General features: G+C 71.8%; 55 protein-coding genes (1 of these 55 cut by a window edge). 25 read left to right on the forward strand and 30 right to left on the reverse strand.

What is annotated here, in order from left to right; all coding sequences use genetic code 11:
• Positions 1-125 precede the first annotated feature (125 nt).
• Positions 126-1,574, reverse strand: coding sequence for an NAD(P)H-quinone dehydrogenase (locus ACF1GV_RS25840; RefSeq protein WP_363265918.1), 1,449 nt, complete (start codon positions 1,572-1,574; stop codon positions 126-128).
• Positions 1,575-1,669: 95 nt separating this feature from the next.
• Here ACF1GV_RS25840 and ACF1GV_RS25845 point away from each other — a divergent pair, with 95 nt between their 5' ends.
• The 3 genes from ACF1GV_RS25845 to ACF1GV_RS25855 all read left to right on the forward strand — a co-directional run bounded on the left by ACF1GV_RS25845 (position 1,670) and on the right by ACF1GV_RS25855 (position 5,030).
• On the forward strand, positions 1,670-2,107 hold the full coding sequence (locus ACF1GV_RS25845; RefSeq protein WP_391685124.1) for a gamma-glutamylcyclotransferase: 438 nt from the start codon (positions 1,670-1,672) through the stop codon (positions 2,105-2,107).
• Positions 2,108-2,536: 429 nt separating this feature from the next.
• Positions 2,537-3,361, forward strand: coding sequence for a purine-nucleoside phosphorylase (locus ACF1GV_RS25850; RefSeq protein WP_363265916.1), 825 nt, complete (start codon positions 2,537-2,539; stop codon positions 3,359-3,361).
• A gap of 37 nt (positions 3,362-3,398) precedes the next feature.
• Positions 3,399-5,030, forward strand: a complete 1,632-nt coding sequence (locus ACF1GV_RS25855) for a phospho-sugar mutase (protein WP_391685126.1) — start codon at positions 3,399-3,401, stop codon at positions 5,028-5,030.
• 83 nt (positions 5,031-5,113) lie between these two features.
• Here ACF1GV_RS25855 and ACF1GV_RS25860 read toward each other — a convergent pair whose 3' ends face one another.
• Positions 5,114-5,770: a PH domain-containing protein gene (locus ACF1GV_RS25860; protein ID WP_391685128.1), complete on the reverse strand. Its 657-nt coding sequence runs from the start codon at positions 5,768-5,770 to the stop codon at positions 5,114-5,116.
• Between the two features lie 159 nt (positions 5,771-5,929).
• On the opposite strand from ACF1GV_RS25860, the gene deoC reads away from it, so the two are divergent.
• The 3 genes from deoC to ACF1GV_RS25875 are packed head-to-tail and all read left to right on the forward strand — an operon-like array spanning position 5,930 to position 9,206.
• Positions 5,930-6,889 carry a deoxyribose-phosphate aldolase gene (gene deoC, locus ACF1GV_RS25865; RefSeq protein WP_391685757.1) on the forward strand — a complete coding sequence of 320 codons (960 nt, stop codon included), beginning with the start codon at positions 5,930-5,932 and terminating at the stop codon, positions 6,887-6,889.
• A 6-nt stretch (positions 6,890-6,895) separates the two neighbouring features.
• Positions 6,896-8,326 carry an aldehyde dehydrogenase family protein gene (locus tag ACF1GV_RS25870; protein ID WP_363265913.1) on the forward strand — a complete coding sequence of 477 codons (1,431 nt, stop codon included), beginning with the start codon at positions 6,896-6,898 and terminating at the stop codon, positions 8,324-8,326.
• The gene (locus ACF1GV_RS25875; RefSeq protein WP_391685130.1) at positions 8,319-9,206 is read left to right on the forward strand and encodes an aldehyde dehydrogenase family protein; all 888 of its coding nucleotides are present in this window, start codon (positions 8,319-8,321) and stop codon (positions 9,204-9,206) included. Before ACF1GV_RS25870 ends, ACF1GV_RS25875 begins: the two co-directional genes overlap by 8 nt.
• 80 nt (positions 9,207-9,286) lie before the next feature.
• Here ACF1GV_RS25875 and ACF1GV_RS25880 read toward each other — a convergent pair whose 3' ends face one another.
• Complete coding sequence (locus ACF1GV_RS25880) at positions 9,287-9,733, reverse strand: hypothetical protein (RefSeq protein WP_391685132.1); 447 nt, start codon at positions 9,731-9,733, stop codon at positions 9,287-9,289.
• Between the two features lie 182 nt (positions 9,734-9,915).
• Between ACF1GV_RS25880 and ACF1GV_RS25885 the strand changes: the two genes are divergently transcribed.
• Positions 9,916-10,551: a uridine kinase gene (locus tag ACF1GV_RS25885; RefSeq protein ID WP_363265911.1), complete on the forward strand. Its 636-nt coding sequence runs from the start codon at positions 9,916-9,918 to the stop codon at positions 10,549-10,551.
• Positions 10,552-10,733: 182 nt separating this feature from the next.
• On the opposite strand, the gene ACF1GV_RS25890 is transcribed toward ACF1GV_RS25885, so the two are convergent.
• Positions 10,734-11,471 (reverse strand): SigE family RNA polymerase sigma factor, encoded by a 738-nt coding sequence (locus ACF1GV_RS25890; protein WP_391685134.1) that lies wholly within the window; start codon positions 11,469-11,471, stop codon positions 10,734-10,736.
• 238 nt (positions 11,472-11,709) lie between these two features.
• On the opposite strand from ACF1GV_RS25890, the gene afsQ1 reads away from it, so the two are divergent.
• The 5 genes from afsQ1 to ACF1GV_RS25915 all read left to right on the forward strand — a co-directional run bounded on the left by afsQ1 (position 11,710) and on the right by ACF1GV_RS25915 (position 15,624).
• Positions 11,710-12,387: a two-component system response regulator AfsQ1 gene (afsQ1, locus tag ACF1GV_RS25895; protein WP_181139662.1), complete on the forward strand. Its 678-nt coding sequence runs from the start codon at positions 11,710-11,712 to the stop codon at positions 12,385-12,387.
• Between the two features lie 88 nt (positions 12,388-12,475).
• Positions 12,476-14,068, forward strand: coding sequence for an ATP-binding protein (locus ACF1GV_RS25900; protein ID WP_391685137.1), 1,593 nt, complete (start codon positions 12,476-12,478; stop codon positions 14,066-14,068).
• The gene (locus ACF1GV_RS25905; RefSeq protein ID WP_363265907.1) at positions 14,068-14,673 is read left to right on the forward strand and encodes a hypothetical protein; all 606 of its coding nucleotides are present in this window, start codon (positions 14,068-14,070) and stop codon (positions 14,671-14,673) included. The genes ACF1GV_RS25900 and ACF1GV_RS25905 overlap by 1 nt, the downstream gene beginning before the upstream one ends.
• A gap of 115 nt (positions 14,674-14,788) precedes the next feature.
• Entirely contained in the window at positions 14,789-15,361 is a 573-nt protein-coding gene (locus tag ACF1GV_RS25910; protein WP_391685140.1) for a VanZ family protein, read from the forward strand.
• 62 nt (positions 15,362-15,423) lie between these two features.
• A complete protein-coding gene (locus tag ACF1GV_RS25915) occupies positions 15,424-15,624 on the forward strand; it encodes a PspC domain-containing protein (RefSeq protein WP_391685142.1) in 201 nt (66 codons plus the stop codon).
• A 63-nt stretch (positions 15,625-15,687) separates the two neighbouring features.
• On the opposite strand, the gene ACF1GV_RS25920 is transcribed toward ACF1GV_RS25915, so the two are convergent.
• Positions 15,688-16,035, reverse strand: a complete 348-nt coding sequence (locus ACF1GV_RS25920; RefSeq protein WP_391685144.1) for an ATP-binding protein — start codon at positions 16,033-16,035, stop codon at positions 15,688-15,690.
• A gap of 135 nt (positions 16,036-16,170) precedes the next feature.
• Entirely contained in the window at positions 16,171-17,334 is a 1,164-nt protein-coding gene (locus ACF1GV_RS25925) for an adenosine deaminase (protein ID WP_391685146.1), read from the reverse strand.
• A gap of 113 nt (positions 17,335-17,447) precedes the next feature.
• On the opposite strand from ACF1GV_RS25925, the gene ACF1GV_RS25930 reads away from it, so the two are divergent.
• Positions 17,448-18,209: an alpha/beta hydrolase gene (locus ACF1GV_RS25930; protein ID WP_391685148.1), complete on the forward strand. Its 762-nt coding sequence runs from the start codon at positions 17,448-17,450 to the stop codon at positions 18,207-18,209.
• A gap of 97 nt (positions 18,210-18,306) precedes the next feature.
• Here the strand turns inward: ACF1GV_RS25930 and ACF1GV_RS25935 are convergent, their stop codons facing one another.
• Positions 18,307-19,257 carry a LysR family transcriptional regulator gene (locus tag ACF1GV_RS25935; protein ID WP_391685150.1) on the reverse strand — a complete coding sequence of 317 codons (951 nt, stop codon included), beginning with the start codon at positions 19,255-19,257 and terminating at the stop codon, positions 18,307-18,309.
• Between the two features lie 63 nt (positions 19,258-19,320).
• Here ACF1GV_RS25935 and ACF1GV_RS25940 point away from each other — a divergent pair, with 63 nt between their 5' ends.
• On the forward strand, positions 19,321-20,610 hold the full coding sequence (locus ACF1GV_RS25940) for an MFS transporter (protein ID WP_391685152.1): 1,290 nt from the start codon (positions 19,321-19,323) through the stop codon (positions 20,608-20,610).
• A 129-nt stretch (positions 20,611-20,739) separates the two neighbouring features.
• The gene (locus ACF1GV_RS25945; RefSeq protein ID WP_391685154.1) at positions 20,740-21,753 is read left to right on the forward strand and encodes a sigma-70 family RNA polymerase sigma factor; all 1,014 of its coding nucleotides are present in this window, start codon (positions 20,740-20,742) and stop codon (positions 21,751-21,753) included.
• Here ACF1GV_RS25945 and ACF1GV_RS25950 read toward each other — a convergent pair.
• Entirely contained in the window at positions 21,637-22,023 is a 387-nt protein-coding gene (locus tag ACF1GV_RS25950) for an STAS domain-containing protein (protein ID WP_391685157.1), read from the reverse strand. The genes ACF1GV_RS25945 and ACF1GV_RS25950 overlap by 117 nt on opposite strands.
• A 141-nt stretch (positions 22,024-22,164) precedes the next feature.
• On the opposite strand from ACF1GV_RS25950, the gene ACF1GV_RS25955 reads away from it, so the two are divergent.
• Positions 22,165-23,085 (forward strand): AEC family transporter, encoded by a 921-nt coding sequence (locus ACF1GV_RS25955; RefSeq protein ID WP_391685159.1) that lies wholly within the window; start codon positions 22,165-22,167, stop codon positions 23,083-23,085.
• 76 nt (positions 23,086-23,161) lie between these two features.
• Here ACF1GV_RS25955 and ACF1GV_RS25960 read toward each other — a convergent pair whose 3' ends face one another.
• The 6 genes from ACF1GV_RS25960 to ACF1GV_RS25985 all read right to left on the reverse strand — a co-directional run bounded on the left by ACF1GV_RS25960 (position 23,162) and on the right by ACF1GV_RS25985 (position 30,215).
• Positions 23,162-24,445, reverse strand: a complete 1,284-nt coding sequence (locus ACF1GV_RS25960) for a thymidine phosphorylase (RefSeq protein ID WP_391685161.1) — start codon at positions 24,443-24,445, stop codon at positions 23,162-23,164.
• Positions 24,446-24,516: 71 nt separating this feature from the next.
• On the reverse strand, positions 24,517-24,924 hold the full coding sequence (locus ACF1GV_RS25965) for a cytidine deaminase (RefSeq protein ID WP_391685163.1): 408 nt from the start codon (positions 24,922-24,924) through the stop codon (positions 24,517-24,519).
• Positions 24,921-26,183 (reverse strand): ABC transporter permease, encoded by a 1,263-nt coding sequence (locus tag ACF1GV_RS25970; RefSeq protein WP_391685165.1) that lies wholly within the window; start codon positions 26,181-26,183, stop codon positions 24,921-24,923. Before ACF1GV_RS25970 ends, ACF1GV_RS25965 begins: the two co-directional genes overlap by 4 nt.
• Complete coding sequence (locus ACF1GV_RS25975; RefSeq protein ID WP_391685167.1) at positions 26,183-27,304, reverse strand: ABC transporter permease; 1,122 nt, start codon at positions 27,302-27,304, stop codon at positions 26,183-26,185. Before ACF1GV_RS25975 ends, ACF1GV_RS25970 begins: the two co-directional genes overlap by 1 nt.
• The gene (locus ACF1GV_RS25980; RefSeq protein WP_391685759.1) at positions 27,301-28,956 is read right to left on the reverse strand and encodes an ABC transporter ATP-binding protein; all 1,656 of its coding nucleotides are present in this window, start codon (positions 28,954-28,956) and stop codon (positions 27,301-27,303) included. The genes ACF1GV_RS25975 and ACF1GV_RS25980 overlap by 4 nt, the downstream gene beginning before the upstream one ends.
• 215 nt (positions 28,957-29,171) lie before the next feature.
• Positions 29,172-30,215, reverse strand: a complete 1,044-nt coding sequence (locus tag ACF1GV_RS25985; RefSeq protein WP_391685169.1) for a BMP family protein — start codon at positions 30,213-30,215, stop codon at positions 29,172-29,174.
• Positions 30,216-30,548: 333 nt separating this feature from the next.
• Between ACF1GV_RS25985 and ACF1GV_RS25990 the strand changes: the two genes are divergently transcribed.
• Positions 30,549-30,893 (forward strand): hypothetical protein, encoded by a 345-nt coding sequence (locus ACF1GV_RS25990; protein ID WP_391685171.1) that lies wholly within the window; start codon positions 30,549-30,551, stop codon positions 30,891-30,893.
• Between the two features lie 58 nt (positions 30,894-30,951).
• Here ACF1GV_RS25990 and ACF1GV_RS25995 read toward each other — a convergent pair whose 3' ends face one another.
• Complete coding sequence (locus ACF1GV_RS25995) at positions 30,952-31,977, reverse strand: BMP family protein (RefSeq protein WP_391685173.1); 1,026 nt, start codon at positions 31,975-31,977, stop codon at positions 30,952-30,954.
• Between the two features lie 455 nt (positions 31,978-32,432).
• Positions 32,433-33,674, reverse strand: coding sequence for a M20 family metallopeptidase (locus ACF1GV_RS26000; protein ID WP_391685175.1), 1,242 nt, complete (start codon positions 33,672-33,674; stop codon positions 32,433-32,435).
• 307 nt (positions 33,675-33,981) lie between these two features.
• Here ACF1GV_RS26000 and ACF1GV_RS26005 point away from each other — a divergent pair, with 307 nt between their 5' ends.
• Complete coding sequence (locus tag ACF1GV_RS26005) at positions 33,982-34,653, forward strand: class I SAM-dependent DNA methyltransferase (protein WP_391685177.1); 672 nt, start codon at positions 33,982-33,984, stop codon at positions 34,651-34,653.
• A 27-nt stretch (positions 34,654-34,680) separates the two neighbouring features.
• On the opposite strand, the gene ACF1GV_RS26010 is transcribed toward ACF1GV_RS26005, so the two are convergent.
• The 4 genes from ACF1GV_RS26010 to ACF1GV_RS26025 are packed head-to-tail and all read right to left on the reverse strand — an operon-like array spanning position 34,681 to position 39,364.
• Complete coding sequence (locus ACF1GV_RS26010; protein ID WP_391685179.1) at positions 34,681-35,760, reverse strand: hypothetical protein; 1,080 nt, start codon at positions 35,758-35,760, stop codon at positions 34,681-34,683.
• 39 nt (positions 35,761-35,799) lie between these two features.
• Complete coding sequence (locus ACF1GV_RS26015; RefSeq protein WP_391685181.1) at positions 35,800-36,738, reverse strand: N-acetylneuraminate synthase family protein; 939 nt, start codon at positions 36,736-36,738, stop codon at positions 35,800-35,802.
• On the reverse strand, positions 36,735-38,006 hold the full coding sequence (locus ACF1GV_RS26020) for a cytidylyltransferase domain-containing protein (RefSeq protein WP_391685183.1): 1,272 nt from the start codon (positions 38,004-38,006) through the stop codon (positions 36,735-36,737). Before ACF1GV_RS26020 ends, ACF1GV_RS26015 begins: the two co-directional genes overlap by 4 nt.
• Positions 38,007-38,038: 32 nt before the next feature.
• Positions 38,039-39,364: a DUF6716 putative glycosyltransferase gene (locus ACF1GV_RS26025; RefSeq protein ID WP_391685184.1), complete on the reverse strand. Its 1,326-nt coding sequence runs from the start codon at positions 39,362-39,364 to the stop codon at positions 38,039-38,041.
• 199 nt (positions 39,365-39,563) lie between these two features.
• Here ACF1GV_RS26025 and ACF1GV_RS26030 point away from each other — a divergent pair, with 199 nt between their 5' ends.
• From ACF1GV_RS26030 to ACF1GV_RS26040, 3 genes are all read left to right on the forward strand, one after another.
• Complete coding sequence (locus ACF1GV_RS26030) at positions 39,564-40,541, forward strand: glycosyltransferase family 2 protein (protein WP_391685186.1); 978 nt, start codon at positions 39,564-39,566, stop codon at positions 40,539-40,541.
• On the forward strand, positions 40,538-41,896 hold the full coding sequence (locus ACF1GV_RS26035; RefSeq protein ID WP_391685188.1) for a polysialyltransferase family glycosyltransferase: 1,359 nt from the start codon (positions 40,538-40,540) through the stop codon (positions 41,894-41,896). The genes ACF1GV_RS26030 and ACF1GV_RS26035 overlap by 4 nt, the downstream gene beginning before the upstream one ends.
• Before the next feature lie 128 nt (positions 41,897-42,024).
• On the forward strand, positions 42,025-43,170 hold the full coding sequence (locus ACF1GV_RS26040) for an acyltransferase family protein (protein WP_391685190.1): 1,146 nt from the start codon (positions 42,025-42,027) through the stop codon (positions 43,168-43,170).
• Positions 43,171-43,173: 3 nt separating this feature from the next.
• On the opposite strand, the gene leuE is transcribed toward ACF1GV_RS26040, so the two are convergent.
• Positions 43,174-43,836, reverse strand: coding sequence for a leucine efflux protein LeuE (gene leuE / locus ACF1GV_RS26045; protein ID WP_391685192.1), 663 nt, complete (start codon positions 43,834-43,836; stop codon positions 43,174-43,176).
• 78 nt (positions 43,837-43,914) lie between these two features.
• Positions 43,915-45,495, reverse strand: coding sequence for a methylmalonyl-CoA mutase (locus tag ACF1GV_RS26050; protein WP_391685194.1), 1,581 nt, complete (start codon positions 45,493-45,495; stop codon positions 43,915-43,917).
• Between the two features lie 213 nt (positions 45,496-45,708).
• On the opposite strand from ACF1GV_RS26050, the gene ACF1GV_RS26055 reads away from it, so the two are divergent.
• On the forward strand, positions 45,709-46,548 hold the full coding sequence (locus ACF1GV_RS26055; RefSeq protein WP_391685196.1) for a L,D-transpeptidase family protein: 840 nt from the start codon (positions 45,709-45,711) through the stop codon (positions 46,546-46,548).
• 207 nt (positions 46,549-46,755) lie between these two features.
• Here the strand turns inward: ACF1GV_RS26055 and ACF1GV_RS26060 are convergent, their stop codons facing one another.
• The 8 genes from ACF1GV_RS26060 to ACF1GV_RS26095 all read right to left on the reverse strand — a co-directional run bounded on the left by ACF1GV_RS26060 (position 46,756) and on the right by ACF1GV_RS26095 (position 54,172).
• A complete protein-coding gene (locus tag ACF1GV_RS26060) occupies positions 46,756-47,880 on the reverse strand; it encodes a hypothetical protein (RefSeq protein ID WP_391685198.1) in 1,125 nt (374 codons plus the stop codon).
• Positions 47,880-48,554 (reverse strand): RNA polymerase sigma factor, encoded by a 675-nt coding sequence (locus ACF1GV_RS26065; RefSeq protein WP_391685200.1) that lies wholly within the window; start codon positions 48,552-48,554, stop codon positions 47,880-47,882. The genes ACF1GV_RS26060 and ACF1GV_RS26065 overlap by 1 nt, the downstream gene beginning before the upstream one ends.
• 325 nt (positions 48,555-48,879) lie before the next feature.
• Positions 48,880-49,752, reverse strand: a complete 873-nt coding sequence (locus ACF1GV_RS26070; RefSeq protein ID WP_391685202.1) for a hypothetical protein — start codon at positions 49,750-49,752, stop codon at positions 48,880-48,882.
• Between the two features lie 78 nt (positions 49,753-49,830).
• Complete coding sequence (locus ACF1GV_RS26075) at positions 49,831-50,463, reverse strand: RNA polymerase sigma factor (protein WP_391685204.1); 633 nt, start codon at positions 50,461-50,463, stop codon at positions 49,831-49,833.
• Between the two features lie 70 nt (positions 50,464-50,533).
• Positions 50,534-50,926 (reverse strand): hypothetical protein, encoded by a 393-nt coding sequence (locus ACF1GV_RS26080; RefSeq protein ID WP_391685206.1) that lies wholly within the window; start codon positions 50,924-50,926, stop codon positions 50,534-50,536.
• A gap of 208 nt (positions 50,927-51,134) precedes the next feature.
• Complete coding sequence (locus tag ACF1GV_RS26085) at positions 51,135-51,560, reverse strand: hypothetical protein (RefSeq protein WP_363265874.1); 426 nt, start codon at positions 51,558-51,560, stop codon at positions 51,135-51,137.
• A 143-nt stretch (positions 51,561-51,703) separates the two neighbouring features.
• Positions 51,704-52,264: a hypothetical protein gene (locus ACF1GV_RS26090; RefSeq protein WP_391685208.1), complete on the reverse strand. Its 561-nt coding sequence runs from the start codon at positions 52,262-52,264 to the stop codon at positions 51,704-51,706.
• A gap of 225 nt (positions 52,265-52,489) precedes the next feature.
• Positions 52,490-54,172 carry a glycoside hydrolase family 20 protein gene (locus ACF1GV_RS26095; protein ID WP_391685210.1) on the reverse strand — a complete coding sequence of 561 codons (1,683 nt, stop codon included), beginning with the start codon at positions 54,170-54,172 and terminating at the stop codon, positions 52,490-52,492.
• A 155-nt stretch (positions 54,173-54,327) separates the two neighbouring features.
• Between ACF1GV_RS26095 and ACF1GV_RS26100 the strand changes: the two genes are divergently transcribed.
• From ACF1GV_RS26100 to ACF1GV_RS26110, 3 genes are all read left to right on the forward strand, one after another.
• Complete coding sequence (locus ACF1GV_RS26100; protein WP_391685212.1) at positions 54,328-54,921, forward strand: 2-oxo-4-hydroxy-4-carboxy-5-ureidoimidazoline decarboxylase; 594 nt, start codon at positions 54,328-54,330, stop codon at positions 54,919-54,921.
• Positions 54,922-55,189: 268 nt separating this feature from the next.
• Positions 55,190-55,570, forward strand: a complete 381-nt coding sequence (sdhC, locus tag ACF1GV_RS26105) for a succinate dehydrogenase, cytochrome b556 subunit (RefSeq protein WP_363265871.1) — start codon at positions 55,190-55,192, stop codon at positions 55,568-55,570.
• 5 nt (positions 55,571-55,575) lie between these two features.
• Positions 55,576-55,635: the 5' portion of a succinate dehydrogenase hydrophobic membrane anchor subunit gene (locus ACF1GV_RS26110; RefSeq protein WP_363265870.1), read on the forward strand. Its footprint extends 423 nt past the window's final position; only the first 60 of its 483 coding nucleotides appear in the window; it begins with the start codon at positions 55,576-55,578; the stop codon falls past the right edge of the window.

Here is a 55,635-nt window from a genome sequence, read left to right on the forward strand (position 1 = left end):
ACGTGGGTGCCCTGGGGGGGTGGCCCGCCCCCGGGGCGCCCCGGGGGGCGGGGGGGGGGGGCCCCCCCCCCCCCCCCCCGGGGGGGCCCCCCCCCCGGGGGGGGGGGGGGGCCCCCCCCGGGCCGTCACACCTCGCCCGCCGTCTTCCGCGTGTGCAACTGCCGGGCGACCTCGGCGATCGAGCCCGACAGGGACGGGTACACGGTGAAGGCATTCGCGATCTGTTCGACCGTCAGATTGTTGTCGACCGCGATCGAGATGGGGTGGATCAGTTCCGAGGCGCGCGGCGCCACGACCACACCGCCGACGACGATCCCGGTACCCGGGCGGCAGAAGATCTTGACGAAGCCGTCCCGGATGCCCTGCATCTTCGCGCGCGGGTTGCGCAGCAGCGGGAGCTTGACGACCCGGGCGTCGATCTTGCCGCCGTCGACGTCGGCCTGGGTGTAGCCGACGGTGGCGATCTCGGGGTCGGTGAAGACGTTGGACGACACCGTCTTCAGGTTCAGCGGCGCCACCGCGTCGCCCAGGAAGTGGTACATGGCGATACGGCCCTGCATCGCGGCGACGGACGCCAGCGCGAACACGCCGGTCACGTCACCGGCGGCGTACACGCCGGGGGCGGTGGTGCGGGAGACCTTGTCGGTCCAGATGTGCCCGGACTCGCGCACCTTGACGCCGGCCTCCTCCAGGCCGAGCCCCGCGCTGTTGGGGATCGCGCCGACCGCCATCAGGCAGTGGCTGCCGGTGATGACCCGGCCGTCGGCGAGCGTGACCTCGACCCGGTCGCCGACCCGCTTGGCGGCGGCGGCGCGGGAGCGGGCCATGACGTTCATTCCCCGGCGGCGGAAGACGTCCTCCAGGACGGCGGCGGCGTCCGGGTCCTCGCCGGGCAGCACGCGGTCGCGGGAGGAGACGAGGGTGACCCGGGAGCCGAGGGCCTGGTAGGCGCCGGCGAACTCGGCGCCGGTGACGCCGGAGCCGACCACGATGAGCTCCTCGGGCAGCTCGGTGAGGTCGTAGACCTGCGTCCAGTTCAGGATGCGCTCGCCGTCCGGCTGGGCGTCGGGCAGCTCACGCGGGTGACCACCGGTGGCGATCAGTACGGCGTCGGCGGTGAGCGTCTCCTCGGTGCCGTCGGCGGCGGTGACGACGACCTTGCGGGAGCCGTCGAGGGCCTGCATGCCCTCCAGACGGCCACGGCCGCGCATGACCCGGGCGCCGGCCCGTGTGACGGAGGCGGTGATGTCGTGCGACTGGGCGAGCGCGAGGCGCTTCACACGCCGGTTGACCTTGCCGAGGTCCACGCCGACCACCCGGGCGGCCTGCTCCAGCGGCGGGGTGTCGTCGGCGACGATGATGCCCAGCTCCTCGTAGGAGGAGTCGAAGGTGGTCATCACCTCGGCCGTGGCGATGAGGGTCTTGGACGGTACGCAGTCGGTGAGCACCGACGCCCCGCCCAGACCGTCGCTGTCGACGACGGTCACCTCCGCACCGAGTTGCGCGGCCACCAGGGCCGCTTCATATCCGCCGGGTCCGCCACCGATGATCACGATCCGAGTCACGTATTCCATTGTCCCGCACGCTTCAACGTGCTACCGCCTCGGGGGCGGTCTGTGAGCCGTCCGTTACCGCAGTGACGCACGCGCCACTGCCGTACCCTTCGTGCATGTCGCTCTACGCCGCGTACGCCGCCCATCTCGACGCGCGGCTGATGTCCCGCCGCGCTCCCCACTCGCCGTTGCGCGCCACGGGCTGGCTGAACGGCTGGCGGCTGACGTTCGGCGGCGAGCAGCTGGGCTGGGAGGGCGCGCTGGCGACGCTCGTGGAGGACCCGCTGTCGCAGGTCTTCGTCGCGCTGTACGACATCGCCCCGATGGACGAGGCCGCCATGGACCGCTGGGAGGGCGTCAGCCTCGACATCTACCGCCGCACGTGGGTCCGCGCCCACACCCTGGAGGGTGAGGAACGCGCCTGGACGTACACCCTGAACGCCTACGAGGGCGGTCTGCCCTCGGCCCGCTACCTGGGTGACATCGCCGACGCGGCGGAGTCTGCGGGCGCGCCCCATGACTATGTGATGGAGCTGCGCAAGCGCCCTTGCTGAACGGTGCCTGTCGGCGGCCGGGCGGATCGCCTGCGGCGGCCGGCGCGGGTGCGTCGTGGCTGGTCGCGCCGTTCCCCGCGCCCCTCATACGCCTGCGGCGGCCCGCGCGGGTGCGTCGTGGCGTGTGTAGCGCCTGCGGCCGGTTTCTGAGTCGGAGCCGCGGCCGGGGGGCCGTCCTCGGTCCGGCCGCCCGTCCCCGACGGGGGTGCGGTGTGCCGGTGCCGGACGCTGCGGGCGGACACCCCGCGCCACGTCTCCTCCCCGCCGCGGGCGGCTGCGGGCCGTCGTCGCCGCCCGCTCGCTCGCCGCGCGTGCGCTCCCGGCGGCGGGCGCCGCACAGGCCCTCGTCGGAAACGACAAGACAACGATCCCCATGCCGTCGGCTCTGACATCTACGCGCGTAGGCGAAGCTCGGCTACCCTCGTCCCCGTGAACGCATCTCTTCTTCCGGACGACATCCAGGGCGACCCGTACGCCGCCGCCGACGCCGCCGCCGCTCGCCTGCGCGAGCTGACCGGCGCCGAGACCCACGACGTCGCCCTTGTGATGGGCTCCGGCTGGGCTCCGGCCGTCGACGCCCTGGGCGCCCCCGAGGCCGAGTTCCAGGTCACCGAGCTCCCCGGCTTCCCGCCCCCGGCGGTCGAGGGCCACGGCGGCAAGATCCGCTCGTACCGCATCGGCACCAAGCGCGCCCTGGTCTTCCTGGGCCGTACGCACTACTACGAGGGCCGTGGCGTCGCCGCCGTCTCCCACGGGGTGCGCACCGCCGTCGCCGCCGGCGTGAAGACCATCGTGCTGACCAACGGCTGCGGCGGTCTGCGCGAGGGCATGCGTCCCGGTCAGCCGGTGCTGATCAGCGACCACATCAACCTCACCGCCACCTCCCCCATCGTCGGCGCCAACTTCGTCGACCTGACCGACCTGTACTCGCCGCGGCTGCGCGCGCTGTGCAAGGAGGTCGACCCCACGCTGGAGGAGGGCGTCTACGCCCAGTTCCCCGGCCCGCACTACGAGACCCCGGCCGAGATCCGCATGGCCCGCGTCATCGGCGCGGACCTGGTCGGCATGTCCACCGTGCTCGAGGCCATCGCCGCGCGTGAGGCGGGCGCCGAGGTGCTCGGCATCTCCCTGGTCACCAACCTCGCCGCCGGCATGACGGGCGAGCCGCTGAACCACGAGGAGGTCCTGCAGGCCGGCCGCGACAGCGCCACCCGCATGGGCTCCCTGCTGGCGCAGGTGCTGGACCGCCTGTAAGGCCCACGGAACACCGACGACGAGAGGCTGACCCCACGTGCACGACGAAGTCATCGCCCGCGCCAAGGCGTGGCTGGCCGAGGACCCCGACGCGGACACCCGTGAGGAACTCGCCCGGCTGATCGACGCCAAGGACGTCAAGGAGCTGACCGCCCGCTTCTCCGGCACCCTGCAGTTCGGCACCGCCGGCCTGCGCGGGGAGCTGGGCGCCGGGCCGATGCGCATGAACCGCACGGTCGTCATCCGCGCGGCCGCGGGTCTCGCGTCGTACCTGAAGAAGAACGGCCAGGCGGGCGGCCTGGTGGTCGTCGGCTACGACGCCCGCCACAAGTCGGCCGACTTCGCCCGCGACACGGCCGCCGTGATGGTGGGCGCCGGCCTGCGCGCGGCGGTGCTCCCGCGGCCCCTGCCCACCCCGGTCCTCGCCTTCGCCATACGGCACCTCGGCGCGGTCGCGGGTGTGGAGGTCACCGCCAGCCACAACCCGCCCCGGGACAACGGCTACAAGGTGTACCTCGGCGACGGCTCCCAGATCGTGCCGCCCGCGGACGCGGAGATCGCCGCGGAGATCGCCGCGATCGGCAGCCTGACGACGGTCGACCGCCCGACGGAGGGCTGGGAGGTCCTCAACGACTCGGTCCTTCAGGCCTACCTGGCCCGTACGGACGCGGTCCTGGCCCCCGACTCGGCGCGCACCGCACGCACGGTCTACACGGCGATGCACGGCGTCGGCCGTGACGTCCTGCTGGCCGCGTTCGCCCGCGCCGGCTTCCCCGAGCCGGTGCTGGTCGCCGAGCAGGCGGACCCCGACCCGGAGTTCCCGACCGTGGCCTTCCCCAACCCGGAGGAGCCCGGCGCGATGGACCTGGCGTTCGCCCGGGCCCGCGAGGTGAACCCGGACCTGGTCATCGCCAACGACCCGGATGCCGACCGCTGCGCGGTGGCCGTGCGCGACGGCGCGGACTGGCGGATGCTGCGCGGCGACGAGGTCGGCGCGCTGCTCGCCGCACACCTGGTCGGGCGCGGTGCGCGCGGCACGTTCGCCGAGTCGATCGTCTCCTCCTCCCTGCTCGGCCGGATCGCGGAGAAGGCGGGCCTGCCGTACGAGGAGACCCTCACCGGCTTCAAGTGGATCGCCCGCGTGGAGGGTCTGCGGTACGGCTACGAGGAGGCCCTCGGCTACTGCGTCGACCCCGACGGCGTGCGCGACAAGGACGGCATCACGGCCGCGCTGCTGATCACCGAACTGGCGTCGGAGCTGAAGGAGCAGGGCCGCACCCTGCCGGACCTGCTGGACGACCTCGCGGTGGAGCACGGGCTGCACGCCACGGACCAGCTGTCGGTGCGGGTCGAGGACCTCTCCCTGATCGCCGAGGCCATGCGCCGTCTGCGCGAGCAGCCGCCGACGGAGCTGGCGGGCCTGCCGGTGGTGAACGCCGAGGACCTCACCCGGGGGACGGAGAAGCTCCCGCCGACGGACGGCCTGCGGTACACCCTGCGGGGCGCCCGGGTGATCGTCCGCCCGAGCGGCACGGAGCCCAAGCTGAAGTGCTACCTGGAAGTGGTGGTCCCGGTCCAGGACCGCGCGGGCCTGCCGACGGCCCGTACCCGGGCGACGGACCTGCTGACCGCGCTCAAGCGTGACCTGTCCGCGGCGGCGGGGATCTGAGTCGCGAGTGTGCTGCTGGGGTGTCCTCCTTCGGAGGGCACCCCAGCGGCCGTTCAGGGGCCGTTCCGGTGGCGTGGGTCCGCTCAGCCGAGGGACGCGAGGATCGCCAGGAGTACCGCCCCCGCCACGGCCGGGGCGATCACCTCGTAGGCCCAGCGGACCGTGACCTCGCCCTGGGCGGACTCCGCGGTGCAGCGGTCGTCGCGGAGTTGCCTGAGGTCGTCCATGGCCTTGTCGGTCTGCGCGCGTGGCGGCTCGGTCCGCGCCGCGCCGGTGCCCGGCGTACCGAGCAGACCGCCCTCCTGGCCGCCGGCCGCGATCGCCCGATTCCGTTGCCGTGCCGCGCGCTTGCGGGCCCGCAGCGAGACCGGCAGGGCCCACAGCTGGTACTTGGTGCCGGAGACCGTGACCACCTCGTTGGAGTAGCCCGAGCGCAGCCCCCCGACCGTGCCCCACGGCAGGACGATCACCCGCAGCGGGTTGCGCACGCGCAGCCGGTCGTCGCCCACGAAGATCGCCGGGCGGATGGTGTACGCGACCACCAGCGGCACCACCAGCAGCAGCCCGGCCAGCGTCAGCCACGGCGTGCGGCCGTGCCCGACGACGATCGCGTCGATGCCGAGCCAGCCGGTGAGGGCCAGCAGCATCACGCCGGAGGCGATGCCGGCGGACGACCGGTGGATGCGGTCCTTGGCCGCGGGTGTCTGCGGCGCTGGTGACGGGTGCTCCGGGGTGGTCATGGCCCCGATTGTGCCCGACGGCCCCGCCGGACCCCGTAAGCGGTACGCCGGGTGCGCGGGCCGGGCTCGGTGAGCACCGCCTGACGACCACCGTCCCTGCCCCTGCCACCTCGAGGGCTATACATCCGCTACGCGCGTAGATATGCTCGTCTGGTGACCATGCCCACTACCGCACCCACAGCACAGGCACTCTCGGATGTCACCGCGTCCGACAGCACGCTGCGCCGCTTCCTCCACGGGCTGCCCGGCGTCGACGCGGTCGGCCTGGAGGCGCGCGCCGCGTCTCTCGGCACCCGTTCCATCAAGACCACCGCGAAGGCGTACGCCATCGACCTCGCCATCTCGATGGTCGACCTGACGACGCTGGAAGGCGCGGACACCCCGGGCAAGGTCCGGGCGCTCGGCGCCAAGGCGGTCCTCCCGGACCCGACCGACCGCACGACGCCCACCACGGCCGCGGTCTGCGTCTACCCCGACATGGTGGCCGTCGCCAAGGAGGCCGTCGCCGGCTCCGGCGTGAAGGTCGCCTCCGTCGCCACCGCCTTCCCCGCCGGCCGCGCCGCCCTGGAGGTGAAGCTCGCCGACGTGCAGGACGCCGTCGCCGCGGGCGCCGACGAGATCGACATGGTCATCGACCGTGGCGCGTTCCTCGCCGGCAAGTACCTCAAGGTGTACGACGAGATCGTCGCCGTGAAGGAGGCCTGCGGCACGAGTGCCCGGCTGAAGGTCATCTTCGAGACCGGCGAGCTGTCGACGTACGACAACATCCGCCGCGCCAGCTGGCTGGGCATGCTCGCCGGCGCCGACTTCATCAAGACCTCCACCGGCAAGGTCGCCGTCAACGCCACCCCCGCCAACACCCTTCTGATGCTGGAGGCCGTGCGCGACTTCCGGGCGCAGACCGGCGTCCAGGTCGGCGTGAAGCCCGCCGGCGGGATCAGGACCAGCAAGGACGCGATCAAGTTCCTCGTCCTGGTCAACGAGACCGCCGGCCAGGACTGGCTGGACAACCACTGGTTCCGCTTCGGCGCCTCCTCGCTGCTCAACGATCTGCTGATGCAGCGCCAGAAGCTGGCCACCGGCCGCTACTCCGGCCCCGACTACGTGACGGTGGACTGATCGATCATGGTTTTCGAGTACGCACCGGCGCCCGAGTCCCGCTCGGTCGTCGACATCGCCCCCTCTTACGGCCTGTTCATCGACGGCGAGTTCGCCGACGCGGCCGACGGCAAGGTCTTCAAGACGGTCAGCCCGTCGACGGAGGAGGTCCTCTCCGAGGTCGCGCAGGCCGGTGAGGCGGACGTCGACCGCGCGGTGAAGGCCGCCCGCAAGGCGTTCGAGAAGTGGTCGGCGCTGCCCGGTTCCGAGCGCGCCAAGTACCTGTTCCGCATCGCCCGGATCATCCAGGAACGCAGCCGCGAGCTGGCCGTCCTGGAGACCCTGGACAACGGCAAGCCGATCAAGGAGACCCGCGACGCCGACCTCCCCCTGGTCGCCGCGCACTTCTTCTACTACGCGGGCTGGGCCGACAAGCTCGACCACGCCGGCTTCGGCGCGAACCCGCGTCCGCTGGGCGTCGCCGGCCAGGTCATCCCCTGGAACTTCCCGCTGCTGATGCTGGCCTGGAAGATCGCCCCGGCGCTGGCCACCGGCAACACGGTCGTGCTCAAGCCGGCCGAGACGACCCCGCTGTCCGCCCTGTTCTTCGCCGACATCTGCCGCCAGGCCGGTCTGCCCAAGGGTGTCGTGAACATCCTTCCCGGTTACGGCGATGCGGGCGCCGCGCTCGTCGCGCACCCGGACGTGAACAAGGTCGCCTTCACCGGCTCCACGGCCGTCGGCAAGGAGATCGCCCGGTCCGTCGCGGGCACCCGCAAGAAGCTCACGCTCGAACTGGGCGGCAAGGGCGCCAACATCGTCTTCGACGACGCCCCCATCGACCAGGCCGTCGAGGGCATCGTCAACGGCATCTTCTTCAACCAGGGCCAGGTCTGCTGCGCCGGCAGCCGGCTGCTGGTGCAGGAGTCGATCCAGGACGAGCTGCTGGACTCCCTCAAGCGGCGCCTGTCCACGCTGCGCCTCGGCGACCCGCTGGACAAGAACACCGACATCGGCGCGATCAACTCCGCCGAGCAGCTCTCCCGGATCACCACGCTCGTCGAGCAGGGCGAGGCCGAGGGCGCCGAGCGCTGGTCCCCGGCCTGCGAACTGCCCGAGAGCGGCTACTGGTTCGCTCCGACCCTCTTCACGAACGTCACCCAGGCGCACACCGTCGCCCGTGACGAGATCTTCGGCCCGGTGCTGTCGGTCCTCACCTTCCGCACCCCGGACGAGGCGGTCGCCAAGGCGAACAACACGCCGTACGGGCTGTCCGCGGGCATCTGGACGGAGAAGGGGTCGCGGATCCTCGCCGTCGCGAACAAGCTGCGCGCCGGTGTCGTCTGGTCCAACACGTTCAACAAGTTCGACCCGACCTCGCCCTTCGGCGGCTACAAGGAGTCGGGCTTCGGCCGCGAGGGCGGCCGCCACGGCCTGGAGGCGTACCTCGATGTCTGACACGCGACTGAGTGTCTTCAAGACCTACAAGCTGTACGTCGGCGGGAAGTTCCCGCGTTCCGAGAGCGGCCGGGTGTACGAGGTGACCGACGCAAAGGGCAACTGGCTGGCCAACGCCCCGCAGTCCTCCCGCAAGGACGCCCGTGACGCGGTCGTGGCCGCGCGCAAGGCGTTCGGCGGCTGGTCCGGCGCGACCGCCTACAACCGCGGCCAGGTGCTGTACCGCGTCGCGGAGATGCTGGAGGGCCGCCGGGACCAGTTCGTGCGCGAGGTGGCGGACGCGGAGGGCCTGTCGAAGTCGAAGGCGGCCGCGGTCGTGGACGCCACGATCGACCGCTGGGTCTGGTACGCCGGCTGGACCGACAAGATCGCCCAGGTGATCGGCGGCGGCAACCCGGTCGCGGGCCCGTTCTTCAACCTCTCCTCCCCGGAGCCGACCGGTGTGGTCGCCGTGGTGGCCCCGCAGGAGTCGTCCTTCCTGGGCCTGGTCTCGGTGCTCGCACCCGTGATCGCCACCGGTAACACGGCGGTGGTCGTCGCCTCCGAGAAGGCCCCGCTGCCCGCCCTGTCCCTCGCCGAGGTGCTGGCCACCTCCGACGTGCCCGGCGGTGTCGTCAACATCCTGTCCGGCCGTACGGCGGAGATCGCGAAGCCGCTGGCCGCGCACCAGGACGTCAACGCGATCGACCTCGCGGGCGCGGACGACGAACTGGCGAAGGAACTGGAGATCGCCGCGGCGGACAACCTCAAGCGCGTGCTGCGTCCACAGCCTGTGGATTATTTCGCGACGCCGGGCACGGACCGTATGACGGCGTTCCTGGAGACGAAGACGGTCTGGCACCCCACGGGCTCCCTGGGCGCCTCCGGCTCGTCCTACTGACCGCCACCCCCCACGCGAGAGCCGCGCCACCCCTCCGTCCGGGGGCGGCGCGGCTCTCGCACATGTACGGCGCACACGGGTCAGCCCAGCGGGCCGCCCTGCACCCCGCCGAGCAGGCCCGCCACCTGGCCGACGACCGGCAGGCTGCCGATCGACTGCGCCTGCGCGACGGGGGCGGTGAGCGCCTGCGTGGCCACCGGCTTGAAGCCGGTGACCTGGGTGCGGGCGCCGTTGTCGAGCGGGTCGACGCCCGTCCCGGCGAGCGGGTCGGGCTTGAGGCCGGCGACCGGGCCCGTCAGGTGGCCGACCGAGCCGGTCAGCGCCGTGAGGCCGGCGTGCGGGTCGGCCTTGCCGTGGGAGGAGGTGCGGTGCGGCACCTCCGGGAGCGGGGAGCCCGGGTCGGTCGCCGGGGTGAGGATGTCCGCGGAGGCGGTCGCCGTCCCGGCGGCCATCGCCGCGCCCACGGTCGCCAGGGCGACCAGGGCACGACGGCCGGTCGAGGTGTGGGGGAAGTCGTGTCGCGCCATCGCCGGTGCCACCTTCTGCTGCGTCGAGGCTGCGTACTGCTGCGAGTTGCTGCCAGTTCCTGCCACAGAACGCATACGAGGCGTAACAGTGCCGACGCGAAGCGTAGTTGAGGTGTGATGCGCGCTCCAAAGCCGGCCCGCGGGGTCGGCAGCGGGGCCACCATGCGTCAAACTGGTCTTCCGTGAGCATTCATCGCCCCTCCCCCGCCCGTGTCGTGCTGCTGTGCGGCCCCTCGGGCTCGGGCAAGTCCCTCGTCGCCGCCCGTTCCGGGCTGCCGGTCCTGCGCCTGGACGACTTCTACAAGGAGGGCGACGACCCGACGCTGCCGCTGGTGGAGGGGAGCTCCGACATCGACTGGGACCATCCGCAGTCCTGGGACGCCGAGGTAGCCGTCGCCGCGATCGCCGAGCTGTGCGCCACCGGGTCGACCCGGGTGCCGGTGTACGACATCGCGCTGAGCGCCCGCACGGGCGGGGAGACGCTGAGCATCGGCCGTACCCCGCTGTTCATCGCGGAGGGCATCTTCGCCGCCGAGATCGTCGAGCGGTGCCGAGAGTTGGGACTGCTGGCGGACGCACTGTGCCTGAGCCGGGGCGCGGTCACCACGTTCCGGCGGCGGTTCGTGCGGGATCTGAAGGAGGGCCGCAAGTCGGTGCCGTTCCTGCTGCGGCGCGGATGGCGGCTGATGCGCTCCGAACGCTCGATCATCGCCCGCCAGACGGCCCTCGGCGCACACCGCTGCGACCTCGACGAGGCGCTCGGCCGGCTCGCGGCGGCCGCGGCGGGACGTCAGGTACGGGCGAGGTCGGCTGCCTAGGTCTCACCGCCGTACATACGGAAAAAGCGGGACTGGACAGGCCCCCCGGCCCTCCAGTCCCGCTCCTGTTTCCCCCGTGGATCCCCCGTGATCCCCTGTTTCCCCCGTGTCCCCACGTCCCCCGTGGAGTCCCCCGTCGGTCCCCCCGGACCGTGCCACCCCCGTGGCTCCCCCGTGCTCCTTCAGGCGACAAGCTCCCCGAAGGCGTCCTCCTGGTCACGGCCGAAGCTGAGGACCTCGTCCTCGCGCAGCCGGCGCAGCGAGCGCCAGATGCTGGACTTCACCGTGCCGACACTGATGCCGAGGATGTCGGCGATCTCCGGGTCCGTGCGGCCCTCGTAGTAGCGCAGGACCAGCATGGTGCGCTGGAGTTCCGGCAGCCGGGCGAGCGCCTGCCACAGGACCGCGCGCAGCTCGGTGCCGCGCATCGCGTCCGTGTCGCCGGGCGTCTCCGGCAGCTCCTCGGTCGGGTACTCGTTCAGCTTGCGGCGGCGCCACGCGCTGATGTGCAGGTTCGTCATGGTGCGGCGGAGATAGCCCCCGACCGCGGCCTTGTCACTGATCCGCTCCCACGCCCGGTACGTCGAGAACAGCGCGCTCTGCAGCAGGTCCTCGGCCTCGAAGCGGTCACCGGTGAGGTGGTAGGCGGTGGCGTACAGGGAGGCGCGGCGCTCCTGGACGTAGGCGGTGAACTCCGCTTCCGTCAGGGACGTCCGCTCCCCCGGGTCCTCCCCGTACGCGCTTCCCCCGTGTGTTTCCCCCGTGAAACCGTCAACCACCGTCATGATCGCGGTGTGCTGACGCCCGGTGCCGCGAGCGCACCCCCGCCCGCTCACGGCACCGGACTTCTCGTGACTCCGGTGCACGTCGTGCAGACGCGTGACCACTGCGCTGGTGCTGGTGCTGTGCAGCGTGTTCATCTCGCGCCCCCCGTCGTTGACTTTCCGGTGTTCGAACTGGTTCGGGCGGTGGTGCCGTGCCCGATGCCGAAAAGCTTGCCGCGGCACCTTCATCGCCGTGTCCGCCGACTGTCACAGACGTGTCACAAGGGGACGGACCCGTCCCGACGAAGATCGTGCACAGCTCCCGATGCCGCCCCCGCCGCTTCTGCACAACCCACAGGTGAACAACGCCGCCTCCATGGGCCAGAATGAGCGCGTGCCTTCCCTGTTGCTGATCGAGGACGACGACGCCATCCGCACGGCCCTGGAGCTCTCACTGACGCGCCAGGGCCACCGGGTGGCGACCGCTGCCAGCGGTGAGGACGGTCTGAAGCTGCTGCGCGAGCAGCGGCCGGATCTGATCGTGCTGGATGTGATGCTGCCCGGCATCGACGGTTTCGAGGTGTGCCGGCGCATCCGGCGCACGGACCAGCTGCCGATCATCCTGCTGACCGCGCGCAGCGACGACATCGACGTCGTCGTCGGCCTGGAGTCCGGCGCGGACGACTATGTCGTCAAGCCGGTGCAGGGGCGTGTCCTGGACGCGCGGATCCGGGCCGTGCTGCGGCGCGGCGAGCGGGAGTCGACGGACTCGGCGACCTTCGGCAGCCTCGTCATCGACCGCTCGGCGATGACGGTGACGAAGAACGGCGAGGATCTGCAGCTGACGCCGACCGAGCTGCGGCTGCTGCTGGAGCTGAGCCGGCGCCCGGGGCAGGCGCTGTCGCGGCAGCAGCTGCTGCGGCTGGTGTGGGAGCACGACTACCTCGGTGACTCCCGGCTGGTGGACGCGTGTGTCCAGCGGCTGCGCGCCAAGGTGGAGGACGTGCCCTCGTCCCCGACGCTGATCCGTACCGTGCGTGGTGTCGGCTACCGCCTGGATCCGCCGTCGTGAACGACGCACGCGCGGCCGCCGGGCCGCAGACGAACGCGAAAGCCGCACCTTTGCGCCGCGCGGGCGGAGAAGCGAACGGTAAGACTCAGTGATCCACGAGCACGACGGGGTCCGCGGCGAGTCCGCGGATCGTAAGGGAGTTTTCTCGCGGCTGCGCTTCACCAGCCTGCGGCTGCGGCTGGTCGTGGTGTTCGCGCTGGTCGCACTGACCGCCGCCGTGTCGGCGTCGGCCATCGCGTACTGGCTGAACCGGGAAGCCGTCCTCACCCGCGCCCAGGACGCGGTGCTGCGCGACTTCCAGCAGGAGATGCAGAACCGGGCGGGCGCGCTGCCGGCCCACCCCAGCCAGGACGAACTGCAGCACACCGCCGGGCAGATGGCGAACAGCAGCCAGCGCTTCAGCGTGCTGCTGGTGGCCACGGACGCGAGCGGCAAGACGGTGTACGGCAACTCCGGCGGCCTGAACGGCTTCTCCCTGGAGGAGGTGCCGAAGTCGCTGCGGACGGCGGTGGACCGGAAGCAGAAGCTGACCAACGCCAACAAGTCCCCCTACCACCTGTACTGGCAGCGGATCACCGAGGACGGCACGCCGTACCTGGTCGCCGGGACGAAGGTGATCGGCGGCGGGCCGACCGGCTACATGCTCAAGTCGCTGGAGCCGGAGGCGAAGGACCTCAACTCGCTGGCCTGGTCGCTGGGGATCGCCACCGGCCTGGCACTGATCGGAGCGGCCCTGCTCGCGCAGGCCGCCGCGACGACCGTACTGAAGCCGGTGCAGCGGCTCGGCGTGGCCGCGCGGCGACTGGGCGAGGGCAAGCTCGACACCCGGCTGCGGGTGTCCGGCACCGACGAACTCGCCGATCTGTCGCGGACCTTCAACAAGGCGGCCGCGGCGCTGGAGAAGCGGGTCGCGGACATGGCGGCGCGGGACGAGGCGTCACGGCGGTTCGTCGCGGACATGAGCCATGAGCTGCGCACCCCGCTGACCGCGATCACCGCCGTCACCGAGGTGCTGGAGGAGGAGCTGGACGCCGAGGCCGGCGGCATCGACCCGATGATCGAGCCCGCGGTGCGGCTGGTGGTCAGCGAGACACGGCGTCTGAACAACCTGGTCGAGAACCTCATGGAGGTCACCCGCTTCGACGCCGGTACGGCCCGGCTGGTGCTGGACGACGTCGACGTCGCCGACCAGATCACCGCCTGCATCGACGCGCGCGCCTGGCTGGACGCCGTCGACCTGGACGCCGAGCGCGGCATCCACGCCCGGCTCGACCCGCGCCGCCTCGACGTGATCCTGGCGAACCTGATCGGCAACGCGCTCAAGCACGGCGGGTCGCCGGTCAGGGTGTCGGTGCGGGAGACGGACAGCGAGGTCGTCATCCGGGTGCGCGACCACGGACCCGGCATCCCCGAGGAGGTCCTGCCGCACGTCTTCGACCGCTTCTACAAGGCCAGCGCCTCGCGACCGCGTTCGGAGGGCAGCGGGCTCGGTCTTTCCATCGCGCGGGAGAACGCCCACATCCACGGCGGCGAGATCACCGCGGCCAACTCGGAGGAGGGCGGCGCGGTGTTCACGCTGCGGCTGCCGCGGGACGCCTCGGAGCTGGCCCGGCAGGAGGAGCAGAGCCGGGAGCAGGCCGGCCGGGAGAAGAAGCGCCGCGAGCAGGAGGGGGACGCCTGATGAGGAGAGCCCGACGTCTGCTGGCCGTGCCGCTGCTCGCCGTGCTGGCGGCCGGGTGCGGCATCCGGTCGACCCAGGTGCCGACGGACTTCGGGGCGGCGCCCTCGCGGGTGCGCTGCTCGCTGTCCGAGCCGGAGCTGTCCACCCAGACCTCGCGCGGACTGCCGGTGCAGGTGTTCCTGCTGTGCGGTTCGTCGCTGGTGGCCGTGGACCGGGTGGTGCGGGTGCCGGACGGTGCGGCGGACTCCAAGCGGCGGGTGCTGGTGGCTCAGGGGCTGCTGGACCAGCTGGCCCAGACACCGTCGGCGGCGGAACGGGAGGCCGGGTACTCCACCGACGTGCGCGGCGGCACGACCGTCTCCGGGCCCGGCCCGCACGACCCCGAGGACGCGCTGCGGCTGAGCACGTCCCCTGGCGCCCTCACCTCGTACTCGCTGGCACAGATCGTGTGCACCTTCTCCGACTCCGCTGCGGCCGAGGGCGACGGTTCGGTCATCCTGGGCGGCCCCCGGGGCGAGCCGCTGCGCCGCTACGCCTGTACCGGCGCGGTCCGCTCCCGGCCGGGCACGAAGGAGCCACCGTCGACGGAGGTCACGGAGACCTGACGCCCGCGCGAGGCCCGGGGTGGGCCCGGGCCGGTGGCCGGTGTGGCCGACGCCTCATGGCCATCGGCAGCGGGGTTGCGGAACCGATCCTGCCGGGGGGTGCGTCTAGGGGGGCGTGCAGCGTCATGGCTCCATCGGCGGCAGCGCCGCGTCTCGCGTCCGTGTGGCAGGAGGTGTCCTCCTCGTCGCCCACCTCGCGTTCGTCGCCTGGTTCACGCTGCGTCCGCTGGACGTTCCCTGGGTGATGCCGGCCAATCTGCATCCGTTCGCGGGCATCCGTTACGACCTGGCGCAGGGCGGGGCGTTCGCCGTGCACCGGCTCGGCACGGGACTGGCGCTGCTCGCGCCGCTCGGCGTGCTGCTGCCGCTGGTGCACGGCCGGCTGGACGCGTCCCCTTTCGCCTCCCTGCTGCGTACGACGGTCGCGGGGGCGCTGCTGTCGCTGGGTATCGAGCTGCTGCAGACCGGGGTGCCCGGGCAGGTCGCGGACGTGGACGCGCTGCTGCTGAACACGACGGGCGTGGCCGTCGTCCACCTGCTCGTCGTGCCCGTGGGCCGGGCCTGTCTGCGCCGCAGGGCCAGGCGCTCGCCGCTGCTCCAGGAGGAGCCGGCTCAGGGTCGTACCCCGACGATTCCCAGGGTCGGGATCGCCCCATGGAGCGACGTTGCGCCCCCTTCGTCCCCGTAGCGTGGATGTCGGATGAGGCGGCCGTCCCGGCGGCCTCACGACAGCTCGCGAAGGAGCCGACCATGACCGCCCTGACCCGCCCCACCCACGGCCGTATGATCGCCGGCGTGTGCGCCGGACTGGCTCGGCGCTTCGGGACCTCCGCGACCACGATGCGGGTGATCTTCGTGCTGTCGTGCCTGCTGCCGGGCCCCCAGTTCCTGCTCTACATCGCGCTGTGGATCCTGCTGCCGTCCGAGGACAAGGCCCGCACGGCCTGGTGAACGCACGCCGACGGGGCGCACTCCTGAAACAGGGGTGCGCCCCGTCGGCGTACGGGGTGGGGGTCAGCCCAGCGGGTTCCCCTTCAGCCCGCTGGAGCCCAGGCCCTGCGCCGGCAGCCCGCCGAGCAGCCCGGTGAGGGGCTTCGCGGGCCCGTCGGCGAGCGCCTTGCCAACGGCCGGCTGCGCGGTGGCCAGGCCGGCACCGGCCGCGCCCTTGCCGTGGGTCAGCGCCTGGCCCGCGTCCGGCAGGGCCGAGGCGACGTTCTCCGCCGGCAGCGTCTGGGTCAGACCGCCCACCGCCTGGGAGGCGTCGGGGAGGGCGGGGGCGGCGTTCGCGGCGCCGGCGCCCGCAGCGGCGAAGGCGGCACCGAGGGCGGCGACACCGAGGGTCTTGGCAGCAGACTGCTTCATGAAAATGCGTCCTCGAATGGAGACAGGGATTGAGCGGTCCTCGACCGTAAACACGCGACGCCTCCGGCCGCAAACATCGAAATACGGACGGACGGTGAACACCCGTCCGCATTTCACTGCCGGTGATACCTCATTTCAGCCTTCCGGGGACACAGAACCGCTGGTGGAGGCGGTCTGCTGAAACAGCCATTCGGATTTCAGTTCGGCATATCCGGGCTTGATCACGTCATTGATCATCGCAAGCCGTTCGTCGAAAGGAATGAACGCTGATTTCATCGCATTGACGGAGAACCACTGCAGGTCGTCGAGCGTGTAAGCGAATGCCTCGACCAGATGCTCGAATTCCCGGCTCATGCTGGTGTGCGACATCAGCCGGTTGTCCGTGTTGACGGTCGCCCGGAAGTGCAGCCGCCGCAGCAGCCCGATGGGGTGCTCGGCGTACGACGTCGCCGCGCCGGTCTGGAGGTTGGAGCTGGGGCACAGCTCCAGCGGGATGCGCTTGTCACGGACGTAGGAGGCGAGCCGCCCGAGGGTGACCGTGCCGTCCTCCTCGACCTCGATGTCGTCGATGATCCGCACCCCGTGCCCGAGCCGGTCGGCGCCGCACCACTGCAACGCCTGCCAGATGGACGGCAGTCCGAACGCCTCGCCGGCGTGGATCGTGAAGTGGTTGTTCTCCCGCTTCAGATACTCGAAGGCGTCCAGGTGCCGGGTGGGCGGGTAACCGGCCTCCGCACCCGCGATGTCGAAGCCGACGACTCCCAGATCCCGGTACCGGTTGGCGAGTTCGGCGATCTCCAGGGCGCGCGCGGCATGCCGCATCGCGGTGAGCAGGGCGCCGACGCGGATCCGGCGGCCGCTTTCCCGGGCGAGCCGCTCGCCTTCCCGGAAGCCCTCGTTGACGGCCTCGACCACCTCCTCCAGCGTCAGCCCGCCCTCCAGGTGCTGCTCGGGGGCGTAGCGCACCTCGGCGTAGACGACGCCGTCCGCGGCGAGGTCCTCGGCGCACTCGCGCGCGACCCGCACCAGCGCCGCACGGGTCTGCATCACGCCGACGGTGTGCGAGAAGGTCTCGAGGTACCGCTCCAGCGAACCGGAGTCGGCGGCCTCCCGGAACCACAGGCCGAGCTTGCCCGGGTCGCTCTCCGGAAGCCCCGAATAGCCCGCCTCTCGGGCGAGTTCGACGACGGTGGCGGGGCGCAGACCGCCGTCGAGATGGTCGTGCAGCAGAACCTTGGGCGCCCGGCGGATCTGGTCCGGCGTCGGAATTCTGCCCTTCTGGATGGTCTGGCTCGTCATTTCCGCACTGTAACGCCTACGCGCGTAGAGGGCGCGATGTACATCGCCGCCGATATGTAACGGTGACCGCGAGGAAGGGTGGCGTACACCCTCGCTTCTGACACTGTTCTGTCATGGCACACCAATCGACGCCGGCTCGTACGGCACGGCTGGGACGGGCACTCGGTCCGGAACCGACGGCGGTGAGCGGCGTGGTGCTGCTGCTCCCGAGCGGTGAGGAGGTCTCCCCCCGCAGACCCTCACCGCTGCTCGCGGCGGCCTCCGTACGGACGTTGGGACGCGCACTGGCCCGCACCGGCCACGGAGAAGGGCTGGCCGTGCACGTCGTGCACTACCGCTGCCGCGGCTGGAACGGCAGCGACGCCCATCTCGCGGGCGACGCCACCTGGGCCGCCGACGAGGTGGTACGGCGCTACGGCGACGTCCCCGTGTGCCTCACCGGCGTCGGCATGGGCGGGCGGGCCGCGCTGCGGGCGGCCGGCCACGAGGCGGTCAACTCCGTCCTCGCCCTGGCTCCTTGGCTGCCCGAGGACGACATGGCGGCGCCGCCCGAACCGGTGAAACAGCTCGCGGGGCGCCGCGTGCTGATCGTGCACGGCACGAACGACCAGCGTACGGATCCGGAGCTGTCGTTCCGGCTCGCGGCGCGGGCGAAGAAGTCCAACCGGGAGGTGTGCCGGTTCGAGGTGCACGGGGACGGGCACGGGTTGCGTGCCTACCGGGAGGAAGTACTGGCGCTGGCCTGCGACTTCGTGATGGGGGCGGTGTTCGGGTGGGGGTTCGCGCGTCCGCTTCGCGACGCGTTGGAGGCTCCGCCGCCTTTGGGGTTGCGGATGCCGTTGGCTTCCGGCTTCGGGGCGACGTTACGGCGGTAGCGCCATGGGGGGTGTGTGGTCTTCGGGGTGCGGGTCGTCGTGGGGTGCTCGCGCCCACGCGGCGGAGCCGCATATCGGACACGGCCCCGCACCCCTTTCAGGTCAGCAAGGTCCCGCGCCTCGAGAGCAGGAACTTCTTGAAGGCGGCCACCGGTGGGGTGTCCGGGTGGCCGTTCAGCCAGGCCACGCCGATTTCCCGTACCGCCCTGGGGGCGGTGACCGTCAGTTCGGCAACTCCCGGGCGGGGGAACGCCGGTGGGGGCAGCAGGGCCACTCCGAGGCCCGCCGCCACCAGGCCGCGCAGGGTTTCCGCCTCCTCGCCCTCGAAGGCGATCTTCGGCTTGAAGCCGGCCTCGCTGCACAGGTCGTCTGTGATGCGGCGCAGGCCGTAGCCGGCTTCCAGCGTGACGAACGCTTCGTCGGCGGCCTCGGCGAGGCGGATGCGGCGGCGGGTGGCCAGGCGGTGGTCGGCGGGGACGACGAGGCGCAGCTTCTGTTCGTCGAGGCGCCGGGCGACCAGGTCGGGGGCGTCGGGGACGGGCGAGGTCAGGCAGAGGTCGAGGTCGCCCGCGCGCAGGCCTTCCAGCATGGCCTCGCCGTAGTTCTGGACCAGGCTGAAGCGGACGCCGGGGTGGTCGGCGCGGAAGGCGTGGATGAGGCCGGGTACGGTCTCGGCCCCCATGGTGTGCAGGAAGCCGAAGGCGACCTTGCCGGTGGCCGGGTCGGCGTCGGCGCGGACCTCGTCGGCGGCGCGGCGGATCTCGCCGAGTGCGCGCTCGGCGGAGGCGAGGAAGGTGCGGCCGGCGGGGGTCAGGGAGAGGGTGCGGCCGTGGCGGGCGAACAACTCGACGCCGAGGTCCGCTTCCAGGCGGGCCATCGCGCGCGAGAGGGTCGACTGGGGGACGTTCAGTTCGTGGGCGGCGCGGGTGACGTGCTCGGTGCGGGCGACCGCGGTGAAGTACGCCAGTCGGGGCGCGAGCAACATCGCCATGTCTTCTGTGTCACTGGACGGTGACAGGCGAGCCTGTGACCTCTGCTGATGCACCATGGGAACGATTATGGCGTTTCCATGCATTGGACGGATGAGTGCGGGCCTTCATACGGTCGAGCCATGACTCCCGCCAGTACCGGGGCGTCCACCACCGTGGGCGCCGCTGCTCGTGTCTCTGCTCCCTCCCAGGCTTCCGACTCCCGTATGACCCCGGGCGGCCCCGGTTACCGCCGGATGAGCCTCGCCCTCTTCCTCGCGGGTATGGCGACGTTCGCCCTGCTGTACTCCACGCAGGCGCTGCTGCCGCTGATCTCCGACGACTTCGGGGTCGCGGCGAGCGAGGCGAGCTGGACGGTGGCGGCCGCGACGGGCGGTCTGGCGTTGTTCGTGCTGCCGATGAGCGCTCTGTCGGAGCGCTACGGCCGCCGTACGGTGATGACCGGCTCGCTGGCGGTGGCGGTGACCCTCGGACTGCTGGTGCCCTTCGCGCCGTCGATCGGGGTGCTGGTGGTGCTGCGGGCGTTGCAGGGCGCGGCGCTGGCCGGGCTGCCGGCGTCGGCGCAGGCGTATCTGGCGGAGGAGGTCACGCCGCGGGCGCTGGTCACCGCGATCGGCCTGTTCGTGGCGGGCAACAGTGTCGGCGGGATGAGCGGCCGGGTGATCACCGGCTGGGTCGCGCAGGAGTGGGGCTGGCGGACCGCGGTCGCGGTGATCGGGGTGATCGCGGTGACGTGCGCGGTGGCGTTCCGGCTGCTGCTGCCGGCGCCGCGGCACTTCGCGCCGGGGTCGCTGAGGCCCCGGGTGCTGGCCGCCACGGTCCGCGACCATCTGGCGAACCCGCTGCTGCGGCGGCTGTACGCGATCGGCGCGCTGTTCATGACCGTCTTCGGCGGTGTGTACACGGTCATCGGCTACCGGCTGACCGGGGCGCCGTTCTCGCTGCCGCAGGGCGTCATCGGTTCCGTCTTCCTGGTGTACCTGGTGGGCACGGTGTCGGCGTCGACGGCGGGCCGGCTGGTCGGGCGGCTGGGCCGGCGGGGCGCGCTGTATCTGGGCGGGGGCACGACGGCGGCGGGTCTGCTGCTGTCCCTGGCTCCTTCCCTGCCGCTGGTGCTGCTGGGCCTGGTGCTGATCACGGCGGGCTTCTTCGCGGGGCACGCTGTGGCGTCCTCGGCGGTCAGCAAGACGGCGACGCGGGGGCGGGCGCAGGCGTCGGCGCTGTACCAGTCGGCGTACTACGTCGGTTCCAGCGTCGGCAGCACGGTCGGCGCCATGGCGTTCCACTCGGGCGGCTGGGCCGGGACGGTGGGCGTGGGCCTGCTGGCGGTGCTCGGAGTCGTGTCGATCACGCTGCTCGGGACCCGGGCGGCGCGGGTCGCGGCCCGCCGGGACCCGGTGCCGGCGCACTGATGCCCTCCCACCTCTGACCTGCCTTTTTGTCCACTCCGGAGGCCATTGTCAGTGGGCTGCGGTAGCTTCCGAAGTGTCCGGTTGCGACGACGCGGCGGACAGGGACACGGCCACAGGGGTGGGTGGACGATGGGTGACGGCACGGCGACGGCGGATCTGGACGTCAGGCTGGAGAAGCACCGGGTCGAGCTGACGGGGTACTGCTACCGGATGCTCGGCTCGTCCTTCGAGGCCGAGGACGCGGTGCAGGACACGATGGTCCGCGCCTGGCGCAGCTACGACAAGTTCGAGGGGCGTTCCAGCCTGCGCTCGTGGCTGTACCGGATCGCGACGAACGTGTGCCTGGACATGCTGACCGCGGGCAACAAGCGGGCGCGGCCGATGGATCTGACGGAGTCGACGCCGCTGGCGCAGGCGGCGCTGTCGCCGCGGCCCGAGAACACCTGGCTGGAGCCGATGCCGGACGCGCGAGTGCTGCCGACGGTCGAGGACCCTGCGGAGGCCGCGGTCGCCAAGGAGTCGGTGCGGCTGGCGTTCATGGCGGCCCTGCAGAAGCTGCCGCCCAAGCAGCGCGCGGTGCTGATCCTGCGGGAGGTGCTCGCCTGGCGGGCGAGCGAGGTCGCCGAGCTGCTGGAGACATCGGTGGCGTCGGTCAACAGCGCCCTGCAGCGGGCCCGCGCCACGCTCAGCGAGCAGCCGGAGCCGGGCGCCGAGGCGGCGGTGTCGGATCCGCTGGACGAGGAGCAGCGCAAGCTCCTGGAGCGCTATGTGCAGGCCTTCGAGGGCTACGACATGGCCGCGCTGACGGCGTTGCTGCACGAGGACGCGATCATGACGATGCCGCCGTTCGACCTGTGGCTGACCGGCCCGGCGGACATCACCGGTTTCATGACCACGCTGGGCGCGTCCTGCGCGAACTCCCGGCTGCTGCCGGTGCAGGTCAACGGCCTGCCCGGGTTCGCGCACTACAAGCCGGAGCCGGAGACGGGCGGCTTCTCCGCGTGGGCGGTGCAGGCGCTGGAGATCTCAGACGGCCGGATCACCGGGTTCCACTGCTTCCTGGACGTGCAGCGCTGGTTCCCGCTGTTCGGGCTGCCCCTCCAGCTCGAAGCGGAGGCCGACGAGGTCCAGCAGGGCGGCTAGCGCGGGGTCCGGATCGCGCAGGCGTATCCGCCCGCCGGCCCGGCGCGCGGTGAGCTGGAGCCGCGCCAGCAGGTCGACGGCGGCGAGGCCGGGCGGCCCCAGAGCGCCGACGTCGCAGACGACGACGCCGGCCCCGCCGGCCTCCAGCAGTGCCCGCACGTCGTCGCACAGCCCCGTCACCTCGTCCCGGGTGACGGGGCCGGCCAGCGCGAGTACGGGCGGTATCGTGGCGTCCACGTGCGGTAGACCGCGCGGGTGGGCGGAACTCATCGGGGCGGGTGTCCGAAGGCGCCGACGAGGATCACATTGACCTGGCTCGACTGCGCCGCGCAGGGTGATCGCCATGCCCATGCCCTGTGAACCAGCACCGGAACCCGCGTCCGCGACTCCCTCGCTCGCCGGGGAGGCCCCGTGCAGGGGGTGCTGAGCGGGTTCGCGGTCATCGCGGTCGTCATCGGTGTGGGGTATGTGCTGGGGCGGCTCGGCTCGCTCGGGGAGCAGGGCCGTGACGTACTGACGGCGCTCGCGTTCCATGTGGCCACGCCGGCGCTGCTGTTCACGACGCTCGCGGGGGCCGACCTTTCGGTGATCTTCTCCAGTCGGCTGCTGGTGACGGCGCTGAGCACGGCGGCCGCCGTGGGGACCTTCGTCGCGGTGGGCGTGCTGCGCCGCTGGGGGGTGGGCCGCACCACGATCGGCGCCCTGTGCGCCGGTTACGTCAACTCCGGCAACCTCGGCATCCCCATCGCCGTGTACGTGCTCGGCGACGCCTCGCTCGTCGCCCCCGTGATGCTCTTCCAGCTGATCCTGGTCACCCCGCTCGCCCTGGCGGTGCTGGACCTGTCGGGGCGGGGTGAGAAGGGGCCGCTGTGGCAGCGGCTGCTCACCCCGCTGCGCAACCCGGTCGCGGTGGGTTCGCTGGCCGGCGTCCTGGTGTCGGCGGCGGGCGGGCACGTCCCGGGCCCGGTGATGGACCCGCTCAAGCTCATGGGCAACATGGCGGTCCCGGCTTCGCTGCTCGCCTTCGGCATCTCGCTGTACGGCAGCGCGGCGCCGGGCCGGGGCCAGGACCGCGTGCCGGTGCTGCTGTCGGTGTCCCTGAAGTCGGTGGGGCAGCCGCTGATCGCCTGGCTTCTGGCGCGGGCCGTCTTCGGCCTGCACGGCGCGGCCCTGCTGGACGTGGTGGTCACCGCGGCCCTGCCGGCCGCGCAGAACCTCTTCACCTATGCCGGCCGTTACCGCGTCGCGGAGTCCCTGGCCCGCGAGTCGATCCTGCTGTCGACGGTGGCGTCGGTACCGGTGCTGGTGGCGGTGGCGGCGGTGCTGGGGTGAGGCCCGGCCCCCTGGTACGAGGAACGGGACCGGCGAAGATCCGCCGGTCCCGTTCCCTTCAGCAGGAAAGCGCTGCTCAGGCGATACGTTCCAGCACCACCGGCGACGCGGTGAACGCCGTGCCCGGGGCGGCGATGTCGTAGGAGCCCTCGATCGCCGTCAGGGCGTAGTCGAAGCGCTCGGGGGTGTCCGTGTGGAGGGTCAGCAGGGGCTGGCCCTCGGTCACCGTGTCGCCGGGCTTGGCGTGCATCTCCACGCCCGCGCCCGCCTGCACCGGGTCCTCCTTGCGGGCGCGGCCCGCGCCCAGGCGCCAGGCGGCGATGCCGATGTCGTAGGCGTCCAGGCGGGTCAGGACGCCCGAGGACGGCGCCTTGATCACGTGCTGCTCGCGGGCCACCGGCAGCTCCGCGTCCGGGTCGCCGCCCTGGGCCGCGATCATGCGGCGCCAGACGTCCATCGCGGAGCCGTCGGCCAGGGCCTTGGCCGGGTCGGCGCCGTGCACGCCGGCCGCGTCGAGCATCTCGCGGGCGAGGGCGATCGTCAGCTCCACGACGTCCGCGGGGCCGCCGCCCGCCAGGACCTCCACGGACTCGCGGACCTCCAGGGCGTTGCCCGCGGTCAGGCCGAGCGGGGTGGACATGTCGGTCAGCAGGGCGACCGTCTTCACGCCGTGGTCGGTGCCCAGGCCGACCATGGTGGCGGCCAGTTCGCGGGCGTCCTCGAGCGTCTTCATGAAGGCGCCCGAGCCGACCTTCACGTCCAGGACCAGGCTGCCGGTGCCCTCGGCGATCTTCTTCGACATGATCGAGGACGCGATCAGCGGGATCGCCTCGACCGTGCCGGTAACGTCCCGCAGCGCGTACAGCTTCTTGTCGGCGGGAGCGAGACCGTCGCCGGCCGCGCAGATCACCGCGCCGACCTCGTCGAGGACGCGCAGCATCTCCTCGTTGGAGAGAAGGGCCCGCCAGCCGGGGATCGACTCCAGCTTGTCCAGGGTGCCGCCGGTGTGGCCGAGGCCGCGGCCGGACAGCTGCGGGACGGCCGCGCCGCACGCGGCGACCAGGGGCGCCAGCGGAAGGGTGATCTTGTCGCCGACGCCGCCCGTGGAGTGCTTGTCGGCGGTCGGACGGGTGAGGGAGGAGAAGTCCATGCGCTCGCCGGAGGCGATCATCGCCGCCGTCCAGCGGGCGATCTCCCGGCGGTTCATGCCGTTGAGCAGGATGGCCATCGCGAGCGCGGACATCTGCTCGTCGGCGACCTCGCCGCGCGTGTACGCGTCGATGACCCAGTCGATCTGCTCGTCGCCGAGCTCACCGCGGTCGCGCTTGGTGCGGATGACGGAGATGGCGTCCATGGCCATGGCGTTCCTTCCGAGACGTTCAAAAAAATGCGCGGCCCCTCCGATGACGACTCGGAGGGGCCGCGCGGGAGTTACTGGGTGAGGTGGTCCGGGCCGAAGGCCTGCGGCAGCATCCGGGACAGCGGGAGGATGCCGGCCGGGGTCTCAAGCAGCAGGTCCGGGCCTCCGAACTCGTACAGCAGCTGCCGGCAGCGGCCGCACGGTACGAGGATGTCGCCCCGGCCGTCCACGCACGTGAAGTGCGTCAGCCGGCCGCCGCCGGTGCGGGCCAGCTCCGAGACCAGCCCGCACTCGGCGCACAGGCCGAGGCCGTAGGAGGCGTTCTCCACGTTGCAGCCGGAGACCGTGCGGCCGTCGTCGACGAGGGCGGCGACCCCGACCGGGTAGCCGGAGTAGGGGGCGTACGCGCGGGTCATGGCCTCGCGGGCCACCGCGCGCAGCGCCTCCCAGTCGACACCGGCCGCGTCGGGCGCGGTCACTTGCCCTGCCCCTTGCGGTACGGCAGACCGTCCGCCTTCGGCATGCGCAGACTCTGGGCGGACAGGGACAGGACGAGCAGCGTGACGATGTACGGGGTGGCCGTCACCAGCTGGCGCGGGACCTCGTCGGTGCTGGTGTACCAGACGAACATCAGCACCGAGATCACGAAGGTGAGGAGACCGCTCACCAGCTTCCTCTTCCACAGCAGGTACGCCGCGCCGATCACCAGCAGGATCGCCAGCAGCAGGATCAGCGCGTGCACGTTGGTGGTTCCGCCGCGCAGGTTGAGGCTGTCGGTGTAGCCGAACAGGCCCGCGCCGAGGGCGAGACCGCCCGGCATCCAGTTGCCGAAGATCATCGCCGCGAGGCCGATGTAGCCACGCCCGGCGGTCTGCCCGTCGAGGTAGACGTTGGAGGCGACGATCGACAGGAACGCGCCGCCCAGGCCGGCGAGACCACCGGAGATGATCACCGCGATGTACTTGTACTTGTAGACGTTGACACCGAGGGACTCCGCCGCGACCGGGCTCTCACCACAGGAACGCAGGCGCAGGCCGAAGGCGGTGCGCCACAGCACCCACCAGGTCACCGGCACCAGGGCCACGGCGATGACGGTGAGCGGCGACAGGTTGGTCACCAGGCCGCCGAGCAGGCCGGCGATGTCGGAGATCAGGAACCAGTGCTTGCCGTTCAGTGTCACCAGCGCGTCGGACAGGCCGGGGATGCTGAAGGTGCCCAGTGAGTCGATCGGCGGCGACTGCTTGGAGGAGCCCTGCGGGACGCCTTCGAAGGTGAACTTCGACAGGTAGCGGGTCAGGCCGACGGCCAGGATGTTGAGGGCCACACCGGAGACGATGTGGTTGACGTTGAAGGTGACGGTGGCGATCGCGTGCAGGAGGGCGCCCAGCGCGCCGCCCAGGATGCCGAAGGCGACACCCGTCCACGGGCCCCACTGGTAGCCGGCCCAGGCGCCGAACCAGGTGCCGAGGATCATCATGCCCTCGAGGCCGATGTTGACGACTCCGGCGCGTTCGGCCCACAGGCCGCCGAGGCCCGCGAGACCGATCGGCACGGCGAGCCGCAGAGCCGTGGACATCTGGCCGGTGGAGGTGATGCCGTCCGCGCCCGAGATGAGGCGGACGATCGAGGTCAGGATCAGCACGCCCGCGATGACGAGCAGGAGAACCGGGAGCGAGAGTCGGCGGCCGCCCTTGCCGGGCTGCTTCGCCTGCGGCTTGGCGACGGTCGTGGTCGACATCAGGCCGCGACCTCCTTCTTGGCGTTGTTGTCGGCTTCGGCGGCGAGCTGAGCGCCGACCTGCTTCTGCTGGCGGCGCAGGCCCCACTGCCGTACGGCCTCGTAGGAGATGACGACGGTGAAGACGATCACGCCCTGCATGATGGTGGCGATCTCCTTCTCGTACGCCACCGGGACGGCGTAGTCCAGGGCGGGGGACGCCTTGTCCAGGAAGGCCCACAGCAGGGAGGCGAGCGCGATGCCGCCGGGGTGGTTGCGGCCGAGCAGAGCGATGCCGATGGCCGTGAACCCGAGGCCGGCGGGGAAGCTCAGGCTGTAGGTGTGGGTCTCGCCGAGCAGCAGCGGCAGCCCGGAGACACCGGCCACCGCGCCGGAGATCAGCATCGCGGTGAGGACCATCTTCTTGGCGTCGACGCCGGAGGCCGCGGCGGCGGTCTCCGAGGCGCCGGTGGCGCGCAGGTCGAAGCCGAAGCGGGTGCGGTTGAGCACCAGCCAGTAGGCGATGCCGAGCAGGACGGCGAGGAAGACCAGGCCGTAGATCTCACCGACGTCCGGGCCCAGGTCGATGCCGGGGACCCAGCCGGACTTCTTCATGATGCCGGTGGTGTTGTTGTCACCGACCAGCACGCCGAAGTTGTCGGTGAGGGTGAGGTAGCCGATCAGCGCGGTGGCGATGGAGTTCAGCATGATCGTGGCGACGACCTCGCTGACCCCGCGGGTCACCTTCAGCACGCCCGCGATGCCGGCCCACATGGCGCCGGTGAGGGCGCCGACCAGCAGCAGCAGGGGAACCTGCACGAACGACGGCAGCGCCACGTGCGCGCCGACCACCGCGGTGACCATCGCGCCGAGACGGTACTGGCCGTCGACCCCGATGTTGAACAGGTTCATGCGGAAGCCGAGGGCGACCGCGAGGGCGGCGATGTAGTACAGCGACGCCTGGTTGACGATCAGCACCTGGATGTCGGAGTACCCGATCTGTTCCAGCATCAGCCGGTACGGCTCGATCGGGTTCTTGCCGGAGGCGAGGAGCACCACCGACGTCAGCAGGATCGCCGCGACCAGTGCGACGACCGGTCCCGCGACCGCGACGAGCGCGCGGTCCTTGTCGAACTTCTTCATCGGGCGTCGTCCTCCGGGGCGGCTTCCTCGTCGCCTGCTTCTGTGTGTTCCAGGTGGCCGCTGACGGCACCGGTCATGGCCGAGCCCAGCTCCTCCGGGGTGATGGTGGCCGGGTCGGCGTCGGCGACCAGCCTGCCGTCGTAGATCACGCGGAGGGTGTCCGACAGACCGATCAGCTCGTCCAGGTCGGCGGAGATCAGCAGCACCGCCAGGCCGTCGCGGCGGGCCTCACGGATGCGGTCCCAGATCTGCGCCTGGGCGCCGACGTCCACACCGCGGGTGGGGTGGGCGGCGATCAGGAACTTCGGGTCGTGGCTCATCTCGCGGCCGACGATGAGCTTTTGCTGGTTGCCGCCGGACAGGGAGGCGGCGGTGACGTCGATGCCGGGGGTGCGGACGTCGTACTCCTCGACGATCCGGCGCGTGTCGTCCTGGGCGCCCTTGGGGTTCAGCCAGAAGCCCTTGGCGTTGGGCTTCTCGGTGACATGGCCGAGGATGCGGTTCTCCCACAGCGGGGCCTCGAGGAGCAGGCCCTGGCGGTGGCGGTCCTCGGGGATGTAACCGACGCCGGTCTCGCGGCGCTTGCGGGTGGCCCAGGCGGTGATGTCCTCGCCGAGGAAGCGGATCGTGCCCGCGTGGGCGTGCTTGGTGCCGATGAGCGCGTCGATCAGCTCGGTCTGGCCGTTGCCCTCGACACCGGCGATGCCCATGACCTCGCCGGCGTGGATGGTGAAGGTGAGGTCGTCGAGGACCTTCTTGACCTCGCCGCGCTGGGCCTCGTCCATCAGCAGACCCGCGGACGACTCGCCGAACGAGATGGCGCCCGAGGAGTAGACGGTCAGACCCTCGACCTGGATCACCGGCCGGTCGGTGACCGTCGACTCGGCGGTCTCCGGGGTGGGCAGCTCGCTGCCGACCATCAACTCGGCGAGCTGGTGCGGGGTGGTCTCGGTGGGCACGGCCGTGCCCACCGTCGTACCGCGGCGGATGACGGTGATGTCGTCCGCGACGGACAGGACCTCGCCCAGCTTGTGGGAGATGAAGATGACGGACAGGCCCTCCGACTTCAGCTCGCGCAGGTTGGCGAAGAGGGCGTCGACCTCCTGCGGGACGAGGACGGCGGTCGGCTCGTCGAGGATGAGGGTCTTCGCGCCGCGGTAGAGCACCTTGAGGATCTCCACGCGCTGCCGGTCGGCGACACCGAGGTCCTCGACCAGGACGTCGGGGCGGACCCCGAGGCCGTACCGGTCGGAGATCTCCTTGATCTTCCTGCGGGCATTGCCACCGATGCCGTACAGCTTCTCGCTGCCCAGCACCACGTTCTCCAGCACGGTGAAGTTGTCGGCCAGCATGAAGTGCTGGTGGACCATGCCGATGCCACGGGCGATGGCGTCGGCGGGGCTGGCGAAGGTGACGTGCTCACCGTCGACGGTGATGGTGCCCTCGTCCGGCTTCTGCATGCCGTAGAGGATCTTCATCAGCGTCGACTTGCCGGCGCCGTTCTCGCCGACGAGGGCGTGCACGGTGCCCTTGCGGACCGTCAGGTGGATGTCATGGTTGGCGACGACACCCGGGAATCGTTTCGTGATGCCCGCGAGCTCCACCGCGATCGTCGACTGAGCGGTGAGCGGAGGGCTGCTGGTCGCGTCGATGGCGCACTCTCCTCGGGAAAGGGGTCGCTCTACGCGCGTAGCGCCCCTGCTTTAAATAGTGCTCGGGCCGGATCGGGTCTTTCGTATCCCCGATCGGTTCCGAGCATTCTGCCGTGCGAACGGGGCGCGGTGAGCCATCCTCTCCGCACCCCGTTCCCTGGCCGTAACGCCGCCATGACGGTCTGCGCCCGGTGCCAGGTCTCCGACCGGGAAGGTCAGGAGGTCTGCACCTTGATGGTGCCGTTCTTGATGCCTTCCTCGGCCTTCTTCACGGCGTCCTGGATGGCCTTGTCGCCGGCGAACTTCGGGTTGGAGTTCGACAGGCTGACGCCGCCGTTGTTCAGGCTGCCACGGATCTCCCCGGACAGCGGCTTGCCGTCGTGCACGGACTTGGCCAGGCCGTACACCGCACCGGCGACGTTCTTCATCGCCGAAGTGAGGATGGAGTCCTTGTACTTGGCCAGCGCTGCCTGCTTGTACTGGTCGGAGTCGACACCGATCGCCCAGACCTTGTGCGCGGCGGCCGACTTGATCACGCCCTGGCCCGACAGACCGGCGGCGGCGTAGACGACGTCCGCGCCCGCGTCGATCTGACCGTCCGCGGCGTTCTCACCCTTGTCGGGGCTGGAGAAGCCGCCCTCCTGGGCGGTCTGGGTCAGGTACTGCTTCTCGATCTTGATCTTCGGGTTGACCGACTGGGCGCCCTGGATGAACCCGGCCTCGAACTTGTGGATCAGGGGAATGTCCACACCGCCGATGAACCCGATGTGGTTCTTCTTGGTGGCCTTCGCCGCGGCGACACCCGCCAGGTAGGACGCCTGCTCCTCGTGGAAGACGAGGTCGGCGACGTTGTTCATCTTCACCTTGTCGTCGTCCACGACACCGAAGGTGACCTTCGGGTACTTGGCGGCGACCTCCTGAACGGCGGGCGCGTAGACGAAGCCCACACCGATGATCGGGTTGTAGCCGGCCTTGGCGAGCTGCTCCAGGCGCTGCACCTTGTCGGCGGTGGACTCGTTGTCACTGGGCTCGACGTCACGGCTGGTGTAGCCGTACTCCTTGTCGGCCTGCTCCAGACCGGCGAAGGCGGCGTCGTTGAACGACTGGTCGCCCTTGCCGCCGATGTCGTAGGCCAGACCGATTCCCTTCGACTTGCTGCTGCTCGACGAAGAGCTGGACGAGCTTCCGCAGGCGGAAGCGGTAACTGCGAGAGCTGCGGTCGCTACACCCGCAACAGCGATACGGGACACCCGGCGCATGGAACGAGACTCCTTTGTGCAAGCGCCCATACCAGGCGCTGGTTCCGCCGCAGCGTAACGCGCGTAGACAGAACGCAAAACCCGGCTCGCAAGAGTGTTATGGGACCGTTTCGTACCCCTGTGGCAGACCCCGGTGACCTGCGCCGGGTCCCGGAACTCGAACTCTTCCCGGGAGCCGGCCGTGGCCCCGCCTACCAGGGCCGAATGCCGGGCCGAATCCCCCGCGAGCATGATCTTTCCGGCGGCGCTCACATGTCAGGGTCACGTTGATCGAAAAATGCGATACCGCAGGCCTGACCAGCCTGACGGTCTCTTGTGATCCAGGGGAGGATCATGAAGTTCTCCAAGTTCGCCGCCGCGGCGGCCGGCGCCGGTGTCGCCCTGTCGGCCACCGTCGTCGGCCTGGCGTCGCCCGCCATGGCGTCGTCGACCTGCTCGACGTGGGTGTCCAAGGACGGCACGACCGGCTACGGAAAGTGCACCGGCGGGAACACCCGCTTCAGCGTCCACCGGGTCAAGGTCGTGTGCGTCAGCCCGCACGGCACCAAGTGGAACGTCTACGGCAAGTGGGCGAACACCCGCCACGGCGAGACGTCGAAGGCCGTGTGCTCGACGGACCACGGCTACTCGGGCACCGGCGTGCTCTCGATGAAGATCGAGACGGACGAGCCGGTATAACCCGCACGAGCGATGCCCCCGCCTCCGGCCGCGCCGGAAGCGGGGGCATCGCGCCGCGTCACTTCGTGTTCACGGTGACCTTCCCGTTCACGATGTCCTGCCGGGCCTTGTCCACTGCCCCGACGACGTCCTTCATGGCCTGGTACTTGGGGTTGGAGTCGGCGAACCCGACGCCGTCGTTGGCGAGCGAGCCGCGGACCGTGCCGCTGAGCGGCTTGCCCTGGTACACGGACTTGGCCAGCTCGTAGACGGCACCGCCGACGTTCTTCAGGGCGGAGCCGAGGATCCAGTCCTTGTACTGGCCGAGCGCGCTCTGCCGGTACTGGTCGGAGTCGACGCCGATCGCCCACACCTTGTGCTGCGCCGCGGCCTTGATCACGCCCTGCCCGGACAGCCCGGCGGCGTGGTAGACCACGTCGGCCCCGGCCTCGATCTGGCCGTTGGCGGCGTCCTCCCCCTTGTCGGGGCTGGAGAAGCCGCCCTCCTGCGCGGTCTGCGTCAGATACTGCGACTCGATCTTGATCCCCGGATTCACGGACTTGGCGCCCTGCGTGAATCCGGCCTCGAACTTGTGGATCAACGGGATGTCCACGCCACCGATGAACCCGATGTGGTTCTTCTTGGTGGCCTTCGCCGCCGCGACGCCCGCGAGATACGACGACTGCTCCTCGTGGAACACGAGATCGGCGACGTTCTTGGACTGGACGGTGTCGTCGTCGATGATCCCGAAGGTGATCTTCGGATACTTGGCGGAGACCTCCTTGACCGCCGGCGCGTAGACGAAGCCGACGCCGACGATCGGGTTGTACCCGGCCTTGGCGAGCTGCTCCAGGCGCTGCACCTTGTCGGCGGTGGACTCGTTGTCGCTGGGCTCGACGTCCCGGCCGCCGATCTTGAACTCCTGCTCGGCCTTCTGGAAACCGGAGAAGGCGGCGTCGTTGAACGACTGGTCGCCCTTGCCGCCGATGTCGTACGCGAGGCCGATGCCCTTGCCGGAGTACTTCCCGGAGGCCTCGGCAGTGCTGGAGGAGGAGCTGGACTCGCCGCATCCGGCGGCCGCGAGGGCGATGACCGTGGCGGTCACCGCGGCTTGGGAGAACCTGGTCCTCCGAGATATCAGACGCACGTCGAGCACCCTTCATCCCCACGGCACCGATCACGGGACCGTATCCCCAAGGCGATTTCGGCGCACAGTAACGCGCGTAGAGGGGCGGGGGAACGGGGTTGCCACCGGCGTTACCGTTTCGTGCCGCCGGAAGTTACAGAGGGGCAACCCGGCGGCTCCAGAGCACCCGGCGTAGTGGCCGGCCGGGCGCCCCTGCGCCCACCCGTGCCGCCCCTGGGGTCCCCCTGCTCGAAGAGCTTGGGGGAGGCACGACTGCCCGCAGCCATGCCAGTCGATGGCGCGCGCCACGGCGTCGTCGCACGCGCCGACGGCGGGAAGGGGACGGGGCGCGGGGCTGTATTCCGACATGCGGCTCCGCCGCGTGGGCGCGACCAGCACAACGAGCCCCGACCCGAAAAGCCGGACCCCGGACCTCACGCCGTACGGCTACCCGCATCCAGCAACGCCGCCGCCGTAAACAACTCCACCCCCACCGTGATGGCCGACTCGTCCGCGTCGAAGTCCCCTTGGTGCAGGTCCCGCACAGTCCGCTCCCCCGGCGTCCGCACGCCCAGCCGGGCCATCGCGCCCGGCACGCGCTCCAGGTACCAGGAGAAGTCCTCGCCCCCCAGGGACTGCTCCGTGTCCTCCACGGACTCCAGCCCCCGCCGCGCGGTCATCGCGTCACGCAGCAGTTCGGTCACCGCCAGGTCGTTGACCACCGGCGGCACACCCCGCACGTAATTGATCTCCGACTTGGCCCCGTGCAGATTCGCCACCTCGTCGATCGCCGCGACCACCATGTCCGGCGCCTGCCGCCACGCCTCGATGTCCAGGCACCTCACCGTCCCGGCCAGCTCGGCATGTTGCGGAATGACGTTCGGCGCGTGCCCGGACTCGATCCGGCCCCACGTCACGGCGAGCCCGCTGCGCGTGTCGACGCGCCGCCCGACGAGCGCGGGCACGTCGGTGACCACCCGGGCCGCGGCGGTGACCAGGTCGGTGGTGAGGTGCGGACGCGCGGTGTGGCCGCCGGGGCCGTCGAGCGAGATCTCCAGCCGGTCGCAGGCGGAGGTGATCGCACCGGCCCGCAGCCCGACCCGTCCCGCGTCGACCCGCGGGTCGCAGTGCACGGCGAGGATGCGGCCGACCCCCTTCAGCGCGCCGGAGGCGATCACGTCGGCGGCACCGCCGGGCAGCACCTCCTCGGCGGGCTGGAAGATCAGCCGCACCGGACGCGGCAGCCGCCCCTGCCGGTGCAGCTCGGCCAGGACCAGCCCGGTGCCGAGCACGACCGTGGTGTGCACGTCGTGGCCGCAGGCGTGGGCGCGGTCGGGCACGGTCGACCGGTACGGGCAGTCGGCCTTCATGTCCGGGATGGGCAGCGCGTCGATGTCGGCGCGCAGGGCGAGCATGCCGGGGCCCTCGTAGGGGGCGTCCGCGGTTACGCCGATGTCGCAGATCAGGCCGGTGCCGCTGGGGAGCACGCGCGGGTGGAGGCCGGCCGTCTCCAGGCGGGCCTTGATCGCCGCGGTGGTGCGGAACTCCTGGTTGCCGAGCTCGGGGTGCATGTGCAGGTCGCGGCGGAAGGCGACGAGCTCGGCGCGCAGCTGCTCGGGGAGCGTGCCGGGGAGCACGGCGGCCCCGGACGGATCGGCCTCGGACTGTAGCGACATCAGTTGCTTCACCCTCTGAAGGGTAGGGCGCCGGGGCGGCCAACTGACCCGCGATCAACAAAAGATCAGCCCGTTAGGGGAAGAAAATCTGGCCGCCCGACGCATAGTGGTCGTCGTGGACGGGTAAACTCGCCCGACTCTCGACCGGGTGGATCTAGGGTCGAGCGCCCGTCCCCTGCTCTTTTCACCTCTTTTCCACGGATACCACGCCCCGCGCAGACCACGCGGCCGGTGTTCGACTATCGGGACGGAACCCGGTTCCAGGATCACACCGCCCGAGCGCCGTGGGAGGCCGTAGGGTCCCGGCGTGACCGACTCCACCACCACGTTCCTGACCGACACCCGTGCCGCGTACGACGCCATCGCGCCGGCCTTCGCCGAGGCGTTCCCGGACATCCTCACCGACCTCCCGCTGGAGCGGGCGCTGCTCTCGGCGTTCGCCGAGCAGGTCACGGCGCACGGGCCGGAGCCCGTGGCGGACGTCGGCAGTGGTCCGGGGCATGTGACGGCCCGGCTGCACTCGCTGGGCGTGCCGGTGTTCGGCATCGACATCTCGCCGCGGATGGCGGCCCTCGCCCGGGAGGCGCATCCGGACCTGCGCTTCCACGTGGGGTCGATGACGGCGCTGGATGTGCCGGACGCCACGCTCGGCGGGCTGCTGGCGCTCTACTCGGTCATCCACGTGCCGGACGAGCACCTGCCGACCGTGTTCGCGGAGTTCCGCCGGGTGCTGGTGCCGGGCGGGCAGCTGCTGCTGTCGTTCCAGATGGCGGACCCGGCGGCGGACGGGACCGAGCACCTGCACCTGTCGGAACGGTTCGGGCAGGCGATCGCGCTCGACTACTACTGGCGTACCCCGCAGGCCGTGGCCGCCGTGCTGACGGAGGCGGGCCTGACGCTCCAGGCCCGGGTCGTGCGTGAGCCGCTGGGCCCGGAGAAGCGCCCCCGGGCCTTCCTGCTGGCGCGAAAACCGGAGTGAACCAGCCGGAGGCCGACGCCCCGCGGGTTACGCCACGCTCATCTCCGTCAGCCTCCGCACCCCCCGGGCCGTCCCTGTCACCCCCGAGAGAAAACCCTGGGCGCGGGGTGAGGCCGTCCGGGTGAGCCAGTCGGGGTCGATGTCGCACACCGCGACCTCGACGTCGGTGCCGGCGAGGGCCAGCGGCAAGGTGTGCACGACCGTCGACGGGAAGCTCAGGACCGTCCGGCCGACAGGCCCCCGGCGGGCGATCAGCTCCAGTGGCAGCTCGGGCCGGACGATCTCCAGACCGGTCTCGACGGCCAGCCGGTGCAGCTTCTCCGTGCTCTCGCGCCGGTGGGCGAAGTAGCGGGTGGCGCCGTGCGTCTTGGCCAGGGTGCGGACGGCGTCGAGGTAGCGCTCGCCGTCCACGACACCGGTCTCCACCAGCGACGTACCGACCAGGTCGGCGCCCTTGGTGATGCGCGGCGGGCCGAAGCGGGCGCGGGTCCAGGCGAAGTCGTGCGCGGTGACCCTGACGCCGTCGGGGGCCTCCGCGATGGGCATGGAGGAGAAGATCTCCACCCGCTGCTCGCCGCCGGGTGTGAGGCGGCGCCGGGCGATGGAGGACACCGGCGCGAACACCAGGTCGCGCGGGCCGCGCCGGCCGCCCTTGCGGTGCCAGCGCACGAGCCGCTCACCGCGCGCGAGCTGGGCGACGAACTCCATCGTGGCCGTGCCGTCGTCGACGACGACCAGGTCACGGGCCCTGGTGATGGCCAGCAGCAGCTGGACGTACCGGGAGAACGGGTCGCCCATGACGATCCGTTCCGCCCGCCGCAGCCGCCCCGCGAGGGAACCGACCGTCTGGAAGGGGGCCGCGGGGCCGCCGCGGGCCTCCTCCCAGCGCACGGTGTGTCCCTCGTCCCGGGCCAGGTCGGCCATGCGCCGCAGCTGGCCCCGGGTCATCGGGTCGGTCGGGGACAGGACGACGAGGGTGAACCCCGCGCCGGGCTCCTCCAGCGGCCGGATGCCGTGGGCGTGGGCCCATTCCAGGACGTTGAGGAGCTGTACCGGGCTCTCCACGAAGGCGAGGGTGGTGCCGGGCTCGCCGGCGCGTGGGTTCATCGACGCAGATCCGTCCCCTTGAGAAACGCAGCGGATCCGTCAGACGCCGACCGGCTCGCCCGCCGCCGCGGCGATCTCCGCCTCGGCGACGACGCCGCTGACACGGCGCAGCTTCTTCATCGGCGCGAGCTCGGAGTCGTAGACCTTCTTCACACCGTCACCGAGGGCGTCCTCGATGGTGCGGATGTCGCGGACCAGGCGCGTGAGGCCCTGCGGCTCGACGGAGGCGGCCTGGTCGGAGCCCCACATGGCGCGGTCGAGGGTGATGTGCCGCTCGACGAAGCAGGCGCCGAGGGCGACGGCGGCGAGGGTGGTCTGCAGGCCGGTCTCGTGGCCGGAGTAGCCGATCGGGACGTTCGGGTACTCCTTCTCCAGCGTGTTGATCACGCGGAGGTTCAGCTCCTCGGCCTTGGCCGGGTAGGTGGAGGTGGCGTGGCACATGACGATGTTGTCGCTGCCCAGGACCTCGACGGCGTGCCGGATCTGCTTCGGGGTCGACATGCCGGTGGACAGGATGACCGTCCTGCCGGTGGCGCGCAGGGCGCGCAGCAGCTCGTCGTCGGTGAGGGAGGCGGAGGCCACCTTGTGGGCGGGGACGTCGAACTTCTCCAGGAAGGCGACGGCCTCGGTGTCCCACGGGGAGGCGAACCAGTCGATGCCCCGGGTGCGGCAGTACTCGTCGATCTGCCGGTACTCGTCCTCGCCGAACTCCACGCGGTGGCGGTAGTCGATGTACGTCATCCGGCCCCACGGCGTGTCCCGCTCGATGTCCCACTGGTCGCGCGGGGTGCAGATCTCGGGGGTGCGCTTCTGGAACTTCACGGCGTCGCAGCCGGCGTCGACGGCGGCGTCGATCAGCTTGAAGGCGTTCTCCAGCTCACCGTTGTGGTTGATGCCGATCTCGCCGCAGATGTAGACGGGGCGGCCGGGGCCGACCTCGCGCGAGCGGAACGTGCGCAGACGGGAGTTGGTGCTCATGACAGGGGTGTCCTTACTTGGGGAGCGAGCGTGGTGAGCTCGGGGAGCGGGGGGAGCTCGGGAAGGGAGTCGAGGGAGGGGCCGAGGAGCCAGCCGGCGATCTCCCGGACGGCGCCGTCGCCACCGGGGACGGTGGTGACCGCGCGAGCGGCGCCGCGTACGACGGCATGGGCGCTCGCGACCGCGACGGGCCAGCCGACGAGGGCGAAGCAGGGCAGGTCGTTGACGTCGTTGCCGACGTAGAGCACGCGCTCCGGCGCGATGCCCGCTTCCTCGCACCACTGCTTGAGCGCGAGGTCCTTGCGGTCGATGCCGTGCAGCACCGGCAGCTTCAGCTTGCGGGCGCGGGCGGCGACGACCGGGTTGCGTTCCGTGGACAGGATCAGCATCTTCAGGCCGCTGTCGCGCAGGGCCGCGATGCCGAGTCCGTCGCCGCGGTGCACGGAGACGAACTCCCGTCCCTCGGAGTCGATCAGCACCCGGTCGTCGGTCTGGGTGCCGTCGAAGTCGAGGACGACCGCGTCGATGTCGTCGGCGGTCGGGAGGGAACCGGGCCGGGCCGCGTCGAAGAGGGGCGCGAGGGCACGGGCCCGGGCGAGGTCGTGCGGGTCGTCGATCTCCAGCACGCGCGCGGGGTCGGTGCGCACGAGTTCGGTGCGGCCGAAGAAGCGGTGCCGGTGGGTGCGGAAGCCGGCCGCGTCCATGGCGTAGGCGGCGCCGGTCTCCAGCAGGTCCTGGGGGCGGTCCTGGCGGCGGGGGCGGAAGGACTTGTCGTGGTTGACGCCGTAGCCGCCGTCCGGCTCCTGGGAAGCGCCGTCGCGCCAGAGGAAGCCGTGGAACGGGGCCACGGTCACCGCCGTGTCGGCGCCCTGCTCCACGATGGCCGCGGCGACCCCGTCGACGTCCTCATGGACCAGGAACGGGCTGGTGCACTGCACGAGGAGCACCACGTCCACGGGGGTGCCGTGCAGCGTCTCGTAGGCGTCCAGGGCGTGCAGGACGGCGGCCTCGGAGGTGGCGGTGTCCCCGGCGATGGCCGCGGGCCGCAGCACGACCTCGGCGCCGGCCTCGCGGGCGGCGGCCGCGATGGCCTGGTCGTCGGTGGAGACGACGACGTCGGTGACCAGCCGGGCGGCGCGGCACTCGCGCACGGCGCGGGCGACCAGCGGGACGCCGCCGACGGGGGCGAGGTTCTTCGCGGGGACGCCCTTGGAGCCGCCACGGGCGGGGATCACGGCGAGCACGCGGCGCGCCGGTGTGTCGGGCATGGGGTGTTCTCCTTGGACTCCTTGGAGCGGGGTCACAGCTCCCCCATCCGCCGGATGACGGGCGCCACGCGCTGCACGCCGTGCCGGTAGGCGCCGCGCGCGGCCCGGCGCACGATCTGCCGGACGGGCCCGGGTTCCTTGTCGGCGACGGGGGCGCCCGGCAGCGGGCTGCCGTCGGGGGCGAGGTGGTGACGGGCGAGGATGCCGGGCAGGTATCCGGGCGCGGTCTCGCTCGTGTAGTACGGCGTGAGGGGCGGCAGTCCGCCGGGCTGTGCGAGGAGTTTCACGATCCGCTCGCGGGCGGCGTCGAACGCGGTCGCGTAGTCGCCGTCGGCGGCGACGCCCTGGCGGGCCACCCACTCGAGGTCGGGTTCGGGCCGGTGTCCGGCGTCGAGCCGGTCCCAGGAGGCCAGGCAGCCGGAGCCGGTGAAGTGGTGGTTGCCGAGGACCTCGCGCACCCCGAGGTCGGTGAGCACGACGGTCGGGATACGGCGGTGCAGGGACTCCAGGGCCGCGGTGGAACTCACCGTCACCAGCAGGTCGGTGCGGTCGAGGACCTCGCCCATGTTGCCGTACACCAGACGGAGGTTGGGCGGCAGCGGGCCGGCCTTCTGCGCCAGCTTCTGGTAGGGCAGCTCCTCCAGGTGCGTGGTGTGCTCGCCGGGCCTGGAACGGAGCTTGAGCAGCACCTCGCGCTCGGGGTGGAGGCGGGCGTGCCGGATCAGGCGGTCCAGCAGGTAGGTGCGGTCCTTGTGGGACTCCGGGACGGACGGCTGGGCGGCGAACACCACGGTGTAGGGATCGTGCGCGCCGGTATAGGGGTCGCCGCCGAGGAACGGCAGGGCGACCTCGGTGACCGCGGCGGCGTCGGCGCCCACACCCTCGTACACCGCGCGGAAACGCTCGGCGTCCTGGCGGGAGTTGGCGAGGACGAGGTCGGCGCCGTGCCGCAGCAGCAGGCCGTCGGCGAGCTTCTCGTAGACGACCCCGACATAGCCGGTGACCACGACGGGCCGCTCGGGGCGGCCCTGCCAGGCCCGCTTCAGCCCGTGCAGCATCGCCTGCACCCCGCCGCCGACGAGCGCCAGCACGAGCACGTCGTACGACTCCTCGCGCGGCTCCCGCATCGCGCGGAGGAACTGAACGGCGGTCACCTCGCGCAGGGAGTCCGCGCGGACGCCGACTTCCTCGAGCTGGCGGGCGGTGGGGGTGGCGCGGCCCCGCAGGAGATAGCCGTCGAGACGGACTTCGGCGTCCTCGGGAAGAAGGCGGCACGCGGTGAGCGCACCCCATTTCCACCGGGTGTCGGAATCCGCGAGAACGGCGACTCGCAGGGCGTTCGTTGCACTGACTGGCACGCCGAAGACGCTAGAAAGGAATTCCCAGGTCCGGCCCAACCCGACCGCAACAAACGGTTAACAGCATGCCGCCGTACGGCGAATCGGCACGTGAACGGGGCCGGGTCGGGCTGGATTCACGACTTGGCCACACGTCGTTCACTCCTCGGCAAACCGACGGCAAAGACGCGGGCCGGAACCGCGCCCTAACGTCACCTGCGTGGTCAAGCTCTCCGTCATCGTGCCCTTCTACAACGTGCAGCAATACGCCCCGGCCGCCGTCCGGTCCCTGCGCGCCAACGCCCGGGAGGACTTCGAGTTCATCCTGATCGACGACTGTTCGACGGACGGCACGAAGGAAATCCTGGAACGCGCCGAGCGTGAACTTCCCGGCGCGGCGCTGATCCGACGTACCGAGAAAGGGGTGTCCGCCGCACGCAACACCGGAATCGACGCGGCCCGTGGCGAGTATCTGACGTTCATGGACGGAGACGACTACGCCGCTCCCGGCCATTTCGCGCAATTGGTCGATTCCATCGAGTCGCTGGGCTGCGATTTCGTCCGCACCGACCACGTGCGGTTCACCGGAAGTCAGCGCACCCTGTACCGGGTGCCGTTCGGGCCGCGTGACACCGTCGTCGACCCGCGCGCGGTGATCCTTCCGGCCGAGCGTTCCACCCCGGTGGACTACCCGTACTCCTGGGCCGGCGCCTACCACCGGCGGCTGGTCGACGAGGGGCTGCTGCACTTCCCCGAGGATCTGCGCACCGCCGAGGACCGGCCCTGGATCTGGCGGCTGCACCGCAAGGCGAAGTCCTTCGCGGTGCCGAGCGTGTTCGGCATCTTCTACCGGCGGGGCGTCACCTCGTCGCTGACGCAGATCGGCGACACGCGGCAGCTGGACTTCATCCGCTCCTTCGACCGGGTGCTGGCGGAGACCGCCGAGGACGTGGACGCGGACCTCTTCCTGCCCAAGGCCGTGCGCACCTACTGCGCCATCATCAGCCACCACCTGGCCACCATCGAGAAGTTCGAGGCGCCGGTGGCCCGCCGACTCCGTTCCCTGAGCGCCGCGGCCCTGCGCCGGATGCCGCAGGACCTGCTCAACGACACCCTGGACTCCATGGACCTCGACCGCGCCACCCAGCTGCGCCGACTGCGCCGCCGGCCCACGACGGCCTCGGAGGCCGTGGCATGAGCGACCGCCGCACCACCCGGATCCTCTGTGCCTCCACCCTGTACGGCGCCGCCACGCTGGCCGCCGCGCTCGACGCCGGCTGCTTCGGCCCCGCCGACCGCAAGCTGCTGCTGGTCAGCAACAACAGCGCGGCACCGGAGCTGAGCGAGCCCTTCGACGCCTCGCCCGCCTTCGGGCACCTGCGGGACCGCTTCGACGGCGTGCTGTCGTGGAACGAGGCCATCTCCCCGTTCCACCCGGGCGGCTGGTCCCCGCGCCCGGACGACCAGATCCTGTGGGAGCGCCATCTGCGGATGCTGTGGGACCTGGGCGACGACCGGATCGAGCTGGCCGTGGAGTCCATCCAGGTCAATCCGGCGCTGGCGATCTGCCAGATCTTCGGCGGCGCGCCCGTCGACGTGTACGCGGACGGGCTGATGTCCTACGGCCCGACCCGCTTCAAGATCGACCCGCTGGTGGGGACCCGGGTGCGGCGAGTGCTGCATCTGGACCTGGTGCCGGGTCTGACGCCGCTGCTGCTCACCGAGTTCGGTGTCGCGCCCGAGATCGTGCCGGCGGACGCCTTCCTGAAGGTGCTCGGCGAACTCGGCGGCACCGGCGAGGAGCTGCCGGTGACCGAGGAGGCGGCGCTGCTGCTCGGCCAGTACTTGTCCGCGCTGGACATCCTCACCGGCGAGGAGGAGGAAGACCTCCATGTGCGGATGCTGCGCGGGGTGGTGGGGCTCGGCCACACGCGCGTGGTGTTCAAGCCGCACCCCTCGGCCCCGGCCCGCTGGTCACGCGCGCTGGAGCAGGAGGCGGAGCGGCTCGGCGCCGAACTGACCGTGCTGGCCACGCCCGTGCTCGCCGAGGTGGTGTACCAGCGGATGCGTCCGGCGCTGGTCGTCGGCTGCTTCTCCACCGCGCTGCTGACCGCCTCCGCGCTGTACGGCCTGCCGGTGGCGCGCACCGGCACCGGGCTGCTGCTGGAGCGGCTCGCCCCGTACGAGAACAGCAACCGGGTGCCGGTCACCATCGCCGACGCGCTGCTGCCCGACCTGGCGGACGGCGACGCCGTGCGCGAACAGCGCCGTGGCCTGGACGCGGACGCCCTCACGGAGCTGCTGCGGGCGGTCGGCTATGCGATGCAGCCGAAGATCTGCCCCGAGCTGCGCCCGGCCGCCGAGCGGTATCTGAGCCGGCGGCTGAACGCGCACACCTGGCGGTACTTCAAGCGCCGCCGCCTGACGTCGCTGGGCCTGCCCGGCGGGGTGCCGGCGCAGTTGGCGTTCATCCCGCGCAACGCGACCGTGCGCCGGATGGCACGGCGCGCGCGGACGCTGCGGCGCCGGGTGGTCCGCGGGGGCGGCGCGTGAACGGTGGCCGGCGACGGCTGGATGAACTCTCGCGGACGGCCGGGCGAAAGGTCGCCGTGAGGGCTCGATGCGGCCGGTGGGCGCCGTTAGCGTCCGGTTGAGTTGACGAGCTTCGATGAGAGGTCCCTGTGATCGACACGCCCGCGGACACCCTGGGGAGCGCCGCGGCCGGCCCGGCGGTGCGCACCACGATTCCGCAGCCGCCGGCCAAGCTCCGGCCGGTGCGGCTGCGCGCCCTGGACGGGCTGCGCCTGGTGGCCGCGCTGATGGTGGCGGCCTACCACTACGGCGGCCGGGGCGGCGAGGTCACCAAGGCCTGGGGCAGTTCACCGCGCTTGCAGTTCCCGACGCTGCACACCCTCTTCGCCTACGGCTGCCTGGGCGTGCAGATCTTCTTCGTGATCAGCGGCTTCGTGATCTGCATGAGCGGCTGGGGCCGTCCGCTGCGTTCGTTCTTCGCCTCCCGCGCCTCCCGCCTGCTGCCCGCCTACTGGGTGGCGATCGTGCTGGTGACAGCGGTGATGGCGCTGCCGGTGCTGACGTACAAGACGGTGCCGGCGAGCGAGACGCTGGTGAACTTCACCATGCTGCAGATGCCGCTCGGCGCCCACCGGGTGCTGGGGGTGTGCTGGACGCTGTGGGCGGAGGTGCGCTTCTACGCCCTGTTCGCGCTGTGCATCGTGCTGCCGGGCGCCACCCGCCGCCGCGTGATCCTGTTCTGCGCCTGCTGGACGCCGGCGGCGGCGGTCGCGGGCGGGCTGAACCAGCCGGAGCTGGACGCCGTGGTGATGCCGGACTACGCGCCGTTCTTCATCGGCGGCATGGGCCTGTACCTGGTGCACCGCGACCGCCGTGACCCGTACGCCTGGGGCATCACCGCGGTCAACTGGCTGATCGGCCAGCAGGTCGCGGTGCGCAGCCTGTGGCACCCGGTGACGCCGGACATGTTCTCCTACCGCAGCGCCTACGGCGTCATCCTGATCGTCACGCTCGGCTTCCTCGCCGTCGCCGCGATCGCGCTGGGCCGGCTGCACTGGGCGAACTGGCGCTGGCTGACGGTCGCGGGCACGCTGACGTACCCGTTCTACCTGGTCCACGAACACCTGGGCTGGCCGGTCATCCAGGCCCTCCACCGCGGCCTCGGCGTCCCGTCCTACGGCACGTTCCTGCTCACGGTGGCGATCATGCTGGCGCTGGCGTGGCTGATGAACAAACTGGTGGAGGAGCGCTTCACCCCGAAACTGAGGGCGTTGCTGAACCGCCCGGTCAGCTGACGCCTAGGCGCTGGCGAAGGACAGCTTGAGCGCGAACCCGAGGAACAGCGCCCCCGCCGCCGAAGTGGCGCCGGCCGCCAGGCGCTTGCGGCGGCGGAAGGCGTCGGCGAGGCGGGTGCCGCCGAATATGAGCAGGGACAGGTAGAGGAAGCTGGCCGTCTGCAGCAGGACGCCGAGGACGACGAAGGAGAGCGCCGGGTAGGCGTAGTGCGGGTCGACGAACTGCACGAAGAAGGAGATCAGGAACAGGATCGCCTTCGGGTTCAGCAGGGAGACCACCAGGGCACGCCGGTAGGGCCGCTCGTCGGCGGGCTCGCCGTCGCCGACGGCGGGCTCGGCGAGCGCCTCCGCGGGTTCCCCGCGCGCCTTCCACATCGCCCGGGCCGAGCGCAGCATGCCGTACGCCATCCACGCGAGGTATCCGGCGCCGGCGTACTTCACCACCAGGAACAGCAGCGGGGTCGTGGTCAGCACGGACGCCGCGCCGAGCGCCGCCAGCGTCATCAGGATCGTGTCCCCGGTGAAGACCCCGGCCGCCGCCTTGTACCCGGTGCGGATGCCCTTGCGGGCGGCGACGGACAGGACGTAGAGCGAGTTGGGCCCGGGCAGCAGCACGATCAGTACGAGGCCGGCCAGGTAGGTGGGGAGATCGATGACGCCGAACATGGAAAGGAGTGTCGCACGGGGGCACGACACTCCTCACCTGGATTTCGCCTCAGTTCCCATGCGGAGGATCAGCGCAGCTCAGAACGCATCCGACGGCACGTAAGTCCCCCACACCTCGCGGAGCGCGTTGCACACCTCGCCCACCGTCGCGCGGGCGCGCAGGGCGTCCTTCATCGGGTAGAGGACGTTGTCCTCGCCCTCCGCCGCCTTCTTCAGGGCCGCCAGCGCCGAGTCCACCGCCGTCCGGTCGCGCTCGGCGCGCAGCTTGGCGAGGCGTTCGGCCTGCTGGGCCTCGATGGCCGGGTCGACGCGCAGCGGCTCGTACGGCTCCTCCTCGTCGAGCTGGAAACGGTTGACGCCGACCACGACCCGCTCGCCCGCGTCGGTCTCCTGCGCGATGCGGTAGGCGTTGCGCTCGATCTCGCTCTTCTGGAAACCGTGCTCGATCGCGTTGACCGCGCCGCCCAGGTCCTCCACCTTGCCCATCAGCTCCAGCGCCGCCGCCTCGACCTCGTCGGTCATCCTCTCGATGACGTACGAGCCCGCGAACGGGTCGACCGTCGCCGTCACATCCGTCTCATAGGCCAGCACCTGCTGCGTACGCAGGGCCAGACGCGCGGACTTGTCCGTCGGCAGCGCGATCGCCTCGTCGAAGGAGTTCGTGTGCAGCGACTGCGTACCGCCGAGAACCGCCCCCAGGCCCTGCACCGCCACGCGCACCAGGTTCACCTCCGGCTGCTGCGCCGTCAGCTGCACACCCGCCGTCTGCGTGTGGAAACGCAGCATCATCGACTTCGGGTTCTTCGCCCCGAACTCCTCCTTCATCACCCGTGCCCAGATCCGGCGCGCGGCGCGGAACTTGGCGACCTCCTCCAGGATCGTCGTCCGGGCGACGAAGAAGAAGGACAGCCGGGGCGCGAAGTCGTCGACGTCCATGCCGGCCGCGACCGCCGTGCGCACGTACTCGATGCCGTCTGCGAGGGTGAAGGCGATCTCCTGCGCGGGCGAGGCGCCGGCCTCGGCCATGTGGTAGCCGGAGATCGAGATCGTGTTCCACTTCGGGATCTCGGCCTTGCAGTACTTGAAGATGTCCGCGATCAGGCGCAGCGACGGCTTCGGCGGGAAGATGTACGTCCCGCGCGCGATGTACTCCTTCAGCACGTCGTTCTGGATCGTGCCGGTCAGCTTGTCCGCGCTGACGCCCTGCTCCTCCCCCACCAGCTGGTACATCAGCAGCAGCAGAGCCGCGGGGGCGTTGATCGTCATCGACGTGGACACCTTGTCCAGCGGGATGCCGCCGAACAGCACCTGCATGTCGTCGACGGAGTCGATCGCGACGCCGACCTTGCCGACCTCACCGTGCGCGATCGGCGCGTCGGAGTCGTGGCCCATCTGCGTGGGCAGGTCGAACGCGACCGACAGGCCCATCGTGCCGTTCGCGATCAGCTGCTTGTAGCGGGCGTTGGACTCCACCGCCGTACCGAAACCCGCGTACTGGCGCATCGTCCACGGCCGGCCGGTGTACATCGACGGATACACACCACGAGTGAACGGATACGAACCCGGCTCACCCAGCTTCTCGGCCGGGTCCCAGCCCGCCAGATCCCCCGGCCCGTACACCGGCTCGATGGGCAGTCCGGACTCCGACTCGCGTGCCATGGTGTGCCTCCGCACTACATCTGTTACTCGCCAGTAGAAACCAACCCTCGCCACGGACTGTAGCGACGGCCGTGCGCCCGGTGGAGTGCCCCACGCTGGGACCTTGCTCACAACGATGCCGCGCCGTTCGCGAGGCGTCACGCCTGGAAAGCATCAGAAGGACACCAACCCGAAGCGGTGAGACGGCGGGGGTCCGCGATGCGTACAACGGGCATGATCAGATCGGTCGGCGTGGGGGCTGCCGTGGTGGCGGTGGTGACGCTCGGCGGCTGCACCGTGCAGGGCGCGGGCGGCGGGCAGCGCTCGCCGGTCCACATCGACCTGCCCGGTACGTCCTCGCCGTCCCGTGGACCGTCGGCGCACTCCTCCCCCGGCTCCCCCGGCTCCCCGGACTCCTCCGACGGCAAGCCGGCCGCCGCGCCGCGGGTGCTGCTCGCGCCCGGCGACAGCGGCAGGGACGTGCGTGAACTCCAGGCCCGGCTACGGCAGGTGGCGTGGCTGTTCGACGGTCCGACCGGCAGCTACGACGACCTCACCGAGCAGGCCGTCAAGGGCTTCCAGGGCAAGCGCGGGCTGCCGCGGACCGGACGGGTCGACACGGTGACCTGGCAGCGGCTGCTGCGGATGACGCACGAACCCGGCAAGTGGGAGCTGTATCTGATGGGGGGCCAGCCCGCCGCCGCGCCGGACCCGCGCTGCCTGACCGGCCGGGTGCTGTGCATCAGCAAGTCCAGCCGCACCCTGCGCTGGATGATCGACGGGCGGACGGTGTCGACCATGTCGGTCCGCTTCGGCTCGCAGTACACGCCGACGCGGGAGGGCGTCTTCCACGTGTACTGGAAGTCCCGGCACCACGTGTCGACGCTGTACGACTCACCGATGCCGTACGCGATGTTCTTCAGCGGGGGCCAGGCGGTGCACTACTCCTACGACTTCGCCGCCCGGGGTTACGCCGGCGGCTCGCACGGCTGTGTCAACGTCCGGGACGAGACGGCGATCGCGGCGCTCTTCGCGCAGGTCCGCAACGGCGACAAGGTCGTCGTGTACTGGTGACCGCGGGTGGCGGGGAGAGTGAGACGGGCGCGGGCGGGACCGGGGGAACGTGCCCCGCCCGCGCCAGGTGCACGAGCCGTAGGTACGGGGGGAACCCCGGCTCAGTGCGACGGCCGATGACCAGTCGGCTCACTCATTACTGCGCCCCTGCGGCAGAAAACGTCACACCCTGCCCGAAAATTTTTCCACGAGTTACATCACCGCAGGTCAGAGGGCGTTCGACGGGGTCGTCACGTGGCCGCTGCGGCCCTGCCCCGGGCTGCCCGACGGGCCGTGACCGTGCCCCTGGCCGCCGGACGGTCCGTGACCGTGGCCACCGGATCCGCCGTGGCCGCCGCCGTCACCGCCCTGGCCGCCGTCTTCGCCTCCGGCCTTGGCGCCGCCGCTGTGCCCGCCTGCGCCGCCGCCCTGGTCACCGCCCTTGTCACCACCCTGGCCGACGGTCTGGCCGCCGGTCTGGCCCCCGGCGCCTTTGCCGCCCTGACCGGCGTCGCCGGTACCGCCAGCGGTGGCGCCGTGGCTGCCGCCCTTGCCGGACGAGCCCGTGCCCGCACCGGTGGAGCCGCGGCCACCGCCGCCCCGCGTGTGGCCCGCCCCGTCCTGACCGGAGCCGGGAGCGGCGAGGACCGTCCTGCAGTACGCGCCCACGCGCGGGGCACCGCCCGCCGCGGTCTCCAGGGCGCGCCGGCGGTCGCCGTCCAGCGCGCGGCCGCCCCGCAGGTCCTTGCAGGCCTCGGTGATCCGGCGCCGCGCGGCGTCCGCGCCACGGCCGTCGGCGGAGTCCGGGTCGCCCGCGGTGTCACGGTCGCCGTCGCGCGCGGTGCCGGAGCCCGCGGCGGTGCCGGCGGAGGCCGTCCCGTCCGGCGAGGGCGTGGCCTGCGGGTGCTCGGCCGTGGCGTCGGCCGACACCGACACGCGGGGATCGGGCTCGGCGCCGCCGAAGGTCGGGAGCACCCCGGTCCCGGCCGCGACCGCGACGCCGCCGACCGTGCCGACGGCCACGACGGCACACAGCGCCAGCCGCAGCGGGCGGCTCCAGCGGGCGCGACGGCCTGGCGGGTGCCCGGCGCCGAGCCGGACGACACCGTTGTCCGGGACGCGGACGGCGTCGCCGGTGTGCGCGGTGCGCGCCGCGCGGAAGGCGGCCACGGCCGCATCCTCGCCGGCGAGTCCGGTGTCGGCCTTCTCCGGTACGGCGGACAGCGCACCCAGGGCGCGGGCGAGCCGTTCGGCCTGCTCACGGGCGTCAGGGGGGACGGTGGCCGGCGGCTCGCCGCGCAGCAGACGCTCCGCCGTCTCGCGGTCCAGCCACCTGTACTGCTCGTCGGCCATCACATGTCCTTCTGCGTCCGCGCCCATCGTTGCGTCACACCGGCGGACGTCACCGCGCGGGCGCGCGGTTCTCTCTGCTGCGGCAGCGCGTCGAGCACGCCGGCCGATTCCGGATCGCCGTCCGGGCGCTCCCCGAGCAGCTCGGCGAGCTTCTTCAGGCCGCGGTGCGCGGCTGTGCGCACGGCTCCCGGCCGCTTGCCGAGGGTCTGTGCCGCGGTCTTGGCGTCGAGGCCGACGACCACGCGCAGCACGACCGCCTCGGCCTGGTCCTGCGGCAGCCGGGCGATGAGGGACAGGGTGCGGTCGGTGGCCAGCGCCTCCATGGCCTCGCCCGCGGTGTCGGAGTCCGCGGGGCGGCCGGTCAGCTCGGTCTCGTCGCCGCCGACGGCGGGGCGGCGGCCGCGCATGCGTATGTGGTCCAGCGCCCGGTTGCGCGCGATCCGCGCGGCCCAGCCGCGGAAGCGGTCGGCGTCCCCCTCGAAGCGCTCCAGATCGCGGGCGATCTGCAGCCACGCCTCAGAGGCGACGTCCTCCGCTTCGAGGTCGCCGACGAGCGTCCTGACATATCCGAGCAGCCGTGGATGTACGGTGCGGTACACGGCACGGAACGCGGTCTCGTCCCCGTCCTGCGCCGCACGCACCGCGGCTGTCAGCTCCGCGTCGTCCCCCAGCACCCTGGTTCCTCGATCGATGGTCGCGGTTCAAGACCGCAGGTGGTCGCGGTGGTCCGGGCCCCCCGCGGTCCGGCGCGAAAGGCACGTTACGGCCTTAAAGCACTGCTCGTCCATGTCGGTCGGGGATGCAACCATCTCGTGACGCGCACGGATGCCGACGGGGTGTGACAGAAAACGCACGCTCGGCGCTGTAGGAAGTACGGGCCGCCGCGCGGCCCGTGTCGCGCGACGGCCGGGGCCTCTCCTGTGGGGGGTGGCGGCCCCGGCCGTTGCCATGGCTCCACGGCACACCGGTGACAGCGGGGTTCGCCTGCTCCCCGGTGGCCTATTTCTTCGCTTTCTGCGTCTTCCCGGTTCCGGTGTGCGGCTGAGTGGCCTGGTCGTCCGGCCGGCCGCTGTCTTCCGTGCCGTGGCCCGGCTGGGTGGGCCGGTCCGCCGCGGTGGGGTGGGCGGCCGGGCTCGTGCCCGGGTGCCCGAGCTGCTCGGCGCAGTACGCCTCGACCCGGTTCGCGCCGCCCGCGGCCGCGACGAGCCGCTGCCAGGCCGTGGCGTCGAGTGTCTTGCCGTTGTCCCGGACCTGCTGCCAGGCAAGGCAGTGGGCCTCGGTGTCCTGAGCCGTCCCGGGCCGGTCGGGGCGTCCGGGCGGTCCGGTGCGGGGCAGGCCGGCGGAGGTGCCGGGCGCCGTGGCGGCGGACGTTTCCGCCGCGTCGCCGGAGGCGCTGGTAGCGGACCGTGATCCGCGCCGCCCGCCGTCCGGGCCGCCGGGGGCGTCGGAGGGGGAGTCGGGAGTGCCGATCGCCGCGAAGGCGACACCCCCGAGGGCGAGGCTCGCCGCCAGCACGGACAGCACGGCCTTCAGCGAGCGCCGAGGGCGCCGGGTGCGGGGCTGCCAGTCGTCACGCCGCCGGGTGCCGGCCCGGTGGGCGCCCGAGTCCCGCGCCGCACGGAACGCGGCCACAGCGCGCTGCTCGGCAGCCGGATCGACCTCACGGCTCAGGATCGCGGCGGCCAGCAGGTTCTCCAGCGCGAGCCGGTCGCCCCCGGCCGCGGGCGCGCCGGACGGCGGCGGGGAGCCGGGCGTGCCGCGGTCGCCGGCCGGCGTCGGGACGCCGTCGGCGGCGTGGGTCGCGGACGCGGGCGCGCCAGGGTGGGTGTGCCGGCGAGTGTGCGGCTCGCCGCCCCTGTGCGTGTCACCCATGTCCTTGTCCGTCCCTCTCCGTCCGGCCCGCTGGGCCGGACCCCTGCTGTGAGGTGTACGGCCTGCCGCCGCCACCGTTCATTTCGACTCCCCCAGCGTCCGGGAAGCCTCATCCGTCACACCTTCGCCCGCCGGGGCCGCCACGCCGAGCTGCCGGGCGAGTCGCCGCAGCCCCCGGTGGGCGGCGGTGCGGACCGCGCCCGGGCGTTTGCCGAGGACCCGGGCCGCCGCGGGGCCGTCGAGCCCGACGACGACCCGCAGCAGTACCGCCTCGGCCTGGTCGCGGGGCAGTTCGCGCACGAGGGCGAGGGTCCGCTCGGTGGAGAGTGACTCCAGCGCCTGGTCGTGCGTGCTGTGCGGCCCGGGCAGCTCCAGCAGCTCCGCGTCCAGGGCCGCCGGGCGCGGCCGTGAGCGCCGGCGGCGCAGGTGGTCCAGCGCCCGGTGCCGGGCGATGGTGGCCGTCCAGCCGCGAAAGCCCGCGCCGTCGCCCGTGAACCGCCCGAGGTCGCGGGCTATCTCCAGCCAGGCGTCGGAGGCCACGTCCTCGGCGTCCTCCCCCACCAGGCCGCGCAGATAGCCGAGCAGACCGGGCTGCACGATCCGGTACGCGACCGCGAAAGCGGCCTCGTCACCGGCCTGGGCCCGTGCGACCGCCGCGCCCAGCTCTCCGTCGTACGCCTGCGCACGCCGGGATTTGCCTCCCTGGCCCAAGACCGCCCTCGTTCGTCGTCCACGCCTCCACGGTCATCAGCGTCGTGGCTCACGGAAGTGTCACAGCATGTCAGACGGCCGCCCGCCGGGCCCGGCCGTGCAGGGTGAGATAGAAGGTCTGCAGCGAGTCCTCGGGGGCGCCCACCGAGAAGCGGTTGAGGACCTTGCCGAGAGGGTTCCAGACCCGGCCGTCGGGCATCCGCACCCCGACCGCCTGCCCGAAGCAGCCGCGCTGATCGGCGTCGAGGTCCACCCAGGCGGCGCCCGCCCGGCGCACGAGGACCTCACCGACGTAGGCGCCGAGCCCGAACAGCGTGCCGGCCACGCGCTCGTGGTCGGCGCCGCCCTTGCGCAGTCCGTCGACGATGAAGTCCACGACGCGCAGGCTGCGCACGGAGTAGTCGAGCGGCAGCCGATGGCTGGTGCTCGCACGGGCGACGAAGGCAGCCGCGTGCGATCGCATCCGGCATGCGTACGGCCCGCGTGGGTGCGCGGTGTCCATGGGCTCCCCCTCGCTCGGTCCCGGGAGGAACCGCGTGGCTCCCCCCGACTACCAAGCGGATGCCGGACCTTGGGCGTCACGGGCCGCAAGGGTGTGCATGGCCACAGCGAGACCGGGCGCGGGCGTACGGCCTTCGCGGCGCTCGTGCGTCGGGGCGTGCCGGGCGGTGTCAGTCGGGCGTCGTCGCGTCCCGGCACAGCAGGCGCAGGGAGCCGTGGCCGGCGTAGGTGCGGTGGGCCTCGTCCATCGGATCCCAGAGCTTGCCGTCGGGGGTGCGCACCCAGTGGTCGCCGCCGCTCGTCCACCACTCGGCGCCGGCCTGGCGGACGATCACCTCACCGGCGTAGGCGCCGAATCCGCGCAGCACGGTCGCCACGGCGGCTTCGGGGGCGCCCTCGCGCCGTATCTCCTCGATCATCCGGTCGACGCGCCACAGGCTCTGCGCCGAGTAGTCGAGGTGGAGGCGGGCGCCCTCGCGCATGGTGGCCACCACGTCGGCCGCCCACCGTGCGGGTTTGGCGGCGGCCTGCGGTCTGCCGTCCTGCCCGGGCGTCCGCTGGTGCCAGGTCGTGTGCTGGTGGCTAACAGTCGTCACGTACCCAAGAGCGCGCCGGGCCGGTGCGGTGTCACGGGGTTTCCGGGGTGTTCGGCGAACCGGCGCGAGTCCGCCCCAGCGCCCCCGCACGACGGTCACAGGACCCGCCCGGCGCGGCGGGTTTCAAGGGGCCGTTACGGGGTTCACACCCGTCCGCGGGACCGGCGTGAGACCACCGCGCGCAGCACCCGGCGGCCCTCGGTGGAGACGTCCAGGGCCCGGCGCAGGCCGGACGTGCCGTGTTCGGCGAGGACTTCGAGGACGGTGACCTGGCGGCGCAGCTCGGCGGCGACCAGCGGGGAGATGCCGTCGGTACGGCCCTGGCGGCGCGCGTCGACGCCGGAGGTGTCCCCGACGGGGTCGAGCAGCCGGTGGATCTGCAACGAGGCGACCGAGCAGGCGTCCGCCCACACCCGCACCTGCGGCGCGAACCGTTCGCCGGGCGCTGCGGCGAGCATCCGCTGGGCCAGCAGGGTCGCCTCGTCGCCGGCCTCGGCGGACAGCGCCAGCTTGCCGCGCGCCGCGTCGAGCAGGTCGCCCCAGGCGCCGCCGGCGTCGGCCGTGCCGTCCGCGAGATTCCCCCACAGGGGCCGCAACGTCTCGTCGTCGCCGCCCAGCAGGGGCAGGCACCGATCCAAACAAGCCAGTCCGCTCGCGGCCAGCCCGCGTTCGTCAGCTTGCGAGATGAGGTCCACCAGGCTCATCCACGCCTCCCTCGACGGGGCGCCATCCCTTACGGAGCCCGTACTTCCCCTTACTGCGTGCGACGCCCGCGCAGTGTCACAGGGGTACCACACCGAACCGGTCGAGGAAGGCGAAGCAGGTATTTTCGGCCAGCGGACCTGGCCACCGCACAGGCGCTTCCCTGACGTACCCGAACAGGACGGGCACCCCGTGCACAGCCCGCCGCAGCCGGTCCGGGGAACGGGTCAGCCGAGCCTGGCGGCCAGGGACTTGAACTGTGTCCAGGACAGAGCGGGCCTGCCCGGGTTCCAGAGCTTCTGCGCCGTCGCCCGCAGCGGCATCCGGATGCCGGCCGCGACCTGGTCCTGGGTCTGGGCGTGCGGGAAGTCGCCCCAGACGGCGAACGAGCCGCCGAGGATCTGCCCGTCGTAGCGGGCGGGGACCGGCTGGGTGCCGCGCAGCACGCGCGGACTCCACTCCTCGTAGATGCGCTGCCCGGTCGGGTAGAAGAACTGGTTGGGCTGCCCGAGGACGTAGTAGAGGTACGCGTCGTTGTAATTGATCACCTTGCGGCCCGCGCTCAGGTACTCCACGGGCTGCCGGGCCCCGATCTCCTTGCCGGTCCAGTACGCCACCTGGAGATCGCCGGCGGGCCGCACCGACGTCCCCCGGTAGAAGCCGTCGTTCCAGGCGCGCAGGGTGCGGTCGTGGGCGCGGACGGTGTCGGCGCGGTCGTCGAGCCAGCCGGTGGCGAGGTCGGCGATGGTGGCGGAGGAGCCGTGGGCCTCGCGGGCGGCGGCCGCGAGCTGCGGGTAGCTCGCCGCGGGGTTCTTCGCCATCAGCGCCTGGTACTCGTCGCCGCCGAGGTTCCATTTGTCTCCGGGGAACACGCCGGCGTACTCGTCGAGCAGGTCGTCGACGATCCGGGCGGCCGCGTCCTCGGAGACGTCGACGGCGCCGCGCGCCACGTTGCCGCGCGCGCTGACGAGCTTCAGATCGGGGTGGGCGGCGATCACGGCCCCGAGGTGCCCCGGCGAGTCGATCTCCGGCACGACGGTGATGTGCCGGCTCGCGGCGAGCTGGACGATCCGCTTGACCTGCGCCTTGGTGAGGTGGTCCGGGGAGACGATCTCCGGGTGGCTGCCGGACTCGATCCTGAACCCCTGGTCGTCGGAGAAGTGCAGCCCCAGCTCGTTGAACTTCAGATCGCCGAGCTCGCGGATGCGGTCCTCGATCCAGCCGGCGGTGAACGGCTTGCGCGCGATGTCCAGCATGAACCCGCGCACCGGCTTCGCCGGCTCGTCCCGCACCACACCCTCCGGCGCGCTGCCCGCCCCGCGCACCTCCTGCTTCAGCGTGCGGGTGCCGTAGAAGACGCCCGCCTCACCGGGCCCGCTGATCACCACCCGCCCGCCGCGCACGGTCATGGTGTACGACTCCGGGTTGCCGCCCTCGCCGCCGCCGAGCGCCAGTCGTACGTCACCGGCGCGCACGTCGTCGCGCCGCCCGCCGTAGGCGAGGCCCAGCTCACCGGCGATCAGCCTGCCCTCGTCGGCCAGCTCGGGATCGCTGACGACGACCCGGGAGCCGTGCGCGGGACGCCAGCCCGGTCCGCGCGCCGGGGTGTGCGCCCGCACCGCCGGGATGGTGCGCGGGGCGGTGGACAGCGCGGAGGAGCGGGTGGGGCCGGGTGCGTCGGAGGGCTTGCCCGACGCCGTCCGGCCGGGTGACGCGTCGGATCCGGCCCCGGAGGGCCGCGCCTGTGCCGTCGGGCCGCCGGAGGGCCCGCCGCCCGCCGAGGCCCACACCCCGACGCCGACGCCGAGCGCGACGGTCCCGGCGATCGCCGCCACGACGACGAGCCGCCCCTGCCTGTTCCGCGTCCTTGGCCTGTTGTGCCTTCTCTGCTTGCGCCTGTGCTGGCTCACCCCGCCAACGTACGACTCCGCACGGCGCGCATCGCATCCGGCACGTCCCTGGGGGTGTCCACCCCACATCCCGACACTCTCCCGTGCGGGTGAAATCCGGGTATCCGTCGGACACACCGTGACCATTGTCGATAACGTGGTGTCACATCTCTCACATGATCCCCTGCCGACCCACACATCACCCACGCCGAGGACTCACGCTGCCCGCGCACCGTCTTCCCCGTCTCCCCGGCAACGTCGCCATACCGACACTGCCCGAGCAGCCGCGCGTCCCGCGGCCGCCGGCCGGTCTGGGGGACTTCAACGACGCGCCCGCCGACCAGGCCGTGCGCGCCCTGCTGCGCTGCCTGCGCAGCCTGCGCTGGGCGCGCCGCATCGCCGACCACCGGCCGTATCCCACGCTGGACGCCCTGCTGGCCGCGTCCGACGAGGCCGCCTACGACCTGCCCCCCACGGACCTGGCGGAGGCGCTGACCGCGGAGGCCCTGCCGCCGCTCCCCGCCGACACCTACGGAGCGGCCCACACGGCCCTGACGGCGGCGAACGCGGCCTACGAGGCCAGATTCGGACATACGTTCGTGATCTGTCTGGACGGCGTTCCGCCCACGGAGGCCCTGGATCACGTCCTGGAAGCCATCCGGTCACGATTGGCGAACGACCCGGAGGAGGAACGGGTGGTGGCGGCGGAGGAACTCCGGCGCCTGGCGAAGGAACGTCTGGCGTCGCACCTCAGGAGCGCGGGGCCGTAGTCCGATGTGCGGCGTCCGCCGCGCGGCCTCGACCGGGCACTGCCAGCCGGCCGGCACCCGGCAAAGCATCACAAACGCCCCACCTCAGGAGCCTCACTAGCCCACCCGTACCTCTTTACGTGCCAGTTTGATCACACCGGGGGACCCCGGCGAGGCTCAGCGCCAGCGCGTCGCTACGATGCTGGGGGCCGGTGGACCGTACCCGGCCGGGCCCGACCGACACCCGAAGCCGGCGCGGCCCCAACCCCCGCTCCCGGAGGAAACTTCCGTGCCGGCTGGAACGCTGTACCGCGGCCGGGAAGGAATGTGGTCCTGGGTGGCTCATCGAGTCACCGGCGTCCTCATTTTCTTCTTCCTGTTCGTTCACGTGCTGGACACCGCCCTCGTCCGTGTCTCTCCCGAGGACTACGACAAGGTCGTATCCACCTACAAGACGCCGATCGTCGCCTGCCTTGAGTACGGCCTCGTCGCGGCCATCCTCTTCCACGCGCTCAACGGCCTCCGTGTCATCGCCGTCGACTTCTGGTCCAAGGGCCCGCGCTACCAGAAGCAGATGCTCTGGACCGTCGTGGGCATCTGGATCGTGCTGATGATCGGGGCGATCTACCCCGTCCTCGGCCACGCCGCTCGTGTTCTGTTCGGGAGCTGACGCGCATGTCCACCACTGAAACCACCGCTTCGGGTATCGGGCCGGTCGAGGGCGGAGCCGTCTAC

The organism is Streptomyces sp. NPDC014006, from assembly GCF_043088925.1.
GTDB lineage: Bacteria > Actinomycetota > Actinomycetes > Streptomycetales > Streptomycetaceae > Streptomyces.

Bases quoted from the DNA above. Each gene is read 5' to 3' on its own strand.
- ACF1GV_RS25840 (WP_363265918.1), bottom strand. From the start codon at position 1,574: ATGGAATACGTGACTCGGATCGTGATCATCGGTGGCGGACCCGGCGGA.
- ACF1GV_RS25845 (WP_391685124.1), top strand. From the start codon at position 1,670: ATGTCGCTCTACGCCGCGTACGCCGCCCATCTCGACGCGCGGCTGATG.
- ACF1GV_RS25860 (WP_391685128.1), bottom strand. From the start codon at position 5,770: ATGACCACCCCGGAGCACCCGTCACCAGCGCCGCAGACACCCGCGGCC.
- deoC (WP_391685757.1), top strand. From the start codon at position 5,930: ATGCCCACTACCGCACCCACAGCACAGGCACTCTCGGATGTCACCGCG.
- ACF1GV_RS25870 (WP_363265913.1), top strand. From the start codon at position 6,896: ATGGTTTTCGAGTACGCACCGGCGCCCGAGTCCCGCTCGGTCGTCGAC.
- ACF1GV_RS25875 (WP_391685130.1), top strand. From the start codon at position 8,319: ATGTCTGACACGCGACTGAGTGTCTTCAAGACCTACAAGCTGTACGTC.
- ACF1GV_RS25880 (WP_391685132.1), bottom strand. From the start codon at position 9,733: ATGGCGCGACACGACTTCCCCCACACCTCGACCGGCCGTCGTGCCCTG.
- ACF1GV_RS25890 (WP_391685134.1), bottom strand. From the start codon at position 11,471: ATGAACACGCTGCACAGCACCAGCACCAGCGCAGTGGTCACGCGTCTG.
- ACF1GV_RS25905 (WP_363265907.1), top strand. From the start codon at position 14,068: ATGAGGAGAGCCCGACGTCTGCTGGCCGTGCCGCTGCTCGCCGTGCTG.
- ACF1GV_RS25915 (WP_391685142.1), top strand. From the start codon at position 15,424: ATGACCGCCCTGACCCGCCCCACCCACGGCCGTATGATCGCCGGCGTG.
- ACF1GV_RS25920 (WP_391685144.1), bottom strand. From the start codon at position 16,035: ATGAAGCAGTCTGCTGCCAAGACCCTCGGTGTCGCCGCCCTCGGTGCC.
- ACF1GV_RS25925 (WP_391685146.1), bottom strand. From the start codon at position 17,334: ATGACGAGCCAGACCATCCAGAAGGGCAGAATTCCGACGCCGGACCAG.
- ACF1GV_RS25930 (WP_391685148.1), top strand. From the start codon at position 17,448: ATGGCACACCAATCGACGCCGGCTCGTACGGCACGGCTGGGACGGGCA.
- ACF1GV_RS25935 (WP_391685150.1), bottom strand. From the start codon at position 19,257: ATGGTGCATCAGCAGAGGTCACAGGCTCGCCTGTCACCGTCCAGTGAC.
- ACF1GV_RS25940 (WP_391685152.1), top strand. From the start codon at position 19,321: ATGACTCCCGCCAGTACCGGGGCGTCCACCACCGTGGGCGCCGCTGCT.
- ACF1GV_RS25945 (WP_391685154.1), top strand. From the start codon at position 20,740: ATGGGTGACGGCACGGCGACGGCGGATCTGGACGTCAGGCTGGAGAAG.
- ACF1GV_RS25950 (WP_391685157.1), bottom strand. From the start codon at position 22,023: ATGAGTTCCGCCCACCCGCGCGGTCTACCGCACGTGGACGCCACGATA.
- ACF1GV_RS25960 (WP_391685161.1), bottom strand. From the start codon at position 24,445: ATGGCCATGGACGCCATCTCCGTCATCCGCACCAAGCGCGACCGCGGT.
- ACF1GV_RS25970 (WP_391685165.1), bottom strand. From the start codon at position 26,183: ATGTCGACCACGACCGTCGCCAAGCCGCAGGCGAAGCAGCCCGGCAAG.
- ACF1GV_RS25975 (WP_391685167.1), bottom strand. From the start codon at position 27,304: ATGAAGAAGTTCGACAAGGACCGCGCGCTCGTCGCGGTCGCGGGACCG.
- ACF1GV_RS25985 (WP_391685169.1), bottom strand. From the start codon at position 30,215: ATGCGCCGGGTGTCCCGTATCGCTGTTGCGGGTGTAGCGACCGCAGCT.
- ACF1GV_RS25990 (WP_391685171.1), top strand. From the start codon at position 30,549: ATGAAGTTCTCCAAGTTCGCCGCCGCGGCGGCCGGCGCCGGTGTCGCC.
- ACF1GV_RS26000 (WP_391685175.1), bottom strand. From the start codon at position 33,674: ATGTCGCTACAGTCCGAGGCCGATCCGTCCGGGGCCGCCGTGCTCCCC.
- ACF1GV_RS26010 (WP_391685179.1), bottom strand. From the start codon at position 35,760: ATGAACCCACGCGCCGGCGAGCCCGGCACCACCCTCGCCTTCGTGGAG.
- ACF1GV_RS26015 (WP_391685181.1), bottom strand. From the start codon at position 36,738: ATGAGCACCAACTCCCGTCTGCGCACGTTCCGCTCGCGCGAGGTCGGC.
- ACF1GV_RS26020 (WP_391685183.1), bottom strand. From the start codon at position 38,006: ATGCCCGACACACCGGCGCGCCGCGTGCTCGCCGTGATCCCCGCCCGT.
- ACF1GV_RS26035 (WP_391685188.1), top strand. From the start codon at position 40,538: ATGAGCGACCGCCGCACCACCCGGATCCTCTGTGCCTCCACCCTGTAC.
- leuE (WP_391685192.1), bottom strand. From the start codon at position 43,836: ATGTTCGGCGTCATCGATCTCCCCACCTACCTGGCCGGCCTCGTACTG.
- ACF1GV_RS26050 (WP_391685194.1), bottom strand. From the start codon at position 45,495: ATGGCACGCGAGTCGGAGTCCGGACTGCCCATCGAGCCGGTGTACGGG.
- ACF1GV_RS26055 (WP_391685196.1), top strand. From the start codon at position 45,709: ATGATCAGATCGGTCGGCGTGGGGGCTGCCGTGGTGGCGGTGGTGACG.
- ACF1GV_RS26060 (WP_391685198.1), bottom strand. From the start codon at position 47,880: ATGGCCGACGAGCAGTACAGGTGGCTGGACCGCGAGACGGCGGAGCGT.
- ACF1GV_RS26070 (WP_391685202.1), bottom strand. From the start codon at position 49,752: ATGGGTGACACGCACAGGGGCGGCGAGCCGCACACTCGCCGGCACACC.
- ACF1GV_RS26080 (WP_391685206.1), bottom strand. From the start codon at position 50,926: ATGCGATCGCACGCGGCTGCCTTCGTCGCCCGTGCGAGCACCAGCCAT.
- ACF1GV_RS26090 (WP_391685208.1), bottom strand. From the start codon at position 52,264: ATGAGCCTGGTGGACCTCATCTCGCAAGCTGACGAACGCGGGCTGGCC.
- ACF1GV_RS26100 (WP_391685212.1), top strand. From the start codon at position 54,328: ATGATCCCCTGCCGACCCACACATCACCCACGCCGAGGACTCACGCTG.